Annotated in this window: 47 protein-coding genes (1 of these 47 running past the window's edge); 26 read left to right on the top strand and 21 right to left on the bottom strand. The window is 58.4% G+C overall.

Features of this window, described 5'->3' with window-relative positions:
* Nucleotides 1–215, bottom strand: partial view of an alanine--glyoxylate aminotransferase family protein gene (locus VN622_13825; protein ID HWR36935.1) — the beginning only. 976 nt of this gene lie to the left of the window's left edge; the window shows 215 of its 1,191 coding nt (coding positions 1–215); it begins with the start codon at nucleotides 213–215; its stop codon lies off the left edge, out of view.
* A gap of 153 nt (nucleotides 216–368) precedes the next feature.
* Between VN622_13825 and serB the strand changes: the two genes are divergently transcribed.
* Nucleotides 369–1,301 carry a phosphoserine phosphatase SerB gene (serB, locus tag VN622_13820; protein ID HWR36934.1) on the top strand — a complete coding sequence of 311 codons (933 nt, stop codon included), beginning with the start codon at nucleotides 369–371 and terminating at the stop codon, nucleotides 1,299–1,301.
* A gap of 39 nt (nucleotides 1,302–1,340) precedes the next feature.
* Here serB and VN622_13815 read toward each other — a convergent pair whose 3' ends face one another.
* The 3 genes from VN622_13815 to VN622_13805 are packed head-to-tail and all read right to left on the bottom strand — an operon-like array spanning nucleotide 1,341 to nucleotide 6,993.
* The gene (locus tag VN622_13815; GenBank protein HWR36933.1) at nucleotides 1,341–3,206 is read right to left on the bottom strand and encodes a glycosyltransferase family 39 protein; all 1,866 of its coding nucleotides are present in this window, start codon (nucleotides 3,204–3,206) and stop codon (nucleotides 1,341–1,343) included.
* A complete protein-coding gene (locus VN622_13810) occupies nucleotides 3,188–5,068 on the bottom strand; it encodes a tetratricopeptide repeat protein (protein ID HWR36932.1) in 1,881 nt (626 codons plus the stop codon). Before VN622_13810 ends, VN622_13815 begins: the two co-directional genes overlap by 19 nt.
* Nucleotides 5,059–6,993 carry a glycosyltransferase gene (locus VN622_13805; protein HWR36931.1) on the bottom strand — a complete coding sequence of 645 codons (1,935 nt, stop codon included), beginning with the start codon at nucleotides 6,991–6,993 and terminating at the stop codon, nucleotides 5,059–5,061. The genes VN622_13810 and VN622_13805 overlap by 10 nt, the downstream gene beginning before the upstream one ends.
* 424 nt (nucleotides 6,994–7,417) lie before the next feature.
* Between VN622_13805 and VN622_13800 the strand changes: the two genes are divergently transcribed.
* The gene (locus VN622_13800) at nucleotides 7,418–8,455 is read left to right on the top strand and encodes an NADP-dependent oxidoreductase (GenBank protein HWR36930.1); all 1,038 of its coding nucleotides are present in this window, start codon (nucleotides 7,418–7,420) and stop codon (nucleotides 8,453–8,455) included.
* A gap of 4 nt (nucleotides 8,456–8,459) precedes the next feature.
* Here the strand turns inward: VN622_13800 and VN622_13795 are convergent, their stop codons facing one another.
* The gene (locus VN622_13795) at nucleotides 8,460–10,391 is read right to left on the bottom strand and encodes an ABC transporter ATP-binding protein (protein HWR36929.1); all 1,932 of its coding nucleotides are present in this window, start codon (nucleotides 10,389–10,391) and stop codon (nucleotides 8,460–8,462) included.
* A 248-nt stretch (nucleotides 10,392–10,639) separates the two neighbouring features.
* Between VN622_13795 and VN622_13790 the strand changes: the two genes are divergently transcribed.
* The 3 genes from VN622_13790 (at nucleotide 10,640) to VN622_13780 (ending at nucleotide 12,961) form a co-directional block, all read left to right on the top strand.
* A complete protein-coding gene (locus tag VN622_13790; protein HWR36928.1) occupies nucleotides 10,640–12,256 on the top strand; it encodes an ATP-binding cassette domain-containing protein in 1,617 nt (538 codons plus the stop codon).
* 184 nt (nucleotides 12,257–12,440) lie between these two features.
* Nucleotides 12,441–12,812, top strand: a complete 372-nt coding sequence (locus VN622_13785; GenBank protein ID HWR36927.1) for a nickel-dependent hydrogenase large subunit — start codon at nucleotides 12,441–12,443, stop codon at nucleotides 12,810–12,812.
* 17 nt (nucleotides 12,813–12,829) lie between these two features.
* Nucleotides 12,830–12,961, top strand: a complete 132-nt coding sequence (locus VN622_13780) for a hypothetical protein (protein HWR36926.1) — start codon at nucleotides 12,830–12,832, stop codon at nucleotides 12,959–12,961.
* 148 nt (nucleotides 12,962–13,109) lie between these two features.
* Here VN622_13780 and VN622_13775 read toward each other — a convergent pair whose 3' ends face one another.
* The gene (locus tag VN622_13775; protein ID HWR36925.1) at nucleotides 13,110–13,628 is read right to left on the bottom strand and encodes a redoxin domain-containing protein; all 519 of its coding nucleotides are present in this window, start codon (nucleotides 13,626–13,628) and stop codon (nucleotides 13,110–13,112) included.
* A gap of 251 nt (nucleotides 13,629–13,879) precedes the next feature.
* Between VN622_13775 and VN622_13770 the strand changes: the two genes are divergently transcribed.
* From VN622_13770 to VN622_13750, 5 genes are all read left to right on the top strand, one after another.
* A complete protein-coding gene (locus VN622_13770) occupies nucleotides 13,880–14,512 on the top strand; it encodes a TetR/AcrR family transcriptional regulator (GenBank protein HWR36924.1) in 633 nt (210 codons plus the stop codon).
* 66 nt (nucleotides 14,513–14,578) lie between these two features.
* Nucleotides 14,579–16,378 carry a long-chain fatty acid--CoA ligase gene (locus VN622_13765; GenBank protein ID HWR36923.1) on the top strand — a complete coding sequence of 600 codons (1,800 nt, stop codon included), beginning with the start codon at nucleotides 14,579–14,581 and terminating at the stop codon, nucleotides 16,376–16,378.
* Between the two features lie 254 nt (nucleotides 16,379–16,632).
* Entirely contained in the window at nucleotides 16,633–18,228 is a 1,596-nt protein-coding gene (locus VN622_13760) for a serine hydrolase (GenBank protein HWR36922.1), read from the top strand.
* 214 nt (nucleotides 18,229–18,442) lie between these two features.
* Nucleotides 18,443–19,213 (top strand): thiazole synthase, encoded by a 771-nt coding sequence (locus tag VN622_13755; GenBank protein HWR36921.1) that lies wholly within the window; start codon nucleotides 18,443–18,445, stop codon nucleotides 19,211–19,213.
* A complete protein-coding gene (locus VN622_13750) occupies nucleotides 19,213–20,427 on the top strand; it encodes an acyltransferase (protein ID HWR36920.1) in 1,215 nt (404 codons plus the stop codon). Before VN622_13755 ends, VN622_13750 begins: the two co-directional genes overlap by 1 nt.
* 65 nt (nucleotides 20,428–20,492) lie before the next feature.
* On the opposite strand, the gene VN622_13745 is transcribed toward VN622_13750, so the two are convergent.
* Both VN622_13745 and VN622_13740 read right to left on the bottom strand, forming a co-directional pair.
* Entirely contained in the window at nucleotides 20,493–20,846 is a 354-nt protein-coding gene (locus tag VN622_13745; protein ID HWR36919.1) for a septum formation initiator family protein, read from the bottom strand.
* A 17-nt stretch (nucleotides 20,847–20,863) separates the two neighbouring features.
* A complete protein-coding gene (locus VN622_13740; GenBank protein ID HWR36918.1) occupies nucleotides 20,864–22,282 on the bottom strand; it encodes a phosphoglucomutase/phosphomannomutase family protein in 1,419 nt (472 codons plus the stop codon).
* A 111-nt stretch (nucleotides 22,283–22,393) separates the two neighbouring features.
* On the opposite strand from VN622_13740, the gene cutA reads away from it, so the two are divergent.
* A complete protein-coding gene (gene cutA, locus VN622_13735) occupies nucleotides 22,394–22,711 on the top strand; it encodes a divalent-cation tolerance protein CutA (protein HWR36917.1) in 318 nt (105 codons plus the stop codon).
* 62 nt (nucleotides 22,712–22,773) lie between these two features.
* Here cutA and VN622_13730 read toward each other — a convergent pair whose 3' ends face one another.
* The 5 genes from VN622_13730 to VN622_13710 form a co-directional block, all read right to left on the bottom strand.
* Nucleotides 22,774–23,613 carry a class I SAM-dependent methyltransferase gene (locus VN622_13730; protein ID HWR36916.1) on the bottom strand — a complete coding sequence of 280 codons (840 nt, stop codon included), beginning with the start codon at nucleotides 23,611–23,613 and terminating at the stop codon, nucleotides 22,774–22,776.
* Between the two features lie 178 nt (nucleotides 23,614–23,791).
* Nucleotides 23,792–24,952 carry a PLP-dependent aspartate aminotransferase family protein gene (locus VN622_13725; protein ID HWR36915.1) on the bottom strand — a complete coding sequence of 387 codons (1,161 nt, stop codon included), beginning with the start codon at nucleotides 24,950–24,952 and terminating at the stop codon, nucleotides 23,792–23,794.
* A 136-nt stretch (nucleotides 24,953–25,088) separates the two neighbouring features.
* On the bottom strand, nucleotides 25,089–26,042 hold the full coding sequence (cysK, locus tag VN622_13720; GenBank protein ID HWR36914.1) for a cysteine synthase A: 954 nt from the start codon (nucleotides 26,040–26,042) through the stop codon (nucleotides 25,089–25,091).
* Between the two features lie 219 nt (nucleotides 26,043–26,261).
* Nucleotides 26,262–27,386 carry a VWA domain-containing protein gene (locus VN622_13715; protein HWR36913.1) on the bottom strand — a complete coding sequence of 375 codons (1,125 nt, stop codon included), beginning with the start codon at nucleotides 27,384–27,386 and terminating at the stop codon, nucleotides 26,262–26,264.
* Nucleotides 27,387–27,408: 22 nt separating this feature from the next.
* Nucleotides 27,409–28,755: a VWA domain-containing protein gene (locus tag VN622_13710; protein HWR36912.1), complete on the bottom strand. Its 1,347-nt coding sequence runs from the start codon at nucleotides 28,753–28,755 to the stop codon at nucleotides 27,409–27,411.
* Between the two features lie 250 nt (nucleotides 28,756–29,005).
* Between VN622_13710 and VN622_13705 the strand changes: the two genes are divergently transcribed.
* The 4 genes from VN622_13705 (at nucleotide 29,006) to murI (ending at nucleotide 33,445) form a co-directional block, all read left to right on the top strand.
* Nucleotides 29,006–30,373, top strand: coding sequence for a DUF1015 family protein (locus tag VN622_13705; GenBank protein ID HWR36911.1), 1,368 nt, complete (start codon nucleotides 29,006–29,008; stop codon nucleotides 30,371–30,373).
* Nucleotides 30,360–31,841: an N-acetylmuramoyl-L-alanine amidase gene (locus VN622_13700; GenBank protein HWR36910.1), complete on the top strand. Its 1,482-nt coding sequence runs from the start codon at nucleotides 30,360–30,362 to the stop codon at nucleotides 31,839–31,841. Before VN622_13705 ends, VN622_13700 begins: the two co-directional genes overlap by 14 nt.
* Before the next feature lie 87 nt (nucleotides 31,842–31,928).
* On the top strand, nucleotides 31,929–32,516 hold the full coding sequence (locus VN622_13695) for a GerMN domain-containing protein (GenBank protein ID HWR36909.1): 588 nt from the start codon (nucleotides 31,929–31,931) through the stop codon (nucleotides 32,514–32,516).
* Nucleotides 32,513–33,445 carry a glutamate racemase gene (gene murI, locus VN622_13690; GenBank protein ID HWR36908.1) on the top strand — a complete coding sequence of 311 codons (933 nt, stop codon included), beginning with the start codon at nucleotides 32,513–32,515 and terminating at the stop codon, nucleotides 33,443–33,445. The genes VN622_13695 and murI overlap by 4 nt, the downstream gene beginning before the upstream one ends.
* Before the next feature lie 33 nt (nucleotides 33,446–33,478).
* Here the strand turns inward: murI and VN622_13685 are convergent, their stop codons facing one another.
* Nucleotides 33,479–33,922, bottom strand: coding sequence for a hypothetical protein (locus tag VN622_13685; GenBank protein ID HWR36907.1), 444 nt, complete (start codon nucleotides 33,920–33,922; stop codon nucleotides 33,479–33,481).
* 177 nt (nucleotides 33,923–34,099) lie between these two features.
* Here VN622_13685 and rph point away from each other — a divergent pair, with 177 nt between their 5' ends.
* Together rph and VN622_13675 are read left to right on the top strand one after the other, a co-directional pair.
* Nucleotides 34,100–34,834 (top strand): ribonuclease PH, encoded by a 735-nt coding sequence (rph, locus tag VN622_13680; protein HWR36906.1) that lies wholly within the window; start codon nucleotides 34,100–34,102, stop codon nucleotides 34,832–34,834.
* A 75-nt stretch (nucleotides 34,835–34,909) separates the two neighbouring features.
* Complete coding sequence (locus tag VN622_13675) at nucleotides 34,910–35,296, top strand: VOC family protein (GenBank protein ID HWR36905.1); 387 nt, start codon at nucleotides 34,910–34,912, stop codon at nucleotides 35,294–35,296.
* A 97-nt stretch (nucleotides 35,297–35,393) separates the two neighbouring features.
* Here VN622_13675 and fba read toward each other — a convergent pair whose 3' ends face one another.
* Entirely contained in the window at nucleotides 35,394–36,422 is a 1,029-nt protein-coding gene (gene fba, locus VN622_13670; GenBank protein ID HWR36904.1) for a class II fructose-bisphosphate aldolase, read from the bottom strand.
* A 231-nt stretch (nucleotides 36,423–36,653) separates the two neighbouring features.
* Here fba and VN622_13665 point away from each other — a divergent pair, with 231 nt between their 5' ends.
* Nucleotides 36,654–37,646: a tagatose 1,6-diphosphate aldolase gene (locus VN622_13665; protein HWR36903.1), complete on the top strand. Its 993-nt coding sequence runs from the start codon at nucleotides 36,654–36,656 to the stop codon at nucleotides 37,644–37,646.
* Between the two features lie 94 nt (nucleotides 37,647–37,740).
* Here the strand turns inward: VN622_13665 and VN622_13660 are convergent, their stop codons facing one another.
* The 3 genes from VN622_13660 to aroF are packed head-to-tail and all read right to left on the bottom strand — an operon-like array spanning nucleotide 37,741 to nucleotide 41,430.
* On the bottom strand, nucleotides 37,741–39,153 hold the full coding sequence (locus tag VN622_13660; protein ID HWR36902.1) for a rhomboid family intramembrane serine protease: 1,413 nt from the start codon (nucleotides 39,151–39,153) through the stop codon (nucleotides 37,741–37,743).
* 31 nt (nucleotides 39,154–39,184) lie between these two features.
* On the bottom strand, nucleotides 39,185–40,324 hold the full coding sequence (locus tag VN622_13655) for a beta-propeller fold lactonase family protein (protein ID HWR36901.1): 1,140 nt from the start codon (nucleotides 40,322–40,324) through the stop codon (nucleotides 39,185–39,187).
* Nucleotides 40,321–41,430: a 3-deoxy-7-phosphoheptulonate synthase gene (aroF, locus tag VN622_13650; GenBank protein ID HWR36900.1), complete on the bottom strand. Its 1,110-nt coding sequence runs from the start codon at nucleotides 41,428–41,430 to the stop codon at nucleotides 40,321–40,323. Before aroF ends, VN622_13655 begins: the two co-directional genes overlap by 4 nt.
* 274 nt (nucleotides 41,431–41,704) lie before the next feature.
* Between aroF and VN622_13645 the strand changes: the two genes are divergently transcribed.
* The 8 genes from VN622_13645 to VN622_13610 all read left to right on the top strand — a co-directional run bounded on the left by VN622_13645 (nucleotide 41,705) and on the right by VN622_13610 (nucleotide 53,737).
* Nucleotides 41,705–42,733 (top strand): deoxyribonuclease IV, encoded by a 1,029-nt coding sequence (locus VN622_13645; GenBank protein ID HWR36899.1) that lies wholly within the window; start codon nucleotides 41,705–41,707, stop codon nucleotides 42,731–42,733.
* Nucleotides 42,734–42,852: 119 nt separating this feature from the next.
* Nucleotides 42,853–45,630: a leucine--tRNA ligase gene (leuS, locus tag VN622_13640; protein HWR36898.1), complete on the top strand. Its 2,778-nt coding sequence runs from the start codon at nucleotides 42,853–42,855 to the stop codon at nucleotides 45,628–45,630.
* 30 nt (nucleotides 45,631–45,660) lie between these two features.
* On the top strand, nucleotides 45,661–46,704 hold the full coding sequence (locus VN622_13635; protein ID HWR36897.1) for a hypothetical protein: 1,044 nt from the start codon (nucleotides 45,661–45,663) through the stop codon (nucleotides 46,702–46,704).
* 89 nt (nucleotides 46,705–46,793) lie between these two features.
* Complete coding sequence (guaA, locus tag VN622_13630; protein HWR36896.1) at nucleotides 46,794–48,353, top strand: glutamine-hydrolyzing GMP synthase; 1,560 nt, start codon at nucleotides 46,794–46,796, stop codon at nucleotides 48,351–48,353.
* 180 nt (nucleotides 48,354–48,533) lie between these two features.
* Nucleotides 48,534–49,544, top strand: coding sequence for a GDP-mannose 4,6-dehydratase (locus VN622_13625; GenBank protein HWR36895.1), 1,011 nt, complete (start codon nucleotides 48,534–48,536; stop codon nucleotides 49,542–49,544).
* A gap of 111 nt (nucleotides 49,545–49,655) precedes the next feature.
* Nucleotides 49,656–51,026 (top strand): nucleotide sugar dehydrogenase, encoded by a 1,371-nt coding sequence (locus VN622_13620; GenBank protein HWR36894.1) that lies wholly within the window; start codon nucleotides 49,656–49,658, stop codon nucleotides 51,024–51,026.
* Between the two features lie 6 nt (nucleotides 51,027–51,032).
* Entirely contained in the window at nucleotides 51,033–51,989 is a 957-nt protein-coding gene (locus VN622_13615; GenBank protein HWR36893.1) for an SDR family oxidoreductase, read from the top strand.
* A 248-nt stretch (nucleotides 51,990–52,237) separates the two neighbouring features.
* Complete coding sequence (locus tag VN622_13610) at nucleotides 52,238–53,737, top strand: bifunctional metallophosphatase/5'-nucleotidase (GenBank protein HWR36892.1); 1,500 nt, start codon at nucleotides 52,238–52,240, stop codon at nucleotides 53,735–53,737.
* 153 nt (nucleotides 53,738–53,890) lie between these two features.
* Here VN622_13610 and VN622_13605 read toward each other — a convergent pair whose 3' ends face one another.
* The 3 genes from VN622_13605 to fdnG all read right to left on the bottom strand — a co-directional run.
* Nucleotides 53,891–54,664, bottom strand: coding sequence for a formate dehydrogenase subunit gamma (locus VN622_13605; protein ID HWR36891.1), 774 nt, complete (start codon nucleotides 54,662–54,664; stop codon nucleotides 53,891–53,893).
* Nucleotides 54,665–54,666: 2 nt separating this feature from the next.
* Complete coding sequence (gene fdxH, locus VN622_13600; GenBank protein HWR36890.1) at nucleotides 54,667–55,584, bottom strand: formate dehydrogenase subunit beta; 918 nt, start codon at nucleotides 55,582–55,584, stop codon at nucleotides 54,667–54,669.
* A 12-nt stretch (nucleotides 55,585–55,596) separates the two neighbouring features.
* A partial coding sequence (fdnG, locus tag VN622_13595) for a formate dehydrogenase-N subunit alpha (GenBank protein HWR36889.1) occupies nucleotides 55,597–57,671 on the bottom strand: 2,075 nt, incomplete at its 5' end.

Here is a 57,671-nt window from a genome sequence, read left to right as displayed (position 1 = left end):
CTGACAGCCGCCTCCATGGCTCCCGTTCCAGAAGCAGCAATCGCGACGACATCGTTCTTCGTGCCGATGAACGTTTGTAGCTGCTGGAGCACTCGCGAATACAAGGCGCGAAATTCGGGCGTCCGGTGATGCATGTCGGCAGCAGCCATCGCGAACTGTGCAGCGGGAAGAAGTGGCGTCGGGCCCGGAGTGAAGAGCCGAGTTTTGCGAAACATAGGAACCTCTCACGGAAGCTGAAGCCTGTTTCGGTGCGATCAGTTTTCTTAGTGAACGTGCGAGCAGAGGAAGTTGCCGCGGATTTTATCAGAATGTTGCCCGGCCATGGCCGTCCCGCCGCATAATGATTTCTGAACTTTCCACATCACGCCATGAACAGATTTGTTATTACCCTGCTTGGGCGAGCGCTTTTTGCGGAACATCTACGCGCGGCGAACGCAATCGCATTGCGGGCCGGCCTGGAAGTCGACTGCATGGAGCGCATCTCGGACTCGATATTTGCTCCGGCCAAAGGCACACATGCGGGCTGCGCTTGTGTCCGATTGCGGGTACGCGGCGAAGCGGAGATCGGCGGGATGCGAGCAAGCTTCAACGCGCTTGCGGATGAACTAGACATCGACATCTGCATAGAAGACGAGAGCACTTTCGGGCGGAAGCGGCGCCTGATCGTGCTCGACATGGATTCCACTCTGATTCAAGCGGAAGTGATTGACGAGCTGGCAAAGATTGCAGGAGCGGGCGAGCAGGTCTCGAACATCACGGCCTCGGCGATGCGGGGCGAAATCGATTTCAAGCAGAGCTTCACCAACAGGCTGTCATTTTTGCGTGGAGTGCCTGAACAGAGAGCAAGGGAGCTGAGAGATGCGATTTCACTCACAGACGGCGCAGAGCGCCTGATATCTACGGTCAAAAAGCTGGGGTACAAAACGGCAATCGTCTCGGGTGGGTTCACGTTCATCGGAGAACATCTTCAGGAGCTGCTTGGTATCGACTACATGTTCGCGAATGAGTTGGAGATATCGGATGGATTCGTGACAGGCAGAGTCCGGGGTGAAATCGTTGACGGGCGGCGAAAGGCGGAACTCCTTCAGGAGATCGCGGCAAAGGAAGGCATTAGTCCGGAAGAAGTCGTTGCCGTCGGCGATGGTGCGAACGACTTGCCGATGCTCACCGTTGCCGGCATGGGCATCGCTTTCCACGCGAAACCCATCGTGAGACAGAGCGCACCTTTCGCGATCTCATCCGTAGGACTCGATGGCATCCTTGGCTTGCTCGACGTGAGCGATTGCAACGTGCCAGACTAACCTGCAACTTATCGCAAGGAATTCCCAAGTGGGTTTGAGCTAGAGTTGCGGAGGGGGCGCGACTGGTGCAGGGGCACAAGCGGGGCGGCTTCCGTCAACATTGGCGCGGCTGATTCGCCAAAGCAGAGAGGTGCCTTTCCTGGCCCCCGTCGAGTCGTAAAGAGTGACGGCGATGAGGTGATTGCATTGCTGCAATCCCTCTCCTCCAAGGATGGTTGGCAGCACGAACCCGCGGTCCGAGCGAAGATTTTTACGACCCTGCGGATACCAACGGTCGGTGAAAACTTCGGCCTCCGCCGACCATCCCGCGTCGCCGATGAGCGCACGCCCGGAGACGTTCACAATGCGCGTAGGTGAAATTTCTCCGTCGGCCGGGGAAGAAATCTCCAGCGCGCTCTTTGTTGGATTCGGCATCGAACTGCGTGCATACACCTCCACTGTCCGTCCCAGCGTTGGGTCGACCGTCCACATCAGCGATCTGTAGTTCGCGAGTTCGGGACGGATGGCGGCGTCCATCTCTTGCGCTTCGCGCCCCATGCCGCCATTCAGGATGATGTAGTCGAACTGCTCATCGCGGACGGCCGCTGCGTACGCCGACGCACCCTTTGCACCCTTGTATTCGAAGTAGAACGGATCGGCGATGCTCGACTGGTGCAACTCCCGCATGTAGTAATAGCGGAAGACGCTATCGTCCACAAGCAGCCTGGTACCGGGCTTCACCTGGCCGCGGAGCGCGGCAAGCGCGGGTTCCACGTTTGGCCAGAAGAGGAAGTCGTGCGTGTAAACAGCCTTGCCTGCAGCAGCTAGAACAATCACCAAAACGATGACGGCTGAACTTCCCACGACGGCGAGGTGCGACTGACGCGCTCTAGTTGCAACCCTGGCGATCTCCAGCACCGCCAGCGCTGCCACGGGCACGAGAAAAATCAGCACGTAGTTAGCGTGCTTCCACCAATCGTAGTCAGCGCGCGTGATCACCTGGAATGCGATGCCGATAGCCGCTCCACCCCATAGCAGCAGCGCCGTACGGCGGTGCCGCGCAAAGAAAAGCGCCACAATCGCAAGCAGCGCGACAATCCAGAAATCGATTCGTTCGCGAAAGTAAACCGTCCAGAAATCGTGTCCGCTTGCGCGAAGAGAGTTGTACCCGCCGCCATACGACAGCAGAAGCCTTAGTTCTCTCCAATACACCGCGAGATACGCAGCGCAAGCCGCAGCTAACGGCAGAGTGAACAGTCCAAAGCTGCGCCATCCCTTCCTGAACAACGCAAGCAGCGCCAGGAATGGGAAGTAGATGGCAACTACATACTTGCAGAGGAAGGCGGCGAAGAACAGGCAGCCGGATGCAAGCCAACCTCGCTTCGACCCTGTGTGCCACGCCCAAGCGTAAGCACACAGCGCCATCGCAAAGAACGGAAAAGCGCCTGCATCGCGAGTCGCGATGCGCGAGGCCAGCACCGCGCTGGGAAGCACGGCGAACATGGCAGCCGCCGCCAGCGCAACCGGCACGGAGATCGCGCGCTTCGTGAAACTGTAAACCGATATAACCGCGACCGTACCCAAGCCGGCAGCGAGCAAACGAACGCCCGCCAGTCCTGCAAGCCAGTCAGCAGCGGCCGACATCATCGGCCATAGATACCAGCCAAAACTCCACTGTAACGGGGTTGAAAGAGGCGACTCGAAACTTTGCGCCAGGAACATCCGCCCGTAAATCACGTAGATGGATTCGTCCATATACGCGGTCGAGTACAGAGGGTCCCGAGCACGCACAAACAGTCCAACCACAACGACGAGCGCCAAAGCGAGCAGACGTTCCGTATGCAGGAAGTCGTTCAGTTCGACACGCGTGACGAACTTCGTGTCGAGCCGCTTCTTTTTGATTTCTTCTAGAAGTAATGGCGCCATGTAATCCGTGGGATGTTGCGCCGAAATGCGTTGTACACGTTCAGGAATTCATAGCCGATCTGCACGTCATCCCTGTCGGTAACGCGCCAGATGAGTCCTGTCCTGATGCTTGAAGCAAAGTGAGAGTCGGCGAAGCGAGCGGTTGTGGAGTCCACGTTCTGTATGCCGGCGGTTGCGTCGGCGGTCCACTGTAGCCGAGTACGAATTTTGCCAGAAGCGCTTACGCCTGCGTAGTTCAGCAGGAAAGCCGTTGGACTGAAGTATCCGCCACTGAGGCGGGGATTGGGACCCGCAAGCGCCTGGTCAGCATCGTAGTCAAAGCTGACGTAGCTCAGACCATATGCCAGGCGTATATACGGGCGATCGCCGCGAATGGATTTTCCGAGGTTGAAGTCAACACCCTTGCGACGGTTGGAATCGAGGTGGCTTCCGGTGAACAGTCCGTCCGAGTACTCAACGCTGAAGTCGATTCCGTGAGCAGCGTTGTCGTAGCTCACGCCTACGGTGGCGAGGTTGGAAGACACCTGCCCTGCCAGCGTTGAACCTAAATACTCGCCACGCTGGGAGAGTAACGACTCCTCGACTGCTTCGCGGCGGAAACCGGCGCTTAGCTTGACGGAATTCACTGGGCGATACGTCAGCAGTGTTCCGCCACCGAGGCGCGTCGAATAACCCGGATGTGTATCCGAGTTGAAGTCCACACTAGCGGTAACGAACTCTGACGGCTGTGCATCGTAAGCGACGGAGTAGAAATTCGAGTTGAAGTCGTCTGTCTTCGTTCGCAGGTACGTCGGACGATATCCGAAGGTCAGTCGCTGCCCCGCGGCAATTGGTAGTGAGAGGCGCGTCTCCAACCGGTCATAGTCCAACTGCTGGCGATTGCGGCGGCCGGCATAACCGATCGAAGTGTAGGCTCCCAGGGAGCGACGTAGGTCGGCACGCAACTCCCGCGTCTCGGGATCGCTTCCGAGCGTCTGGGCAAGTGACTGCGCCGCTCGATATTGCCGCAGGCCGAAGTTACTGCGTGCGAGCTCCAGCGTTGTTGCAGCGTCCTCCGGTGACGCAGTGTGCAAGGGAGCAAGGAGCGCCCTGGCGTCCGCGTAATTGCCTCTCCAGTTTAGGATTTCGGCGCGACCACGGAGCGCCTGCTCATTCTTGGGATCGGCTTTGAGGACTTGGTCGTAGAGCTGGAGCGCGTCGTTTGTGCGTCCACTCCACGCGAGGATCTGGGCCGTCCCCGTCAGTGCGCGGCCGTTGTTCGCGTCCTGGGCAAGGGTCTTTTCGTAAATCGCGAGCGCCTCAGCGCGTGACTCATGCGTCCAGGAGAGCGCTTCCGCAAGCGTCAATGCTGCGTCAGCGTCATTCGGGTCGGCGGCGACAGCTTCTTTCAGAATCGTCACGCCCTCTGAGCGCGTCTTCGCATTCCACACGAGCATGCGGCCCAGTTGCAGTTTCGCCTGCCTGCTGGATGGATCGGCTACGAGGATACGGCGGAGCAATGCCTGCGCATCTGCACGCGTGGCGTCACTCCAAGAAAGCGTCTCGGCGTAGTCGATGCAGTGCTCGGTTGTCGGGCTCGTCTCACAGGCGAAGCGCAAATGCGGCAGAGCGTGGTCGCGCTGGCCGCTCCAGCCAAGCATGCGTCCGAGACGCCAGCGAACTTCCACGTTGGACGGATCGAGGGTCGCGATGCGCTGGAGCATGGGAATGGCATCGCGCCAGCGTCCCGCGGCTTCCATGCTCTTTGCCGATTCCAGCGCAGCATGGGTTCCCATTGCCTCCTGCTGTTCCGCCTGCGCCACGGCGCCTACGTTCAATAGCAGGGAGAGGATGATGAGCGAGAGTGCTCTGCTTATTGGCATGCGACACTCTCCTCGTTCTGAGTGATGTGTGTTAGTCGTAGCAGCTTTGCGTGCTCTGGGGCAACGAGCCAGAAGAGATACTTCGATATCTCGTCCTGCGCTTCAGAATCAATCTCCGTAAAGCGGATACCGTTCGCATATCGCGAATGTGCCTGCTGCTTGTACTCCTGGTTCCTGACCACAACGCCTGCGGCGTAGACGGTTCGTGTCGGCAGCGTAAGCAGCATGTTGACTTTCGTTCCTGTGGGCAGCGGCCGGTCGAGAGTCACGGAGACGCCCGTACGGTTCAGGTTGCGCGCGAAGTCCTGATGCTTATTGACGGCCGCGCCGTCCTCCACGGAGACTTCGATCGGGATATCAAGCTGCTGAGGGAAGCGGTAGCTCTGCCGTTGTTCTCTGCGACTCAGCGCGTACCAGAGCACGGTCGAGAGGATGTAGCCGAAGAACACGGCCCACACCAGATTTACGACAAGCGCCCAAAAGATGTATTCCGAGCCTGCCACGCGCAGCCTCAATGTGCCCGCCGCGATACTGATCACAGTCAAGAACAACAGGCTTGCGGGCATGAACACGTCCAGGCTCGTCGCTGCTCCCGCACGTGCTTTTGGCGTGACGGAAAATCCCATCTTCTTCTTCACTAAGCCTGAAACGGCGTGCAGGAGTACGTGCATCTTCATGATGTTGAACTGTTCGCTGTAAAAGAACGCGCGAAAGCCGCCCTGCAACGTGGCCGATGCGAACAGGTTCAAAAAGAAGTATGGGAAAAAATACAGGACAAATAGCTCTGGAGTCGCTCGGAGCGGGAACACTCCCGCGCTCAGGCAAATGATTGGCGTGACAAGGAAGATAAGCCGTTGATAGCTCATCCAATAGAAGTAGAAGGATGAGAAGTAGCAGATGCGCTGAGCAATGGAGAGCCGTCCATCGAACATCGGCTTCTCCCGCCGCAAAACCTGCATCGCGCCGTGACCCCAGCGTAGCCACTGAGTCGCGAAGCCGCTGTATGTGTGGGGAGCCAAACCCCAGGCGACTGTCTTGTTGTGATAAATGATCTTCCAGCCTACACGTTGCAGCAAGAGGCCGGTGTGCATGTCCTCGGTAATGCTCTCCGTGGCGAAGCCGCCAACCTGTTCGAGCGCGGACCGGCGAATGACCGCTGGGCTGCCACAGTAGAACGCCGCGTTATAGCGGTCTTTGCCAGGCTGGATGATGTTGAAGAAGAGTTCCTGCTGTTGCCAGCCATACTTTTTTCGCTGGTTCAGTCGATGCTGGAACGAATCGAGATTGTAGAAGTCCTGCGTCGCCTGAACAACGGCCACCTTGCGGTCGCGGAAGAACCCTAGTAACTGGTCGATGAGGTCTGCGTTGGGAACGTGGTCGCAATCCAATACAACAATGAACTCGCCACTCGTTTGCTTGAGCGCGTTGTTGAGATTGCCGGCTTTTGCGGACGTCCTGTCGGTTCGAGAGATGTAGTCGCAGCCGACCTCGGCCGCAAGCTGCCGGACCTGTTCGCGATCTCCGTCATCCAGAATGTAGGTCTTGTGCGGGTAAGTCATGCTCAACGCGCAAGCGACGGTTTCACGGAGCAGTTCAACTGGTTCGTTATAGGTCGGGATAAAGACATCGACGGCACGTTCCTGCAGCGGCGGCGGCGCGGCATAGCGCGTCGGATTCCAGCTTGTGAAATAGAAAAGAAGCGCCTCGCCGAAGTTCAGCATTTCGGCTATCAGGAAGATAACGAAGAATATTTTCGCCTCAGGCGTATGGGTCCACTGGATTCGCCACGCGAAGTATCGAACCGATGCGACACAGGCAAGCACGATGGCAAGCCGCACTAGTGCCAGTTTGATCTGCCGGGGGGCCGATAAAACAACCGGTCGCACAACCTCGGACTCTTGTGCCCTGGCTACACTCGTACTCATTAAAATCTTTCTTCTTCCTGGGGAGGGAGTACTGACGCCATGCATCCCCGCGATGAGCGTCTCGCCTAACTCGGTACGAGTAGCGCGAAACCCGCCGGGACGTGATGGCCAAAATGCTCACTACGAACCGAACCGAGAATCGCATCACACGCTAAACGTCTCACAAGATTAAGCAGAGTACCTGCTGTTGTCCACGTTACATTTGTCACCGGAAGTTAGACTCGGAAGTAACATGGAAATTCGAGTCGTTGGCATGATTGACAACACGGCACTTCTTGAGCTGGCGCTCCAGATTCAGCGCGGACATCTTACATGATGCCGCCACATACAACAGGCTGACGTTCCAGAGATGGCAGGGTTAGAGCACAGGACGAAATTTGCACCATGTGCATCGAATCGAGAGGCTGTGTGGAGAAGGCTTGTGATGACAAAGAACCGCAGAATCGTACTCGCAGCACGTCCGAAAGGTGAGCCACAGGAATCAGATTTCCGGCTTGAAGAACTAGAGATACCGGCTCCCGGCGATCGCGGTGTACTGTTACGCACGCTGTACCTGTCGCTCGATCCCTATATGCGTGGCCGCATGAGCGCTGGGCCGTCCTATGCGCCTCCTGTAGAGATCGGACAGGTTATGGAAGGCGGCACCGTCTGCGAAGTGGTCGAGTCAGGAGATCCGCAGTTCTCTCCCGGAGACATCGTGCTTGCATACACAGGCTGGCAGCAGTACGCGGTGGCGGACGCGAAAAGTTTGCTGAAAATTGATCCCGCCGCAGCTCCGATATCTACCAGGCTCGGTGTGCTCGGAATGCCAGGCATGACTGCTTACGCGGGTCTTCTCAACATCGGACAGCCGAAACCGGGCGAGACCGTTGTGGTCGCCGCGGCTTCGGGCGCGGTAGGTTCCGTCGTTGGCCAGATCGCGAAGATCAAGGGCTGCCGTGCCGTCGGTGTGGCGGGCGGCAAGCAGAAGTGCGACTTCGTTGTGAACGAATTGGGCTTCGACGCTTGCGTCGATCATCGCAGCCACGACTTCGAAGAGCAACTGATCGCGGCGTGCCCGAGTGGCATCGACGTGTATTTTGAGAACGTGGGCGGCAAGGTTCTGGAGGCCGTCATGCCCCTTCTGAATCTCTTCGCGCGCGTGCCAGTTTGCGGGCTGATCGCGCACTACAACGCGACATCGTTGCCGGGCGGCCCTGATCGCGTTCCGGCGCTCATGGCTGCGATTTTGACCAAGCGGCTGACTCTCCGCGGGTTCATAGTTTCTGACTTCGCTGCCCAGCAAGAAGAGTTCGCAGACAACATGGCACAGTGGCTTGCCGCCGGGAAAGTGAAATACCGCGAGGATGTAGTCGATGGTTTGGAGAACGCCATCACTGCCTTCCAGGGTCTGCTGAAAGGCAAAAACTTCGGAAAGCTCGTTGTGCGGGTCGCGCCTGAGGCGAGGCGCAGATCTCTCTGAATCCTCATTCATCCTGGCCGCGAAGTATGCGAACCGGGTCGGCATCCCCATTCGTGGAACGGCCTTCGCCGTCGCCAGCTTCGGCAACGTCGGCGATGTCGCCTTCACCCGGCGCGAGGAAGAGATTTTCTTCGACGCCGTGTTGTTTCGTATACAGCTCGTAGTACCGCCCTCCAAAGGCATAGAGCGAGGCGTGTGTTCCCCGCTCAAGTACGCGGCCATTCTCTATGACAAGGATTTGATCAGCGCGCCTGATCGTGGAGAGCCGATGTGCGATGACGAACGTCGTGCGTCCACGCATCAGGTACGAAAGCCCTTCCTGGATTAGTGCCTCTGATTCGGAATCGAGACTTGACGTCGCCTCATCGAGAATGAGGATTCGCGGATTCGCCAGGATTGCGCGCGCAATCGAAACTCTCTGCCGCTGTCCGCCGGAGAGCTTTACCCCACGCTCGCCGATGATTGTGTCGTACTTGTTCTCGAATTTCTCGGCAAACTCATCCACACGCGCTATGGCACATGCGCGAAAAATCTCTTCGTCCGTCGCATTTGGTTTCGAAAACGCGACGTTCTCCCGAATGCTTCCGTCGAAGAGGAACGAGTCCTGCAACACAACGCCCAGTTGTTGCCGATAGGAGTCCAACTTCACGGTGGAGAGATCGGCGCCGTCCACGAAGATCGCGCCTAGATTCGGATTATGAAATGCCGTGATCAATCCGATGATCGTTGACTTCCCTGAGCCCGAGGAGCCGACGAGCGCAGTCACCGTTCCTGGCGGCGAATGGAAGGAAATATCGTGCAGAATCGTCTTGTCCGCCTCGTACGCGAATGTGACATCTTCAAACACAACGTCGCCATTGAGTTCCGGCAGACTCACGGTTCGCCGAAGGTCCTCGTCCTCAGGGCGTTCGCTGAGAACCTCGCGCGTTCTCTCCAGTCCCGCAACCGCTTCCGTCAGTTGCGTGCCGATGCCGACGATCTGGAACAGTGGTGCCGCGAGATATCCCAGGAACATCGTGTACGTGAAGAATCCGCCCAACGTCAGGTGCCCGGTCAGAATCTGCCTCGCACCCATGAACATGACGATCGCGCCCACGATGCCCATCAGCGTCGCCGACGACAAACTCATCACAGAGGATGCCGTGAGCGTGCGATACACGTTCTGGAGCAGGCGCTGAACGCCCGCGGCAAAAACCTCGTGCTCGCGTTGCTCGGCATGGTAGCCCTTGACCACTCGCACGCCACCCAGCGACTCCGTCAATCGGCCTGTCACCTCGGCATTGATTTTTGAGCGCTCGCGGAAGATGGGACGGATGGTTTGAAACGCCTTGCGGAGTGCGAATCCGAAGACGACAAGGAATCCGAAAGCTATGGCGGTCATAGTCGGACTGATGCGAACCAGCACTACAAACGAAATCAGTGCCGTGAGCACTCCGCCAACGAAGTCCACCAGTCCTGTGCCCAGTAGATTTCGCACGCCTTCGACATCGCTCATGATGCGCGCAACGAGCGTGCCCGTTTTGTTCGAGTCGTAGTAGGAGACCGGCAAACGGCCAACGTGCTTCTGCACCTTGATCCGGAGTTCTGCGATAAGTTTCTGCGCGGCCTTGGAGAGCGTCTGCGTCAGCGCAAACGATGTGAATCCCTGGACCATCGTCGCAACCAACACCAGTCCTACCAGCGGGAGAAGAAGGTTTGCCTGTCTCTTCCCAATGATGTCATCGACGAGATACTTGGTGGAAAGCGGCAGAACCAGTCCCGAGACGCGGTTGATCGCCATCAGCACCAACCCGAGCGCAAGCAGCCACCTGCGTGGGCGCACAAGCCGCCAGATCTCCGGGAGCGCCTTGAATACCTCGGTGGGCTTTCCGGACGGCACCGCTGCTGATTTCGAACCGATTAGTTTTGTGCCGACATCGGACCCTGGATGTCTCATGGATAGACTTTAGATTAAATAGGAGCAGAAATGGATTCGAGCGCCACTGACACTTTTGAGTCCGAGCACAACCTCGCCTCATCAATAAACATGGGAAAACAAGCGCCTTATCTCGCAAGCTCAACTCTCGCTTCGACCAACAGCGTGAATTGCCTTACAATGTAAAGACAGGGAAAATTCAGGCTGTTGCCTTCGCGCGGTCGCCTCCGAGCTATTCCTCTACTTTCCGCGAAACAGGTTTGTCAGGAATGATTTCAGTCAGCAATGTAAGCATGCGCTACGGCGCAAAAATTTTGTTTGAAGATGTCTCTACAGCGTTCATCCCGGGGCGCCGCTTCGGCCTCACGGGACCGAATGGCTCCGGCAAATCGACCTTCATGAAGGTCTTGACTGGCGAACTGGACGCACAGAAAGGCACGGTCGTCCGCCCGCGCAAGATGGGCATCCTGCGCCAGGATCAGTATGCGTTTGATGCTTTTCGCGTGCTCGACACGGTCATCATGGGCAACAAGGGTCTGTGGGCTGCGCTCGAAGAGCGCGAAGTCATCTACGCCAAACCTGACTTGACCGATGAAGACGGCATCCGCCTCGGCGAACTCGAGGGAATCGTCGGGGACGAAGACGGCTACACCGCCGAGAGCGATGCCGCGGTCCTGCTGCAAGGCCTCGATATTCCCGATCAATTCCATGACCGCAGGATGAGCGAGTTGCAGGGTGGCCAGAAAGTGCGTGTGCTACTGGCGCAGGCTCTGTTCGGGAAACCCCAGGCGCTCCTGCTCGATGAGCCTACGAACCACCTCGATCTCGATTCGATCCACTGGTTGCAGGATTTCCTGAACCGCTTCGAAGGTACGCTGATCACCATTTCGCACGATCGCCATTTTCTCAACGCGGTCTGCACCCACATCGCGGACATCGATTACCAGACGATCATCACCTACACCGGCGGCTATGACGACATGGTGCTGGCGAAGACGCAGGTTCGCTCGCGCCTTGAGTCGGAGAATGCGCAGCGTGAGAAGAAAATCGCGCAGTTGAACGAATTCATCGCGCGCTTCTCCGCCGGAACGCGCTCCAGCCAGGTGACTTCGCGCAAAAAAGAAGTTGAACGCCTCCAGACCAGCGAACTCGCGCGTTCCAACATCGCACGTCCGTATATCCGATTCGAGCAGTTGCGCCCATCCGGCAAGCACGTTCTGGAGTTCGAGGGTGTTCGCAAAGCGTACGGGGACCAGAAGGTTATCGACGGCTTTACGGCCTCGTTGATTCGCGGCGAAAAGGTTTGCCTGATGGGACGCAACGGCCAGGGCAAGACCACTCTGTTGAAAGCCCTGCTGGCGGATGCACCGGGAATTTCAAGGAGTGATCTCAGCATTGATAGTGGCAACGTGAAGTGGGGTCACGAAGCGCAGATCGGCTATTTCGCCCAGGACCACACGGCGGCAATCGAAAAAGGTATGACGGCCGCCGAATGGCTCTCCCAATTCGATCCCAAAGCAACGAAGGAAGACATACGCGGCCTGTTGGGACAGATGCTCTTCAGTGGCGAAGAAGGTCTGAAGCCAACGGGTGCGCTCTCCGGCGGTGAAGCAGCACGATTGCTCTTCTGCAAATTGATGTTGCAGAAACCCAACATCCTGGTGCTGGACGAACCGACGAATCACCTCGATCTCGAATCCATCAACGCCCTGAACTTCGCTATCCAGCGATTCGAGGGAACCGTTCTGCTGGTCACGCACGATCACGATCTGATCGAAGAAGTTGCGACTCGCATCTGGCACTTCGAGAACGGCGCGATTGAGGACTTCAACGGGCCTTACGAAGAGTATCTGGGCGCAACAACAACGACCGCGGCAGCAGATTAAGTAGCGGGTCGTGAGGTCAGTCGCGGGTCGTGGGTCGAGCGCGAGGAAGTGTGATCCTGAGCGAAGCGAAGGATCTGCTTTGTGCCGCTACTGGATAACAAGCAATTTTTCGGTCAGCTCGAATAGCAGTGCCCTCAGGATGACGACCAACCTCCGAAAAAGGTAGTTGGAGGCCACGCCCAGCGTGGCCTTTTCCAATTCTGCACCCTTCAGGAGCAACAAGCGACAGGCAGTGACCTGTCCCTTGCCTACGAAGTACGCCTTCCAATTCACGGTTAGGCGATGCAGGTTGGTCCGCTCGCGCAGGTTCTTATCGGCTACGCACCAGGGACATCCGCTCACGAAGAAGTGGACCGGCGCGGCGCTGCGCACGATTTCCAGCGTTGCCGGCCGCCCGGTCACGATTGACATGCTGCACTCGACGATGGGCCGCCACGTAGCGCGCGCTATCCGCGCAGCCATGCTCTCCGAGCTGGCGCAAAAACATTGGCAGCTGCTGGTCGGGATCTCGGGCGAATCGTACAACGCAGGCTGCGAACTAAGCCCAAAGGCTTAGGCATGGTGGGAGCGGCTATGGAAGCCGTGCTGGCCCACCTGACGCGCCTCAACGTCACGTATCGTCTCAAGATAGACCAGCAATCTCCTGAAATCTGGCGGACGGAATCCGCCGCAAGCGCCAGCAGAAAAGCAGATCTTTTGAACTAAAGGCTCCCCAACAGATATGGTGCCCTCTATCCCCACGCAAGCAAACCCGTCTTGCATGGCCACTCGCCCGTCGCTTTTCAACCCACGACACAAGTGGTTGGGGCCCTCAGATTTTCGTAATGTGAGATATGGGTTGCCCGCCGCCTGACTATTCTTTCAACTTCCGGCGTTCGCACGCGGTAACGGCATTTGCAGGATCGAGCGCCTGCTTCTCCTCATGCACTTCCACGATCTTGCCGGACTTGTCGATCAGGTAGGTCGTGCGCTTCGCGGCTTTGTACTCGTGGCTGTAGATGCCGTAGCGGCGCGTAGTTTCTCCGCCCCAGTCGCTAAGCAGCGGGAAGGTGACGCCGATCTTTTCTGCCCATGCTTTGTTAGCGTAAGGACTATCCATGCTCACACCCAGAACCTGGGTGTCTGTTGCTTCCAGCTTTTGCAAGTTCTGCTGGAAACCCTGCATCTCGCGGGTTCAGCCGCCGGTGAATGCGAAGACGTAGAACGCAAGCGCAACGTTCTTCTTGCCCTTGAAGTCGGAGAGCGAAACATCTTTGCCATCCTGATCCTGCAGTTTGAAATCCGGCGCGGCGTCCCCTGCCTTAAGTTTCGCCGTGTGCGACGCACGAGTTGTTTTCGCCGGCGCTTTACTTTTCTGCGCTGCGATGGGCATGGCCGCCATGCAGACAAGCAGCGCCAGAGTTAATCCAGTTGATTTCATCCCTCACCCCCTGCCGAAGCTTAATGAACTCCGCTGCTGGCAACAACCTGAATCGTGAGCAGCGCATTGCTGGGCCCTTGGTCTCTTGTTAGACCGTTGCTAAACACATCAATTCCAAGTACATTGTGTAAAGTTAAGGGTTGTGGGGACCCGTTTGCAGGCACGTCTACATCGGCACTTAATCTTCCTGCACACTTCAAACGATGCCCAAACACGATTCCGGCGAAGATCAGGTCACGGCCGCTGCTCCGCAATTGCGGAGCAGCTCCGAAAAATACCAGCGCATTCTTGACGCTGCCGTCGCCGTTTTCGCGGAGAAGGGCTTCCACTCCTCTCGCGTAGCAGACATAGCTGACCGCGCGGGGGTCGCCGATGGCACCGTCTATCTCTACTTCAAAAATAAAGAAGAGATTCTGATGATGGCCATCAACACCGCGTTTGATGCCTTCGTCAGCTTCGCCCGCACTGAGTTGGCGAAGATCGCGTCGCCGTCCGAAAAGCTGCGACGCCTCGCCTTCCTGCACCTTAACGCCCTCGGTTCCAACCGCAATCTTGCCGTCGTCTTCCAGATGGAGCTTCGCCAGAGCGCTCGATTCCTGGCGCCCTTCTCCCATCAGCACATGGTGGAGTACTTCGACCTCGTACGCTCGGCCATCCGCGACGGCCAGCAAACAGGGCTATTCCGGGCCGACCTCAATGAAAAGATCGTGGCCAACTGCTTCTTCGGTGCGGTGGACGAAATGGTTACGTCTTGGGTGCTTGCCGAACACGAATATGCTCTGGCCGGTGCTGCCGAATCGGTAGCAAACGTCATCTTAGTAGGTTTAGAGAAGTAGCTGGCCCAGGTTGCCAGGCAGGCGACCAGGCTTATCTCAAGTAATTCGCTGCCATGCTGGGGTGGAATGAAACAAAAGCCTCGCACGCTGAACGACATCTTCTACGCCGTAGTGGAGCGCGACTGCGAGCGCGTAATGGTCACGCGCGAAAACGGCGCATGGCGATCGATCTCATCGTCAGAATTTTACAAGAGCGTGGTTGGCGCCGCCCATGCGCTCCAGTCGTGGGGAGTCGGACGCGGCGACCGTATCGCCATCCTTAGCGAGAATCGCCCGGAGTGGGCCATCGCAGATTTCGCCACGCTGCTCATCGGCGCGGCCGTCGTTCCCATCTATTCCACGCTGACCGGCGAGCAGGCGGCATATCTCCTTCGTCACTCCGGAGCGCGCATCGCTTTCGTTTCCACCCAAGCACAACTCGAAAAGCTCGAAGCTATTCGCTCCCAGACGCACATTGACCGCATCATTGCCATGGACGATCTGCCCCTCCGTCCCGGGCTCGAATTGATGTCGCCCATGATGGCCGCTGGTCCTTCCGCGCGCGACGCCCAGTTCGATGCGCTCGCTCACACCGTCACTCGCGACGATCTCGCAACCGTCATCTACACCTCTGGCACGACGGGCGTTCCGAAAGGCGCCATGCTTACCCATGGCAATCTGGCCTCGAACCTGGAAGTCTCGCTCGACGCTTTCGCCTTTGAACCGGGAAACGTCGGCATCAGCTTCCTGCCGCTCTCGCACATCACGGCGCGCCATCTCGACTATGCGATGTTCTTCCACAGCATCACCATCGCGTATTGCCCGTTCATGGACGATCTTGGGCGCACGCTGAACGAGATTCACCCGACGGTGTTCGTCGCCGTGCCGCGCGTTTACGAAAAAATCTATAACCAGGTTGAAAAGGAAGTTGGACACGGACTCAAGCGCAAGCTCTACAACTGGACCCTCCGCGTCGGCGAAGCACATCGCGATGAGATTCTGGCCGGACTCAGACCCGCCAGCTTCGCGTGGAAACTGGCTGACAAGCTTGTCTATGGGAAAGTCCGTGCCGCCATGGGTGGACGAGTGCATGTCTTTATCTCAGGAGGCGCGCCGCTGGGACGCGAACTCGGCGAGTGGTATGCCAAGATCGGCATCCGCATCAACGAAGGCTATGGCCTGACGGAAACGTCGCCGGTCATTTCCATCAACCATCCATCCGGCTACAAGCTCGGAACCGTCGGCAAGCCGCTGCCCAATCTTGAAATCCGTATCGCCGGCGATGGTGAAATTCTGGTGCGCGGCCCATCCATCTTTAAGGGTTACTGGAACATGCCGGAAGAAACCAGCAACGCATTCGACGGCGACTGGTTCAAGACAGGCGATATCGGCATGCTCGATTCCGAAGGCTTCCTCTCCATCACCGATCGCAAGAAAGACCTGATCAAGACTTCGGGCGGCAAGTTTGTAGCGCCGCAGCCCATCGAGAACTCGCTGAAGGCGAACGTGCTCATCAGCGAAGCCGCGGTCATCGGCGACCGCCGGCGCTTCGCTTCGGTGGTTCTCGCTCCCTCCTTCGTTCATCTGGAAGATTGGGCGCGACACAACGGAGTGGAGTTCAGCACGCGCGAGGAACTGATCTCCCTCCCGAAGATTCAGGCGCTTTATGAAGGTATCGTGGCCGACATCAACTGCAATCTCGCGCAATACGAGAAGCTGAAACGCGTGCTCGTGATCCCCGAGGAACTGTCGGTCGCAAACGGTACGCTGACGCCCACGCTCAAACTTCGCCGACGCATGGTGGAAGAGCGTTACCGCAAAGAAATCGAGCGCTTGTACGCCGACGCTAGTTCTTCCGCACCCGAACCCGCCACGATCACAACGTAACTGAACCTAAGCTACTGAGCCGCTGAGCTACTAAGATACTGAGCAAGAATCTGTCTTCCTGAGCCAGGGGCGGCTCGAGTCGAAGGAGCCCTTACTGGCAACGGGCAACTGGCAACTGCCTTACTGCGCAGGAAGACAGAGGTGCAGTTGTCCCACGCTCCCCTTGTCCCTCCCGTTCGCCTCATGTACAAATACCCTTCCCGATCAACCTTGGGTTTTCTCGTCAACTCCAAGGAACAGGAGCACTCGCACTGATGCGTAGATACCCGCGTAACGTGGCCATCCTCATCCTCGTCCTCTTCTTCTCACTCGGCACTCTCGCCCAGAGCGCGCCTCCGGATATTGACGCCTGGGTCGCCCGCACCATGAAGGAGTTTGAAGTCCCCGGCATCGCACTCGCCATTGTGAAAGATGGCAAGATCGTGCTCGCAAAGGGCTACGGCGTTCGCAGGCTAGGCTTGCCTGAACCGGTTGATGCCAACACGCTCTTCGGAATCGCCTCGAATAGCAAGGCTTTCACTGCCGCCGATGTTGCGATTCTGGTCGATGAGCAGAAGGTTTCGTGGGACGATCCTGTCATCAAGCACCTGCCAGCCTTTCGCGTGGACGATGCCTTTGTCACGAGCGAACTCATGGTGCGCGATTTGCTCTCGCATCGCAGCGGACTAGGCCTTGGCGCAGGCGATCTTATGTTCTGGCCTGACACGGATTTCACCCGCGAACAGGTTGTCGCCGCCGCGGCCCACATCAAGCCAGTCTCCAGCCTGCGCAGTCGCTACGCCTATAACAACCTTATGTTCATCGTCGCCGGCGAACTCGTTGCCGCCGTCAGCGGTAAGTCGTGGGACGACTTTACGCGCGAACGCATCTTCCAGCCGCTCGGCATGAACTCAACCGTGATCAGTTCTGCCAGCTTCAAACCCGGCGATAACTTTGCCACGCCGCATTCACGCGGGTGGCGACTCGCAGGCAAGCCGGTCGCACCCATTGCACTCACCAAGGACGACACTTGGGCTGCCGCCGCTGGAATCAAGTCCAACGTCACCGACCTCTCCAAGTGGGTTCTGGTGCAGCTTAATCGCGGCAAGATTGAGGGCGACCGTCGCCTCTTCAGCGAAGCTGCACAGCGCCAGATGTGGTCGATGCAGATTTCTACCGGCCCGGGCCGTCCACAGCAGGGTCCGCTCAAGTCGCTTGAAGCCAAGTTCTCCGGATACGGCATGGGCTGGAGCCTCCGCGATTACCAGGGACGCAAAATCGTCTCCCACGGCGGCGCACTCACGGGAATGTTGTCCAGCGTCTATCTGGTGCCGGAGGAAAACCTTGGCATTATCGTGTTGACCAACCAGGAAGAGAGCGGCTCATACGCGTCGATCATCTACCACATTCTCGATCACTACATGAAGCTGCCCGCAACGAACTGGATCTCCGCGTTCCAGACCTCGCGGAGGGAAACCCTCGCCAAGGCCGCTGAAGCTGAAAAGAAGCAGAACGAGGAGCGAGTAAAGGAATCCCGCCCCTCGTTCCCACTTGCCTCCTATGCCGGGGACTACAACGATCCCTGGTATGGGAAGGCCACTCTCAAACTGGAGAACGATCGCCTGGTGCTGCGGATGACGCACACGCCTGACATGGTCGCAGACCTCGAACACTGGCAATTCAACACCTTCAAAGCCGTGTTCCGTGACGCTACCATCCCTGACGCCTTCCTCACTTTCAACCTGCAGCCGGACGGCAAGATTGACGAGATGAAGATGGTCCCCACGTCGCAGATTGCCGACTTCAGCTTCGATTATCAGGACTTGCTGTTCAAACCCGTTGCATTGCCCAAGGAGGCAGGCGGGAAATAGCGGGAACTTTCGTGATCAGGTGGAGCAGGCTTCAGGGATTGCAGTAAGAGATTCGGATAGAGCAGGACCTTCAGACTTGCAGGTAGAAATGGGTGGAGCAGGCCTGAAGGCCGGCTCCATCTTTCATCTGTAGCCTCCTTGCGCAATTCCGACCCGAACACGCGCTCCGCCCAACAATTACCCAATTACAAATTACCCGATTACAATATCTTTTATGGACTCATTGGTAATTGCAGGTAAGGCATTCTCCTCGCGCCTGATCGTCGGAACGGGCAAGTACAAGGACGGGCCTGAAACGGCCGCTGCCATCGCCGCCAGCGGCGCAGAGATGGTCACCGTCGCCGTCCGCCGCGTCAATCTGGACCGCAGCAAGGAATCACTGCTCGACTTCATCGATCCCAAGAAGTACTTTCTGCTGCCTAACACTGCTGGCTGCTATACGGCTGATGAAGCAATCCGCGCTGCGCGCCTGGGCCGCGAAGTTGGACTGAGCGATTGGGTCAAAATCGAAGTCATTGGCGACCAGAAGACGCTTTATCCCGACGTTTCGGCCACGATCGAAGCCACCAAGGTTCTTGTGAAGGAAGGCTTCACTGTACTGCCTTACACCAGCGATGATCCGGTCGTTGCGCTTCGCCTGCTCGACGCCGGTGCTTCTGTCATCATGCCGCTCGGAGCTCCAATCGGCAGCGGCCTCGGCATACAAAACGTCGCCAACCTGCGCATTCTGCGCGAACTGATTACCACCGTGCCTCTCGTGGTCGATGCCGGAGTCGGCACGCCGTCGGACGCAACGCTCGCAATGGAACTCGGCTATGACGCCGTCCTCATGAACACCGGCATCGCCGGTGCCAAGGATCCCGTCACCATGGCCGACGCCATGAAGCACGCTGTCATTGCCGGACGCTTGGGCTACTCGGCCGGCCGCATGCCTAAAAAACTTTACGCCACGGCCAGCTCTCCTGTTGAGGGAGTGTCGCGCTAGTGCAGCAGGTTCACACCCCCATTCGCCCGCGCAGAGACCTCACAGGCGCGGGCGACGCTGTTGCTGTTCCGCTGCCATCAGCGGCTTCCAAATCTCTGCTCCCGTCCTATATTCCTGAACTGGATGGCCTGCGTGGGCTTGCCATCGCCGCCGTTGTCATCTATCACTGCCACGACAAGCTTCGATTTCTGCATCTCGATTCGATCACGCAGTGGGGCTGGGTCGGCGTCAACCTTTTCTTCGTTCTCTCTGGATTCCTCATCACCGGGATCATCGCCGACTCGCGCCAGCAGCCGAACTTCTTCCGCAATTTTTACGCTCGCCGCGGACTTCGCATCTGGCCCGTGTACCTTCTGCTTCTGCTGCTCAACTACGTCGTTGTCCCCTTGGTTTTCGGAAGCTTCTGGTGGGCCTGGCACGAAGTGAAGGGCGCGCCCTGGGCCTACTACTTGCTGTTCATCCAGAATCTCTTCTTCATCGCGATACCCGGCACCGTCGGTCCCACCTGGTCGCTCGCCATTGAAGAACAGTTCTATATCCTGTGGGCACCCATCGCACGCTTCTTCCGCGCGGCGTTTCTAATACCAGTTCTGGCCGTCGTAATCATCGGCTCGCCAGTGATACGCATGTTCGCCGGAGCACATCTCACGCCAACCCACACGCTCATCCACCTGGACGGCCTCGCCGTGGGATCGCTTATCGCACTCGGGTTGCGCTCTGCGCGCCTGTCCGAATCGACTTGGCGCACCATTGCCCGCGTTGCGCTTGCGTTGGGCGTGATCGGCGCCATCATCATGCTCTTCCACGGATGGGCGCTCACGGACTCGTTCCTTGCGATAGGTTTTGGAGGGATGCTGCTGACGGCCATTGCCGCGAATCGATCGCCAAATGCCTACGGCAGCTTCTTGAAGCTGCGTCCGCTCAAGTTTCTCGGCACCATCAGCTACGGACTTTATATGACGCACATTCTGGTCTTCGTAGTGATCGGCGCTTTCGACGCGCGCATGGAACAGTACGGCGCGTTGGGGAATCTGGCCATCGTCGTCGTTCGCCTCGTGCTCTCTATCTCAGCTGCAACGCTGCTCTGGTACGGTTTTGAACGCCCGATCCTGGCGCTGAAGCATCGCTTCTTTGCCCCGAAACCCAAGAGCACCGCGCACGCGACCCCCGTTAACACCTTGATCGCCGCCCCGGAACCAATAGCAGCGGACTGAGCATTCGCGAGTCAAATAGGAAAAGGCGCCTATGCGGCGCCCTTACGTGCGAATCACAACAGTCCTTAGTGCTTCTCCGCCGTTGCGGTTACTGGCTTCTCTTTGCGCTCCGGCATGACGTACACAACCTCGCCGGGCCGCGCGTATTTCAACTGTTCGCGCGCTTCCTTCTCGATCGTATTCGGATCGGTTTTCAGGTTCTTGATCTGCGTCTCCAGGCGCTCATTTTCCAACTGCACCTGGCGCACTTCCTTCTGCAAACTCTCGTGTTCCCGCACCTTTTGGCGGAAGACTACCCAGCCGTTCGCGCCGAACAGTACGTGGAATCCCAGCATTCCAGCCAGCAGCAACACCGCCATCGTCGCAAGTCGGCGACGCCAGCCGTGCACTGCCTTCAACAAGTCTTGCAGCTTCTGCATCTTCAGCCCTGAATTCACTATTCCATCACCCACTGCTTGGCGTCCGCACTCAGCTTCTGCAAGTCGCCTTCACTGCGCGCTTCCGTATAGACGCGCACCACTGGTTCCGTTCCGCTCAACCGGTAGCAGACCCATGAGCCATCGTCGAGCACCAGTTTAAGTCCGTCCGTGCGGACCACCTGCGAAACCTTCTGTCCCGCGAAGTTTCTTGGCTCTTGACCCAACTTCACAGTGAACTTCTCTTTCACCTCTGGCGTCAAGCGGAAGTTCTCGCGCAATGGATAGAAGGAACCAACTTTGGCAAACAGTTCGCGCAGCAACTCGCCCATCGACTTGCCACGCTTCGCAACCATTTCGCAGCAAAGCAATCCGGCGATGACGCCATCCTTTTCCGGAACGTGATGCCGGATGGAAAGCCCCGCGCTCTCCTCGCCCCCAATAGCAATTTTGTCTTCCTTAATCAGCTCGCCAATGTACTTGAAGCCAACCGGCGTTTCGTACAACGGCACACCGTGGTGCTCCGCCAATGCATTCACCAGGTTTGTTGTCGCCACCGACTTTGCCACGCCGTTCTTCCAACCACGGCTCTCAGCCAGGTAATCGAACAGCAGCGCGATTACATAGTTCGGCTGCAAAAACGTTCCATCAGCATCTACAATGCCAAAGCGGTCGGCGTCGCCATCCGTAGCAATGCCGATAAGCGAGCCGGTCTCGCGCATCTTTGCCCGAAGGTCGGTCAGCAGATGGTCATCCGGCTCGGGTGCATGTCCGCCGAACAGCACGTCCCGAGAATCGTGAACGGTTGAGACTTGCACGCCTGCGCCGCGCAGGATTTCATCACTGTATCCGCGCGCAGCACCCCACATCGGATCGAAGCAAACGTGCAGCCCGGATTTCTTGATAGCCGCCAGGTCCACGAGTTCCCTCAGACGCGCCACGTAATGCGACTTCACTTCGATGGGCTCACGCTTCGCCTGCTTCCCGTTGGATGGACTGGCGTCCGTCTCGACCCCCTGGCCCAATCCAGCGATCTCCGCTTCGATTCTCTGCGTCGCTTCCGGCAGCGCCGGTGCGCCATCCGGCGTGGAGAACTTGATACCGTTATATTCCGGCGGATTGTGTGACGCCGTGAAGTTAATCGCGCCATCTGTCTTCTGCCGAACCACTTCGTAAGAGATTGCCGGGGTGGGCGCCGCCTCGGTGATGACCAGCGGCTGCACTCCATGTGCTTCCAAAATTTCGGCTGCCACGTCAACGAACTTCTCGCCCAGGAAGCGTGGGTCGCGACCCACGATCAGTCGCGTTCCGTCGTACGGCTTCGTTGACGCGACATAACGCGCAATGCCTGTGACGGCGCGGCGCACGTTCGCGAACGTGAACTCTTCGGCCATGACGGCCCGCCAGCCAGATGTGCCAAACTTGATCTGTGTTGTCATCTTTCTCGAACCTTAGTTGCAGAAGAGTACAGCAGGGTTGGTGTCAGCAGCGTCTTTGCAGATTACATTCTGCCGCTGGTTGCATTATAGTCTGCATCGGACACGCACTCGATGACGGACACTCGCCTGCTGTTGAGCACTGCCGGTTCTCGTGAAGAAGCGAAGACCATTGCGCATGCACTTGTGGAACGCCGGCACGCTGCCTGCGTCAACCTCGTTGGCCCTCTCGAATCCATTTACAGATGGAAGGGAGAGGTCGAGAGCGCCGCTGAATTTCTCCTGCTGATTAAGACTACCGTGGAGAACGTCGCCGCTGTTCGCGACGACATCAGAGAGTTGCACTCCTACGAACTTCCCGAGTGCATCGCCATCGACATCACGGACGGCTGCCCTGATTACCTGCGCTGGATTGTCGACTCGGTCCGGTAACACAACGGCCGCTCCGTCCTGAACGCAGCGGCCGCCACAAAATAAGTGCGTAACTGGGTTAGCTAGTTAGAAGTTGAAGCTAAATTGGAGTTCACTGCCGCTGTATTCGCCGGTTTCACGGCGCTCATATTCAGACGCCAGTAATCCATCTCGAATTTCGGAGTGTCATGCTCGGCCATATCGGCCAGGACATTCAGGAACTTCTGTGCGATCTCTGCAGGCATCTGTGCAACGTGCTTGCGGAGTGTCACCGTCGAGATGTACTGCTTGTACATTTCGCGGTTCGGCATGCACGAATACGCGGGAACCTGGGTTGTCTTTACGTTTTCGAAGCCGACGAGGCGTAAACGCTCGGCCATGGTCGTGTGCTCCACGAACATCCACGGATCCGTCCAGTCGCGGAAGTACACGGAGAACATGCCTTCGTACACCAGTTCGGCCGCGCGCCGCCGCAGACGCGCCAGGTTTGGCGCCGCGCCGCACTGAGCCACCAGCCATCCGCCCGGACGCAATGCCCTATAAAAGCCACCGAACAGCTTCCAATGATCGCTGATCCAGTGGATTGCCGCCGTGCTGAAAATGCCGTCAACCTCTTCCTGAAGCGAAAGGTTCACGAGGTCCGCTTGCACGAACTTCACGCGACCGCTCACGCCCTTGAGGTGTTCGCGTGCGACGTTCAGCATGTTGTCCGAGAGATCAACAGCGATTACATGTCCGTGAGGCAAGCGCTCGCATAACATCGCGGTTACCCGCCCGGTGCCACAGCCAGCGTCCAACACCTTCTCAAACCCTTGTAAATGAAGACGGTCTAAAACTTTCTTGCCCCATTCCACCTCAGGTTTCGCCAGCACATCGTATGCTGTCGAATCCCACTCGGCAGATACCGATTCCGCTTGCGCCATATTCGCCTCCTTTCGACGTTGCGAATTATGCCACTAACCGAGGTCGATAGCGCAGTTATTACACTGTTCAATCCCAAAACGAGAAAGTTGAAACTCTCGCCGCTGTCGCGCTCGGAGCCGTAGCAACAGAAAGGGCGCAGCCGAAACCGCGCCCTCTCACATTCGTCTTACATGAATCCTACAGCGCCGCCAGTGCCTGCTCCAGATCGGTAATGATGTCTTCCACTTCCTCAACACCGACGGAAAGGCGCACCATGCCATCGGTTATGCCGATCTTCTTGCGGCCTGCCGCGCCGACTGCCGCGTGTGTCATGGTCGCCGGGTGCGAGATCAGCGACTCCACGCCACCCAGCGATTCGCCAAGCGTGCAGACGCGAACCTTCTTCAAAAACTTCTTGGCATTATTCAGCGAGCCTGTCTCAAAGGTAATCATCGATCCGAAGCCCGACATCTGCCGCCGCGCCAGTTCATACTGCGGATGATGGGGCAGGCCGGGATAGAAAACCTTCTTCACCTTGCGATGCGTATTCAGGTAGTCGGCGACAACCCGGCCGCTCTCGTCGTGCTGCTTCATGCGCAGCGCCAGCGTCTTGACGCCGCGCAGCACCAGCCAGCACTCGAAAGGCGACATGATCGCGCCCGCAGCCTTCTGTATGAACGCCAACTTCTCGGCCTGCTCCTTCTTCGTACATACCAGCACTCCGCCAAGCCCATCCGAGTGCCCGTTCAGAAACTTCGTCGTCGAGTGCATGACCATGTCCGCACCCAGAGCGATTGGCTGCTGGAAATACGGCGACATGAAGGTGTTGTCCACCACGACTTCCGCACCCTTACGGTGTGCCAATTTGCTGATTGCTTCGATATCGCTCAGCGACATCAGAGGGTTCGTCGGCGTCTCAATGTAAACGTAACGAGTGTTGCGGCGGATGGCGCGCTCCACATTTCGCACGTCCGACGTATCCACGTAGGTGAACTCCAGCCCATAGTTCACCAGCACCTGGTTGAACAGGCGAGGCACGCCCCCATAGAGGTTATCCGAGCAAACGATGTGGTCGCCCTTCTTCAACATCGTGCAGAGCGCCATCACGGCTGCCATACCGCTCGCAAATACCCTCGATGCCACTCCGCCTTCCAGCGACGCCAGGTTCGTTTCGAGGCGGTCTCGCGTCGGATTGGAGACGCGCGCATACTCGTACCCCAGGCGCGGCTTTCCAAGCTCATCCTGCACGTAGGTGGAAGTTGCATAGATCGGCACGCCCACGGCGCCCGTCAGAGGCTCCGGCTCTTGCCCGTCGTGAATCGCTCTCGTCGAAAATCCTGCCACGTTCTTTTTAGCCATAAGTCCTCGTATGTTGCTGAGTCGCTCAGTAGCAATTCCTGCTGGTTGAACCGTCGCGTAGCCGCACCCGTCCGCCTCTGCACAGCAAGTAGCTCAGCAGCTTTAGAGAATGACAGCTTCTACGCTTTCTCTCGTTCTATTTCCCTTTGAAATTGAAGATGTCCTTCGATAGGTAGCGCTCCGCAGAGTCTGCCACCATCGTAACGACGCGCTTACCCGGCCCAAGCCGCTTGGCGACCTCGATTGAGGCCCACACTGCCGCCCCCGCGCTGGAACCGCCAAGCACGCCTTCCATCACTGCCAGTTCTTTCACCATGGCAAAGGCGTCGGCGTCGGTTACCGAGATCACTTCGTCCGCCAGCTTCGGGTCATAGGTCTTCGGAATGAAGCTCGAGCCGATTCCTTCCACAGCGTGCGAACCGGGCGTCCCGCCACCGTAAACCGAATGTTCCGATTCGACGCAGACGGCCAGCGCATCCGGGCAGCACTCTTTTATGTAGCGTGCGACCCCCGTGAAAGTTCCGCCCGTGCCTGCGCCGATCACGACAGCATCTATCTTGCCCTGCATCTGTTCCACAATCTCATGGCCGGTCGTCTCGTAGTGATAGTCAGGATTGCCTTGATTTTCGAATTGTGCGGCGAACCAGTGATTGGGGCTGTCGGCGGCGAGTTGGCGGGCTCTCTTGATTGCGCCCTCCATTCCTTCTTCGTCCGGCGTACGGAGGACCTTAGCGCCGAACGCCTCCATGAGCATCACCTTCTCCTTAGAGAACTTCATTGGAACGAAGAAGATCACCTTGTATCCGCGCTGCACGCCTACCAGTGCCAGGCCCACACCGGTATTCCCAGCGGTGGCTTCAACAATCGTGTCGCCGGGCTTCAACTGTCCTTCGCGTTCCGCCTTGCGGATCATCCCAAGGGCGGCGCGGTCCTTCACGCTGAACCCTGGATTGAAGGCCTCCAGCTTTGCATAAACGTCAGCGGCCCCCGCCGGCACAATCTTGCGGAGGTGCAACATTGGCGTGGACCCTATCAGGTCTAGGATGTCTTCAGCAATTTGGAGGGAAGTGGTCATTTCTGCGATTTTCATCGATGAGGCCGGCCCCTTCATATTTTGTGGAATGCTGCGTTTATCAGCGTAGCGCTGCCTATCCATTCACGCCATGGAACGTTACAGGTTACGGTAGCCCTATGGAAAGGTCAATCAGTTGCGCGCAGCAGGTTCGATGGGCGCGGGTTCTGCTGTCAAGGCAAACAAAAAGGCCAGACGCACTCAGCGCTGGCCTTGTTGCCGGCCTGAAACCTAGATTTATTTTGCGGCTGCTCTCTCCTGCCCGGCGTAGTAGCCGGATCGCGTGCGAACCTGAAGCTTCTTGTAGCCGCCCGCGCGCGCTTCCACTTTCACCGTGCGATATCCACCACGGTTCTGCGGATTGGTAGGTTTGTACCCGATCGTGTACTGGTTACGAATATCGTGCGCCACCTGTTTTGTAATCGCATCCACTTCGCTCAGGTCTCTTGGGAAGAACGACACGCCGCCTGTCTGCTCGGCGATGACTCGTAATGCGCGGCGCGCACGTTTTTCCTTCTCACCACCCAATATACCGATGGTGTAGACGGTTGGCCCGCCATCTACGGCCAGCTTTCGAACTGCCGCCTCCAGCGATTCCCGGCTCGCATTATCTTCTCCGTCCGTCACCACAAGGATCGCTTTCTTTTCCAGCCGCGCTGTTTTCGCCAGGTGATCCGCGGAAGCGACCAGCGCGTCGTATAGCGCCGTGCCTCCGCGGGAAACAATCTTGTCCAGCGACTCGCGTAGCAGGTTCACATCCGCTGTGTAGTCCTGATCAAGAAACGGTTCCTCGTTGAAGTTCACCACGAACACCTGGTCCTGCGGATTGCTCGCCCTCACCAGGTTGATGGCCGCCTGGTTCACTGCCGGACGCTTGTCGCGCATCGAACCGGAGTTGTCGATCACAATTCCGAGCGACACCGGAATATCCTCGCTCCGGAATGACGTGATCTGCTGCGGCTGGCCATCTTCGAATACCGTGAACGCGTCCCTGTTCAGATCGGTCACGAGCCGTTGCCGGTCATCCACTACCGTTGCATGCAGCGTGACTTCTTCCACCTGCTTGCGAAAGACAAAGACGCCGCCCTCTTGAGAGTCAGGCGCACGCCCGGGCTGGTTCGGTACCTGAACGGTGTCGCCCGGCTGGTTCCGTGGCTGAGCAATGGGCTGCTGCGATTGGTCCTGCTGGTTCTGTCCCGTGGGCATCTGCCCTCGCTGCTGGGCAGGCGCCCCTTGCGGCACTGGCGCACTTTGGCCGACAGGTGGACTCATGACCGGCGGCTGAGCCGGTTGCTGTGTGCCGACCTGTGAACTGGGCGGCGCATTCTGAGCGCTCAGGCCAACAACGAACAGAAGTGCCACTACGCAAACAATAACTCGTATCTTATTCAGTGGGAGCATAATAGCCAGTCTTCGCATAAACCGTAAGCGGCGGCAAACCCCTGGGCGGAACAAGCTTTACCTTAATCTTTCGCCACTTGCCGTCGCGTGCTGGTTTGCTTGGACGGTATCCGAGCACATATTGGTTGCGCAACTCGATCCCAATCTTCGTAGCTACGTCGCTTAGCTCGTTGGGATTGTCGATCGTAAACGTCCGTCCACCGGTCACATCCGTAATCTGCGCCAGCGTCGAAGGCCCCATCTGCTCTTCCGGACTCTGCGGATTGAAAGAGAACATGCCGATCGCATAGATCTGGACATCGGCCTCTTTCACCAGCGACTTGATCTCGTTCTCCGTATATCGGCTGTGGTTATCGCCGCCGTCCGAGAGAATCAGCATAGCCCTCTTCTGGTGCCTCGCGTCGCGCATCTTGGCCAATCCCAGGTAGATCGCATCCATCAGCGCGGTGCGCCCCTTAGGTAGCGTATAGACAAGCCTTCCCTGTATCTCCTCGATCGATTGCGTAAAATCGGCGATCACGTCCGGCTTATCGCTGAAGCCGATCATGAAGAACTCGTCATCCGGGTTCGCCGTCTTGAAGAACTCGACTACGGCCTCGCGCGCCTTCTCAATTTTGTCTTTCATGCTGCCGGACATGTCGAAGATCACGCCGAGCGAGATCGGGGCATCCTCACTGGAAAAGTGCCGTACCTCCTGCTTCTCGCCCGCATCCGTCACCACGAAGTTTTCCTGCTCCAGACCGGTGACCAGACGGTTCATCGGATCCGTTACCGTCACCGGAACCAGCACCAGGTCGACATCTACCTTCATAGGCTTTGTGTGAGTCTTCAGCGAGGGATCTGTACTCGCCGGCGAAAGCACATCGGCCATGGCCTTCGTTGGCTTTGGCGGCTCAATCCTTGGCTCAATATGAACTTCTTCGAAGTTGCTCCCGGGCGCAAGCTCCTTCTTCTTCCCGGATTCGCCAGTCACAAGGCCACCATTCTGCCCTTGTTTTCCTGGAACACCCGGCGGCGTAGCGTCTGGTTGTGCGCTGCCAGTTTGTCGTTGTGAGCTGCCAGCTTGCGACGGGCCTACGGAAGGAGTTGGCCCCTGTTGGGAGTTCGACGACGCTGTTTGCGCGGTACCCGTTGGCGGGCTTGCCGGCTGAGTTGCGGAAGAGGCGACCGTCTGGGCTGCCGCCATCGCCGTCATCAGCACGGCGGCACAAGCGCAACCCAACCACGGCGAAACGCGGATACTGGCCGCGCCGCTAATTCCTGGTATGTAGACTGCAAGCGGGTGCTTCGTAAACCCAGACCCGCACCCGTCACGGATTCTGCGGGTCATAGAACCCTCTTTTCGGCGATGGTAACACAGCTCACAAAGCCCGCTGAACCATCGCTCCCCGACGACACGCCCCACCTGGGATCAAACCACGCATTGCTTGTCGAGAGTAGTGGCGCTTATGCGTTCGATGTTAATCACACCGAGCGGGGTTTACTTTATTGCTGCTAGAATCTGCTTGTCCCGGCAACTCTGATCGCGCCTCCCAGCCAGCATCTTCAGGCACGAGCGCAAACCGTGCCGGAGAGGGATTTTGGCCGTCATCGCACCATTCCGCGCCCTGCTTCTTGATCTGGACCGCGCATCGTCCGATGGGGCGATTGACCTTTCGCAAACCTCGCCATCGGAATTCGCCGTTCGGCTTTCTGATTTGCGCGGCTCCGGCACACTAATCACTGACACCCAGCCGGCTATCTACGCTTTTCGCCAGTCATCGACCTTCGATAGCCATCCGCGCACGACCACAGGCCTCCTGGCCCTTCTGCATCTCGAAGCCAGTTCCGGACTGAACTCATCAGCCCCTCAAGAATCAGGCTGCCTCTTACGCGTGCAGCACAGCCTTTCGGCCAGTATCCGTTCTGAAATTGAGTTCCTCTGCACAGCGCGTCACCAGTCCGCTCCGGCGCTCGTGCTATACGACGGCGCGGCGATTGCGCTGCCCACCGCTGCACCGCCGGGCTATAGCATTTGTCAAAAACACGCCTGTCACAAAAACGTCGCGTTGGATCTGTGGCGCGTGACGGATGCCGACGCCATCTCGCAAATCACGACCGCTATCAGCACACGCTCGCTCGTGCTCGCCTCCGGCCACGCCGCCTACGACGCCGCACTTGCGCTTCGTGATGAGACGACTTCTGCCGCATACGCTTGCGCATCACCGGAGCAAGCTCCGCGCGACTGGATGATGGCGGCGTTTGTACACGACGCTGATCCCGGCCTCATCTCGCGCCCTGTACATCGCGTTGTCAGTGGACTTGAGCATTTTGAAACCGGAGAATTCGTTCGCATCACACGCGCCAACTTCTTCTTTCGAGAGGTGTCGCGCCACATGCGACACCTGCCGCCGACGTCGCCACACCCTGTGCTGGCCGCGAACGGCCCTCACTTCGACTCCGATGTTGCCGCGCGCCTGCTTGCGGCTGAAGAGGCCACGTCTACTGTTACCGCCGTTACTGCCGAAGACGCCGGCGCCCGCGTAGTTCCCGGCGTTGCACGAAACAGCCGCGTCGAACCCGGTGACGTCGTCATGCTGGCCGTCACCCGCGACTGCACGTATCGGCTGCACTCGAAGCCCGGTTGGGCCGACACCATACTTGCGCATATTCCTCCGGTCGAGCGACAGCTAGACGTGGTACAACTGCACAAGATCATCCTGGAAAAAGTGCTGAAGATTTCCGAATCCGAATCTGACGTACGCGAGCAGCGACACGTCACCTTCCATGCAGAGCCGACGGAGGCCGTCGAGCAGGTCCGCCTTGGCGCGAACGTCGCCTTCATCCTCAACCCGCTCGGGCTCGAACGCCTTCGCGAGGTAGCGCTCTCCGGCGCTGTTCTGCCTCCCTGTTCCATTGACGTTCAACCGTTGCCGCCGAAAGGCGTGATCTTCTATGGCATTGCATAGATCAATGCATCTGCGGCCAGCGACGTTCGCGAGCATCGCCGTGCGCGTGGCGGCGCTGTTGCTCGTCTTCGCAGCTTTCGTGCTCATCTTCCCTCGTCTGACGCGAGCCGAAGAAAAGCGCCTTGCCGTGTATTCTCCGCAGACCAGCTATGCCATCTCGGTTCTCGATCACGATGGGCTTGAGTACGTCGGCTTGGTCGACCTGCTCGAACCTCTTGGCCGCGTAGAGGCCCGCCCTGACGGCAACAAATGGAAGTTCACCTTCACACCCGCGGGAACGAGCAAAGCAGTTGAAGCGCAGTTCACCGATGGCAAAAAAAAAGCCAAACTGCGCGGCTCAGATTTCGATCTCCCCGCGAACTTCACCATGGTGAACACGCGAGGTTATGTGCCGGTCTCCGCGCTTGCGAACCTGTTGCCCCGCATTCTTGAACTTACGGTGCGTGTGCATCAGCCCGCGAGGAGGGCCTTTGTTGGGGGCACGGGCGCAAAGTTTTCGGCGGAATTGCGCAAAGACCCCTCTCGGCTGGTGCTCACGTTCCCAACTCCCGTGTCTCCCGCCGTTGCCACCGAGCCCGGAAAGATGCGCCTGACCTTCACCCGCGACCCGGTCGTCAGTTCCGGGGCCGAAACCGTGACCTACGGCGATCCGCTCATCTCCAGCACGGCTTTCAGCGAATCCAATGCCGCAGCCGAACTGAGCGTGAGCGTCAACGCACCCGTGCTCGCCACCTACAGCGAAGGCGGCAAGGTCATTACGATCGCCGCCGTAGGGCCGCAACAAGCCGCTGCTGCCGCGCCGCCCCCGGCGCAGACTACCGAATCCGCTGCCACCCGCATTCCGCAGGCACGCCCTCCTGCCGCGCCGCGCTTCCTAGTCGTCATTGACGCCGGTCATGGCGGCGAAGAACGCGGAGCCGCGTTGTCCGAAACCGTTGCCGAGAAAGATGTCACGCTGGCTTTCGCCCGCCGCCTGCACCGCGAGTTAGAGAACAAGGGCGTCAACGTGGAGTTGATTCGTTCCACTGAAAGCACGCTCACACTTGACGAGCGTGCACAGGCTGCGAACGCCGCGCGGGCGTCCCTTTATATCGCCGTGCACGCCGCTTCACTCGGGTCGGGATTGCGCATCTACACTGCCCTTGTGCCAGCAGTTGCGACAGACCCTGCCCAGGCTCGCCGCGCTTTCCTATCGTGGGAGACGGCGCAGGCTCCGTACCTGGATGCGAGCTCGCTCGTTGCAGGATCTATCGCCGCAGAACTCAATTCTCGACAGCTTCCGGTACGCGCGCTCGCCGCTCCGTTGCGCCCGCTGAACAGCATCTCCACCGCAGCCATCGCACTGGAACTCGCGCCGCCCGACGGCAAGGTCAACAGTATTAACGATGCGAAGTATCAACAGAATCTCGCAACCGCCATCGCCGCTGGTATCGCCGCAATTCGGCCCAAGTTGGAGGCAGCACGATGAATAATCTAAATGCGGGGAGTGCTCAAGCTTTCTGCACGAACTCAGAATGACACCGCGCCAAGACTTGCTTACACTCAAGATTCGCCCATGATTCCTCGGCACCTTCAGATCGCGCTCATCCTCATGTTGCTGGTCGCGTTCGGACTCGGCTTTTACGCGTTACAACTTAAGCGACGCGCCGAGCAGACGCAGCAACAGGCGGACACGCGTCCCGTCGCGCCGCCCGTTGCCGGGCCGACCGAGCCGGTTACGCTCTGGGTCGCCTATGATGATGAAGGAGTGCTGCGCCAAAGAACGGTTCAAATCGCGCTTCCGCCCGAACCGGCCGAGCGAGCACGACAAGCTCTCCGCGCACTCTTCGCGGCTTATTTGGAGAAGCCTTCCCCGCACTCATTAGGCGATGGAGCAGACGTGAAAGACGTGTACCTGGTCAACGACACTACGGCCGTCATCGACACCAACGCGGCCTTCGCGGACGCGCACCGTTCCGGCGTGCTTGTTGAGGAACTAACGGTTATCTCCATGTTGCAAACCTTTGCCAGCGCGCTCCCCAAGGTCACGCGCGTCAAAATTCTTGTAGACGGACACGAGAGAGAAACGCTCGCCGGCCACGCCGATCTCAAAGCCTTTTACGATCTGCCCACCATCAACCAGCTGGCACGGGAGATGCAGTGAGTACATCGACCAGCAACTCCTCGTCAGCGACTAACTCCGCCGTAAGCGAACTTCGTTCCATTGATCGCCATTTAATTGATCGTCGGCATCGCATCGCCGTCTTTGACTCCGGCGTCGGTGGGCTTACCGTTTTGCGCGCCATTGCGGCCATCATCCCTAATGCCGACTATCTTTACTTCGGCGACACCGCGCGCCTTCCTTACGGCAGCAAGTCGCGCGAAACCGTGGCGCGCTATGCCATCGGCGCAGCCCGCTTTCTTGAACAGCAGAAACCGGACATCCTCGTTATCGGGTGCAACACGGCGTGCGCGCTCGCTTTGTACGACGTGCGTTCCGCCGTGGACATCCCAGTTATTGGCGTCATAGATCCGGGCGCCGAGCGCGCAGCCGAAGTCAGCCGGTCGCGCGAAGCAGTCGTTATCGGCACCGAAGCAACGATCAGCACGCACGCTTACCAGCGCGCGCTCGCCAAGCGCGGCTTCGCCACGCATGAAAAAGCCTGCCCACTCTTCGTCGCGCTTGTCGAAGAGGGGTGGACCGATCACCCCGTCACCGAACACGTCGCACGCATCTATCTCGCCGAAGCATTGGGCTCCGCCTCCGCCCACACAGACGTGCTCGTACTCGGCTGCACCCATTACCCGCTCATCCGCAGCCTTCTTCGCCGCGTCGTTCCCGCTAACATCGAGATCGTTGACTCCGCCGAAGCTACGGCCCAGGCCGTCGCCGACGAACTCGACGCGCTCGATGGCGTGGGACAAGCGCCCCGCTCAGCACCAGACTCGCCAGATGGCACAGAGCCGCCCTCGCCTGCCGCTCCCACGTTCCACTTCTACGTAACTGACTCCGCAGAAAAGTTCAGCCGCATGGCCCCGCTCTTCCTCGGCCACCCGATCGAGAATGTGGAGCACGTAGACCTCGGCGGCTGACCCGCTCTATCAACTATTCGCCCTATAGAAGCGCTATTTGTTCGCCGTCTTGGGCGCGGGTTTCGGCGATTTCTTGGCGTCGGTCGCGCAGGTGGTCTTTACGTCGGTGACGATCCACATCATCGTTTTGTAGATGCCCGAATATGGAAGAAGCCATTCCGGCTTCTTGAGCGTGATGTCGAACGAGCGATCAGGCGCGGCGTAGGTGAGGACGGCGGTGCGCTCATCCGACTTGATGGGCTTGAGCGCGCCTTTAACTACGGCGGCTTTCTGCGAAGTGTCTATGGACTCGACTTCTCTCGCGGCCACTTCCTTTGCATCAAAACGCCACGAGTCGGCGCCGAGGTTGACCTTCTTCTGAACATTCTGCAAAGAGGTCCGGTTGAGCTTGCGAGGCGCTGCGCCCGATTTGCAGGGCGTAGCGGCAACAGCGACGGTGGAGACAAGAAGAGCGAGAGCAATGAAAAGGTTGCGCATGGCGGTGAATTGTAACTCGCCTGGATTGCAGACCGAAGAACTGTAACTCCCTTCAGTCCGCGCACCGTCTTTCCTCTGCCGCCTGCCTTCCGCCGTCTGAAGATTTACAATTACCCGATTATTACTTTGCAACAACAAAATCTTATGGAACGTCCCCTGAAAGCCGAGCCGCCCACGATGATCTATCGCTCCGACAATCGCACGTCCGACCAGATGCGCCCCGTCAAGATCACCCCCGAATTCATTGCCACCGCCGAAGGCTCTTGCCTCATCGAGGTTGGCAACACGCGCGTCATCTGCACAGCGAGCGTCGAAGAGAGCGTGCCGCACTGGATGCGCAACTCCGGCAAGGGCTGGATCACCTCTGAGTACGGCATGTTGCCACGCGCCACCCTCACCCGCACTGCGCGTGAAAGTTCCAAAGGCCGACAGGGCGGACGCACGCACGAGATCCAGCGCCTCATCGGGCGCTCCATGCGGGCGGTCGTTGATTTGCGTCGATTGGGCGAGCGCACCATCTGGATCGACTGCGACGTCATCCAGGCCGACGGCGGCACTCGCACGGCGTCCATCAGCGGGGCCTTCGTCGCACTCTCGCTGGCGATGCAGAAACTCGTGGACGCCGGCACGCTCAAGCAGATACCTCTCCGCGACTACGTAGCGGCCACCAGTGTCGGCATCGTTGACGGCGAGGTCATGCTGGACCTGGCGTATGAAGAGGATGCCCGCGCCGAAGTGGACATGAACTTCGTCATGACCGGCGGCGGACGCTTTATTGAACTTCAGGCCACAGCCGAGCAGGTTCCCTTCACCGACGAACAGCTCGCCAAAATGATCTCCACCGCCCGCCTCGGACTTGCTCAGTTGATCGAACTCGAGCGTGAGGCGCTCAGCGGAATGAAGCTCGGCTGAGCCGCATAGCTCGCACGCCCGCCGTCGACAGGACACGTGCTATGCTGCACCGGTTCCGTTCTAGGAGGACGGCCAATGGCACGTGTCACAGGAATCGGTGGCATCTTCATCAAGGCGCGCGACGCCGCAGGGCTCGCCGCGTGGTATACCCAGCATCTCGGCATCGCCATGAAGCCCGGCGAAGGCGCAGCCTTTTTCTGGCCTGACGACCCGCAAACGGACGGCGGCATGAGCGTCTTCTCCGCGTTCCCGCAGGATTCCAAATACTTCGACCCCAGCCCATCGCAGTTCATGATCAACTTCCGCGTAGACGATCTCGACGCCCTACTCGCGAAACTAGAGTCCGGGCGCGTCGCCATCGATCCAAAGCGCGAGGAAGCCGAGTATGGACGCTTCGCCTGGATCTACGACCCGGCAGGCAATAAGGTTGAGCTCTGGGAACCGCCGAAAACAAAGAAGTGAACCGCGCTGCCAGCTAAAGAAAAAAGCCGTGAGCAGCCTTACGCCGCCCCACGGCTTTACTCTTCCGATTGACTTGCGCGACTTGGCTTCGGGATTCCTACTTCGCCGCTGCTGCCGTCGCGTACTTTTTCGCCATCTCAGACAACGAGATCGGTTTGTAGTCTCCTGCATGACCGGCCTGGCCAAACTGCACCATGCGCTCCGCCACAACTTTCTTCATCGCTTCGCGGGCCGGCTTCAGGTAGTCGCGCGGGTCGAACTTCTCCGGCGTCTCCACGAATACCTTGCGGATCGCGCCCGTAATCGCCAACCGGTTATCCGTATCCACGTTGATCTTGCGAACGCCGTTACGGATGCCGAGTTGGATTTCTTCCACCGGAACGCCCCAAGTCGGATTCAGCTTGCCGCCGTACTGGTTGATGATGTCCTGCAACTCCTTCGGCACGCTCGATGAGCCGTGCATAACGAGGTGAACGTGCGGCAGTTGCTTGTGAATCGCCAGCAGTACATCCATCTTCAACACAGCGCCGTCGGGCTTGCGCGAGAACTTGTAAGCGCCGTGGCTGGTGCCGATCGCGATTGCCAGCGCATCCAGTCCTGTCTTCGCCACGAACTCCACTGCCTGGTCGGGATCGGTTACGTGTTCCAGGCCGGTGCCGCCAGCGCCATGCCCGTCTTCGATTCCGCCCAGTACGCCGATCTCGCCCTCGACGGTCACACCCTTCGCGTGCGCCATCTCGACGACTTCACGCGTCACCTTGACGTTGTAATCCATGCTTGAGGGAGTTTTGCCATCCGGCATCAGCGAGCCATCCATCATCACGCTGGTGAAACCAAGGTCGATGGCAGACTTGCAAGTCTCCACGCTATTGCCGTGGTCCAGATGCATGACAAGCGGGATCTCCGGATACAGTTCTGCCGCAGCCAACATCAGGTGATACAGGAACTTGTCCTGCGAATAGCTGCGCGCGCCCCGGCTTGCCTGGATGATTACCGGCGACTTCGTTTCCCGAGCGGCCTCCATGATTGATTGGATCTGTTCCATATTGTTGACGTTGAAAGCGCCGACGCCATATCCGCCTTTGGCCGCTTCATCGAGCAGTTGCCGCATTGAGACTAGGGGCATATGTGCATTTCTCCTTCGGGGGACGATTGCTCGCCTGGTTTATGAACTTGTACTGAATCCGACGTGGGGGCGCTTCGGGCAATGTTCGCGTTTGCCCGCGAGCCAGCCCTGCATCTCCCAGGGCCGCATCGATCCCTCGTAGCTGTAATCTTTCAACGTAACACGGTGTGCCGACCGCGGCAACCAGAACCGAGCTACCTACATTCCAACCAGCGCGTAGGAGGCACTCCAGTGAAACTCACTCCCGGAAAACTTGCCGGCCTGAAAGCCGTTTCCAATCAGCGCGGAGTCATCGCCGCCGCAGCAATGGACCAGCGCGGCTCTCTCAAGAAGGCGCTGGGCGCCAACGCCGGTGACAAAGAATTGATAGAGTTCAAGACGTCCGTCACCGAGATACTCACCCCCCATGCTTCCGCGATTCTGCTTGATCCCGAGTGGGGCCTCCCTGCCAGCAAGAAGCGCGCAAAGAATGCCGGCCTTCTCCTCGCCTACGAAAAAACCGGATACGACAAGACAGGCCCGGGCCGACTGCCCGACCTGCTCGACAACTGGAGCGCACGCCGCTTGAAGGAAGCAGGCGCCGACTGCGTCAAGATTCTGCTCTACTACACGCCCTTCGATCCCAAGGAGATCAACGATCAGAAGCACGCCTGGGTCGAGCGCATAGGTGACGAATGCCGCGCCAACGACATTCCATTCTTCCTCGAGTTTGTAGGCTACGAAGAAGGCGCCGACGAGAAGGGACTCGACTACGCGAAGAAGAAACCGGAAATCGTGAAGGCCAGCATGGCCGAGTTCTCAAAGGCCCGCTACGGCGTGGACGTTCTCAAGGTTGAAGTGCCGGTCAACATGCAGTTCGTCCAGGGTGCCAAGTCATCCAAGGGACAGGCAGCGTACACCCGGCAGGAAGCCAGGCACCATTTTCTCGATGCGGCCTCCGCCGCCACTAAGCCATTCATCTATCTTTCGGCCGGAGTTTCGAATGCCGAATTCAATGATGGTCTCGCACTCGCCGCCGAGTCCGGCGTCAAGTTCAACGGAGTCCTCTGCGGACGCGCCACGTGGAAAGATGGCATCCCCATTTACGCCGAGAAGGGTGACAAAGCCTTCCGCGAATGGCTCTCCACAGAAGGCGTCAAGAACATTGAGAACGTCAACAAGAGTCTCGAAGCCGCGACGCCCTGGTACTCCATGTACGAGGTCGAAGAAGCCAAAGCGGCGTAAGCAGGAGATTGCGCCCGGTTTTAGAAGTCCCGGCGACACGCGGCTCGGGGTTGCGCCACATTGGAGCAACTAACCGCTAGTAGCGGTATGTGCACTAGGGCTGTCGCGCTTCTTCTTTCGCCTGTCGCAGAAGTTCCGCCGCCCCGTTGTAATCCGGATCTATCTGCACCACTTTTTCCAGTTGCCTCACTGCGTCCGCGTACCGTTTATCTTCCAGCAGTGCGACGGCATAGAAGTAGTTCTCCTCGGCCGAATCCGGTCGCAACTCCGCCGCCCTCTTAAAAGCAGAAATCGCCTCTGCGCGCTGATGCTTCGTCCTATACACGAGTCCCAGGTTGAAACTCTTGTCTGAGTCCTTCGGGTCCAACTCTGTTGCCAGCTTGCAGTGGCCAAGCGCGCCATCCAGATCACCTTTGCGCAGCAACGCCACGCACAACTGACTGTGCCCGTCCGCAAATTTCGGATCAAGTTCTACCGTCTTGTGCAACTCCGTGGCAGCATCGTCCAGTTGCTTGCGATCCAGATAAAGCGTGCCTGCCAAGTAGTGTGCCGCCACCATCTTGGGGGACGCCTCCGCCGCGCGTTTCGCCTGGAGCAATGCGGTGTCTTTGTCATTCGCTCGCAGGGCCTGCTGCGCCTGCGAGAACGCCACTACCCCGGCGTTCGCATGCGAGGCGTACACCGTGCCTCCTGCGATCAAGGCCGCAACTGCCGCGAGCGCCGCGTAGCTTCGTACATCCGCACGGTCATCGCGCACGTGCCCAGTTGTTGGCAACAACCTGCCCAGCACCAGACCCGTGACTAACCCGCCAAGGTGCGCCGCATTGTCAATCTTCGCCGAGGCTGCTCCGAACGCGATGTTGTAGATCACGAATAGCGTGATGCTGCTCAGGTTGCCGCGCAGCACCCGCCGCAAGTTCTCATTCTTATGAAAGAAGATCGCCGGCAGCAACGCGCCCGCGATACCAAAGATTGCGCCCGATGCTCCCACGCCGACCACCGTCGGATGCCACCATAAGCTCGCGACGCTGCCACCCAGCCCGCACAGCAGGTACATCGCGACGAAGTTTCTGCGCCCGAATAGCACCTCGGCCAAGAGCCCAAGGTTGAGGAACGCCCACATATTGAAGGCCAGGTGCAGTAGTCCACCATGCAGGAAAGTTGAGGTCAGCAGCCGCCACCACTGCCCTTCGAGCGTGTAAGGTCCGTAGTTCGCGCCCCACCGCAGCAGCTTCTCCACGCTCGGATTCAGAACCGAGCCGCCGGTCAGCACCACTGCTATGAACACCAGCACGTTCAACGCAATCAGCACTACCGTGCAAGAAAGATGCGTCTCTCCTGCCGCTACCTGCGCAGGCAGATGCGCGTCTTCCTGAGCCAGCACCTCGCCATCCGGCGCGGGCGACTGACGAACCGCAGCATTCCTCGCCCGGCAGTTGGCGCACAATGCCTGAACGTCCCCATACCAGTTCGAGAAACTGTTACCGCACTGTGCGCACTTGGCCATTAGGAAGAATAGATAGGATGCATTAAACCGGCTACAGCGCAGCAATCGCTTTCACTGCAATGTCATTCGGCTGCATGCCCACGGGCACCATCGTAAACAGCCGCTGCGGCGGGTTCGTGTTTTTCTTGTCGATACGCTTATCGAGCCGCAGCACCGCAACATCGCCTGAATGTGAATCCACTACCAGCAATAGTTTCTCGCCCGTCGAGAGCGCCATCGCATCCGGACGGCTCCCCACCTGCACGCTCACCAGCATTTTGCGCGTGCCGATATCTACGACAGCAACCGTGTTCGATCCGTGATTGTTCACGAACAGCAGCGCGTTGTCGCTCGTCACCAGGCCGCGGACTGGATTGTCGCCCGCCAGGAAGCTCTCGCTCACTTCGTTCGCCGTGGTGTTGATGGCCGAGATCGTGTGCGCATCGTAGTTGCTCACGAACAGTTCACCGCCATCGGGCTTTAAAGCCAACTGGATTGGCGTCTGTCCAACCTTCAACAGCGCAAGCACCTTGTTGTTCTTCAAATCCACTGCGGCGACCTGTCCCGAAGCCGTGCACGCCACGAACACCTTGCTAGCATCCGGCAGAATCCGCAGATCTTCCGGATTCTTGCAGACAGGAATCTCCGCACGCATCGTCAGCTTCGCTGCATCGATTACGCTCACGGAGTTACCTCCGCGATTCGTGACGACGACAACCCGGCCGTCCTTCGAAACTCGCGCCAGCCCCGGCTGCACGCCGACGTCTATATTAGCCAGCACCTGTCGCCGATCCAGATCGATGGCGCTCACATTGTTGGAGCCCGAGTTCGCCACGTAAGCGCGTGTGCCATCCGCGCTCACCGAAATAAAATACGGCGCGCGATGCACGCCGATTGTTGCCACCACCTCGTTGCGATCGGCGTCGATGACGGAGACACTGTTTGACTCGGTGTTCACGACGTAAACTTCGTTCTTTGCCGGATTCTCCGCTACGCCCGTCGGGCTCTTTCCGACCGTCAGCGTCTTCAATGGCTTCAGTTCGTTCAGGTCGATGACGGTAACCGTGTCGCTCTTCCCGTTCGAGACGTAAGCGTACTCGCGCTGATTCGTTTCGGCTTTGTTGCGGCAGGCAGGGGCGGCGATCAGAACCGCCGCGAGTGCGAGAATAGCAATTTTATTTTGTGTTTTCACAGGGCCGCGGCTGGTTTGCTCGTGCTTGTAGCCGCACGCAGCGTCTTGGCTGTCGCCGCATCGCGCGCTTCCGGAGCCGTCCTGTTCACAACGGACGCAATCTGGCGCACCTGCAACATCAGCTCATCAAACTGCTCAGGGAAAAGTGACTGCGCGCCGTCAGACATCGCGTGGTCGGGATCGTTATGCACTTCAACGATCAACCCGTCACCACCGACGGCGACGGCTGCGCGTGAAAGCGGCGTTACCTTGTTGCGCTTGCCCGTGCCGTGGCTCGGGTCCACCACGATCGGCAGATGACTTAAACGTTGCACGGCCGGAACCACGCTAAGGTCCAGCGTATTGCGCGTGTGGTCCGCAAAGGTGCGCACGCCGCGCTCGCAAAGGATGACTTCGTAATTCCCTTCGCTCATCACATACTCGGCCGCCATCAGGAATTCTTCCAGCGTGGCGCTCATGCCGCGCTTCAGCAGCACCGGCTTTTTCATCTTTCCCGCTTGCTTCAGCAGCGAGAAGTTCTGCATGTTGCGCGCGCCGATCTGGATTACATCCGCCCATTCCGCTACCAGGTCGAGCGACTCGTGGTCCACCGCTTCCGTCACAATCCGCATCCCGAATTGCTCGCGGATGCCGGACATGATCTTCAAACCTTCAAGACCCAGTCCCTGGAATGCGTAAGGCGATGTGCGCGGCTTGTAGGCGCCGCCGCGGAAGAAACGCACGCCTTGCTTCGCCACCCTCTCTGCCACACGGAACGCCTGCTCCGCGTTCTCGATTGCACACGGCCCCGCGATGATTGCCAACTCGCGGCCGCCGATCGTCGCCTCGTCGACCTGGGCACCTTGCGCTGGGAAGCGAACGATCGTGTTCTCTTCCTTGACGTCGCGGCTCACCAGCTTGTAAGGCTTGGTTACCCGGATCACTTCCTGAACGCCTGTCATCTCTTCCAGCGCCGAAGGGTTCACCTCACCCTTGTTGCCGGTGATTCCAATTGCCGTACGCTGCGCGCCAGGGATTGAGTGCGGACGATAACCGAGCCGCTCGATCTTTTCACATACCGCACGCACCTGCTCTTCGCTCGCGTGCGCCTTCATTACAACTAACATCGTGGGTTCCTCGGGAAACGTTTAGTTTATAGCGGCTTAGGGCCTACGGGCAATGGAAAGGCGGGTTCTCAAGGTTCAGAGCCGCGAACAGGGGCCGGGGCGAGCGAGGCCACTGCTGAGACAGCGAACCGCACGGTCCTTCGACTCCGCGCCTTCGGCGCTCCGCTCATCAGGATGACGCTCTTGCTTGAAACCGATTGTCTGATGTCTGAAGTCGAGAGTCTGCCGTCTGAAGTCTGCCGTCCACTGTCTGAGATCTGAGGCCTGATGTCTGATGTTTGAAGTCTGCCGTCCGACGTCTGCCGTCGCCGTCCGCCTCTTGCTAAACTTGGAGGCCATGCCGCGCTCGTTCAAGAAAGACGCCGTCAAGCCCGAAAAGGACATACTCAAACTCCTTCCTGCCGAACCCGCTTCGCCGCCGACATCGCGCCGCGTCGGCATACATACATCAACCGCCGGAGGCGTAGAGACAGCAGCCGAACGCGCATGGCGACTCGGCTGCAACACCTTCCAGGTTTTCTCGTCTAGTCCGCGCCAGTGGAAGCCCTACGATCTCGGACGCGACCAGTGCAACATGATGAACAGCCTTCGCGACAAGTATGACCTGCGACCGCTCGTTATCCACGCCAACTACCTGGTCAACCTCGCCGGCGGAAATCCCGAGTTCCTTCAGAAATCCATTACCGCCTTCCGCATGGAAATCGAACGCGCGATTGCACTCTGCGCCGAATACATCGTTTTGCATCCCGGTTCGTTCCGCGGCAGCTCGCGCGAGGAGGGACTTGAGCGCGTCGCCGCCTCCATCGAAGAAGCTGTCCGCGACACGGGCATCGAGAACTCCAGCCTCACCATCCTGATCGAGAATACCGCCGGGGCCGAGTTCTCTCTTGGCGGCAATTTCGAGCAGGTCGCCGAACTCGTCCAGTGCCTCCGCAAGCACATACGTGCTGCCGCCTGCATCGACACCTGCCATACCCACGTCGCTGGCTACGACATCACCACCGCCGAAGGCTATGCTGAGACCATGCAGCACCTTGACGCAACCATAGGTCTCGCTAATGTCCCCGTCTGGCACTGCAACGACGCAAAGGCCGCCTGCGGCAGCAAACTCGACCGCCACGAACACATCGGAAAAGGCAGCATCGGCCCCGAACTCTTTGCCCGGCTGCTCAACGATATGCGCACAGCTCACGCCGCCTTCATTGCCGAAACTCCCATCGACGCCCCTCTCGACGACCTGACCAACGTACGTGCCCTTAAGGCCTTCGTTGACGATACGCGATCGAGCGCCAACAAGCGCTGAGCACGGCTGCCAACGGATTTACGAATGCCGAGCGATCTGCTCTGCTGAGAGATGCGTGGTTTCTCTCTCTCCGTTGTAGAATCAATGTTTACATAAACGCACTGATTCGAAGTGTCTCAATGACTGAAAAGAATAAAACTACCGGCAAGCGCACTCCTAAGAACAACAACATTGTCGAGCAGGCTTCTGATGCCGTTCGCGAGATTGCTGAAGACGTGAGAGATGTAGTTCGCGAAGTCACTGCTGAACTTGGCCTCACCGAACCTGACCACCCCAGCACCGGTGAACCCGGCAAGATAGCCGAGCTGGCGCAAGCTGAGCCGAGCGAGTCCGGTAAGTCCGTCACCATAGCCGAGCGGCCTGAGGACCGTCCGGAAGACGTGCGCTATCGTCCCGTTCCCATTGAAGAAAAATGGGCTGCAGCCTGGCAGATGGACCCGACGCTATACGCCTCCGATGCCGGCGACTCCGAGCGCAAGAAGTATTACGTGCTGGAAATGCTGCCTTATCCTTCCGGCGCTCTCCATATGGGACACGTGCGCAACTATTCCATTGGCGACGCGCTCGCCCGCTATATGTGGATGACCGGGCACAACGTCCTTCATCCCATGGGCTGGGACTCCTTCGGACTTCCCGCCGAGAACGCGGCGATCAAGAACCAGACGCCGCCGAAGGAGTGGACGCTCCGCAACATCGCCAGCATGAAGGCGCAGATGAAGCGCCTCGGTTTCGCCTACGACTGGTCGAAGGAAGTCACAACCTGCCTGCCGGAGTACTACCGCTGGAACCAGTGGTTCTTCCTCAAGCTCTACGAGAAGGATCTCGCGTATCGCAAGAAGTCCAAGGTGAACTGGTGTCCCGAGTGCGCCACCGTTCTTGCCAACGAGCAGGTGGTTGGCGGCTGCTGCTGGCGTCACGAAAGCACTCCTGTTGAGCAGAGAGAACTCACGCAATGGTTCCTCCGCATCACCAAGTACGCCGACGAACTCCTCCGCGACCTCGACAAACTCGAGGGCTGGCCGGAGAAGGTTCGCACGATGCAGCGCAACTGGATTGGCCGCAGCGAAGGTGCGCTCGTCGACTTCAAGGTCGACTACGTCGCCGGGCCAGCGGGCGACACGATCACCGTCTTCACAACCCGAATTGACACCATCTACGGCGCTACGTCGATCCAACTCGCGCCCGAGCATCCTCTCGTAGCGGATTTCATCGCCAACAATCCCGACCTGCTCCACAGGGTCGAGGACATGGTGAACGAGCAGCGCCGCGCCAAGGAACAGGGCGACATCGGCGCCATCGAGAAGCACGGCGTGTTCACCGGCTTCTATGCCATCAATCCGTTCAATCAGGAGCGCGTGCCCATCTGGGTCGCCAACTACATCCTGATGGATTACGGCACGGGCGCTGTCATGAGCGTGCCCGCGCATGACGAGCGCGACTTCGAGTTCGCGAAAAAGTACGACCTTGAGATCCGCGTCGTCATCCTCCCTCGACGTCGGGAAGAGCCGCCCGCAGCGGGAGAACCGGAGAATGACGTCCTTCCGTATACCGGGGAAGAAAGCCTGCTTATCAACAGCGGCGACTTCAACGGACTCGCCTGCATAGAGGCACAGAAGAAGATGGCCGCCTTTGCCGAGCAACACGGCTTTGGCAAAGCCACTGTCAACTATCGCTTGAAGGATTGGGGTGTATCACGCCAGCGCTACTGGGGTACGCCGATCCCCATGATCTATTGCGATCACTGCGGCGTGGTACCCGTTCCGGAAGATCAGCTGCCCGTGCTCTTGCCGGACGCCATCGCCATCACGCTCGCCGGCGGCTCACCGCTCGGCCGTGTGCCTGAGTTCGTCAACACCACTTGCCCCAAGTGTGGCGGCGCAGCGCGTCGCGAAACCGACACCATGGACACCTTTGTCGATTCCAGCTGGTACTTCTATCGCTACACCAGCCCGGTTGACGACAAGCCCTTCGACTCCGATGTTGCGAATTACTGGTTTCCTATCGACCAGTACATCGGCGGCGTCGAACACGCGATTCTGCACCTCATCTATTCGCGCTTCTGGACCAAGTTCATGCGCGACATGGGACTGATCAAAAACAGTGAACCTGCGGAACGCCTCTTCACGCAGGGCATGGTCATAAAAGACGGCGCGAAGATGTCGAAGTCTCTCGGCAACGTCGTATCGCCCGACGACATGGTCGAGCGCTACGGTGCCGACGCCACGCGTCTCTACACGCTTTTCGCCGCTCCGCCCGACCGCGATCTGGACTGGCAGGATGCCGGCGTCGAGGGCATCTCGCGTTTCCTCTCGCGCGTGTACCGCTACGTCGTTCGCAACGCGCAGCCCTCGCATCCAGAGTGGAACCAGCCCGTGCCGGCTGAGCTCTTGCCCGCCGCATGCAAAGTTCAACGCAAGCTTCATCAGACGATCAAACGCGTATCGGACGACTTCGGCGGACGCTGGCACTTCAATACCTCCATCGCCGCCATCATGGAGCTCGTCAACGATCTCTACGCCGCCGAAGACCAGGCCAAAGGTCAGCTGCCGCTCGCCTTCCTCGCCGACGCACAGCGCAAGCTCGTCCTCCTGCTTTCACCCTTCGCTCCGTACCTTGCCCACGAACTCTGGCAGGCTCTGGGCGAAGACGCCACGAAGCTCCTCCGCCATCCCTGGCCGCAGTACGATTCGGCGCTGGCGAAAGAGAACGAGATCGAAATCGTCGTTCAGGTCAACGGCAAGCTTCGCGGACGCCTTACCGTGCCTGCGGACAGTCCCGAAGCAATCGTGCGGGAACGCGCCATGTCCGACGAGAAGGTCCGGGGCGCCGTCGAAGGCAAGCAGATCGTGAAGTCGATCGTTGTCCCGGGCAAGCTGGTCAACATCGTCGTGCGCTAGAACTCGATACCCGGAAAAGTCCGTCTAGAAGTGAGCCCCAGTCGAAAGCGGCTGGGGCTCTTTCGTTTCATCGGCGCTGCATTTTTCCAGTCTTCGATCTGCCAATTCCGTTATCCTCTGCTCATGCCACGCCCATCTCCGTTCACCGATGGCCTGCGCGCGCTCTCGGCGCGTCCCGACGTGTTACTCGCGGAGATAGCGTGGAGGTGGACGTTTGCGCTGGCGGCCGTCGCGCTGCTCCTGTTTTCTTCGAATGAGTTACAGCACGCACTTGAAGTCACGCCGCAAGACCAACTCCTGCTCGCCACCATGCAACCGTTTCTCATGGCCGGAGCCATATCGAATGTGCTGCGCTCCGCACTGCCTCTGCTCACACGGCTAGCGGCTATCCTGCTCCCGGCGTATGCCATCCTGTGGATCATCGCCGCCACCATCGGACGCGCATCCACCCTCACGACCCTTGTCGAACACTTCACGCCCGCAGAAACCCCCGAAGGCTCTAGCGCCCCGCAGCCCCGAATTCCGTGGTCCGCGCTGTTCATGCTCCACTTCCTGCGCATTACTGCGCTGCTTGCGCTCGTGCTCGGATACTTCGGTTCCGCAGCCATCGCCGCTCTCAACGCCGGTACCGCGGACGAGCCGCACATCATACGCGCCGTGCTCGCCTTTCTCGGAGTGCTCTCTCTGTCCCTGCTCTTCTGGTCAGCGATCAACTGGGTTTTATCTGTGGCACCCATCTTCGCCATCCGCGATGGGCGATCAAGCCTGGACTCCATCTCCGAGGCCGTTGCGTTCTGGCGGCGTAATAAAAGCACATTGGCATCTGCCGCCGCCTTGAATGGCCTGCTCCGATCCGTACTGGCCGTCGCGACTGCCGTTGCCGCGCTCGGCCCGATTTCGCTTATGGACCGTGTTCCCGCAGCCTCTGGGATCGCGCTCGCCCTGATCACACTCCTCTATCTCGTTATCTCGGACGCTCTCCTCGTCGCCCGCCTCGCCAGTTACGTGTCGATCGCCGCAAACTCCGACCAGTCCCCGCGGCCTCTGCCCGTTCCGACGCCCGAACTGTCGTAATCGTTCGTGTTTCCAGTGCACAATTAATTTTCCGCCGATTACCAATTCTTCCGATTTGCCTTTTTTTCGATTTCCTATCAAATTAGTACGTGGACCATCCATCCCTTCAATCCATCGTCATCCTCGATTTCGGGTCGCAGTACACCCAGCTTATCGCGCGCCGGATCCGCGAGCAGAACGTCTTTTCTGTCGTGCTGCCCTGCACGGCCTCGCTCGACGAGGTCCGCAGTTACAAGCCGGCAGGCATCATTCTCTCCGGCGGCCCCTGCTCCGTTTACGACGCCGATGCGCCGCCGTCCGATGAGCGCATTCTCGCCCTTGGTATGCCCGTTCTCGGAATCTGTTACGGCCTACAGTTCATGACGCACAAGCTCGGCGGCAAAGTTCGCCCCGGCACCAAGCGAGAGTACGGACACGCCGAGGTCACCATCACCGGCTCGTCCAAACTCTTCCGTGGACTCCCACCGTCGATGAACGTCTGGATGTCCCATGGCGATGAAGCCACAGAACTGGCCCCGGGATTTAAACTCGTTGGCACTTCGCCGTCAGCCGTTGCCGCCATAGAAAATCCCGAGAGAAGCATGTACGCCGTCCAGTTCCATCCCGAAGTCCATCACACTAGGCTCGGCACGCAGGTGCTCCGCAACTTCCTCTTCGAGATCTGCGGAACCATCCCGAACTGGACGCCTCAGCGCTTTATCGACGAGACGGTGGAAAGCATCCGCCAGACTGTCGGCCCGGAAGGCCGCGCAATCTGCGGTATCTCCGGAGGCGTGGATTCCTCCGTCGCCGCCACGCTCGTCGCCCGCGCCATAGGAGACCGCCTCACCTGCATATTCGTGAACAACGGCGTTCTGCGAAAAGACGAGTTCGAGAAAGTTCAGTTCAACCTTCGCAACAAGCTCCACCTCAACGTGGACGCCGTTGACGCCACCGGCCGTTTCCTCTCCAAACTCGCCGGCGTCACCGAGCCTGAGAAAAAACGCAAGATCATCGGTTACGAATTCATCGAAGTCTTCGATGCCGAAGCCCACCGCGTTAAGCAAACCCAGGGGAACGTCGACTGGCTCGTTCAGGGCACGCTCTATCCCGACGTCATCGAGTCGCGTTCCGTGCGCGGCCCGTCGCAGACCATCAAAAGCCATCACAACGTCGGGGGCCTGCCAGACAAGATGAAGCTCAAACTGATTGAGCCCTTAAAGGATTTGTTTAAGGATGAAGTGCGGCGCATTGGGCGCGACCTGGGTATGCCGGAAGACATGCTGCAACGCCAGCCCTTCCCCGGCCCCGGCCTCGCCGTCCGCATCCTCGGCGAAGTCACGCCCGAGCGCATTTCCTTGCTTCAGGAAGCCGACCACATTGTAGTCACCGAAATCAGGAACGCCGGCCTTTACGAAAAGATTTGGCAGTCGTTCGCCGTGCTTCTTCCAGTCATGTCCGTCGGCGTCATGGGCGACCAGCGCACGTACGCTTACACCTGCGCTATCCGCGCCGTGAACTCAGAAGACGGCATGACCGCCGACATCGTCGAACTACCATGGGAAGTCATCAAGCGCATCTCCAACCGCATCGTCAACGAAATCAAGGGGATCAATCGGGTGGTGTACGACATCACGTCAAAACCCCCCGGCACCATCGAGTGGGAGTAGTTCTCTTCATCGAAGTCGTCGCAGGCGACCAAGCGCTGAAAGCGTAAGTTTGCCTGCTCCGCCAGTGGGCCATTCAAGGAATCTAGTTTTCAGCAGGTCCGACAACGACTTCCGTCCGGAACTTAGCTACTGCGCTTTATAATTGCGAGAACGTTCTTGACGAAGGGAAGTCAAACAGGTATGCGCGCACTAATCACGGGCGGCGCAGGATTCATTGGGTCGCACCTTTCCGAACGCCTGCTGGAATTGGGGCACGAGGTTATCGCCATCGACGACCTGTCTACGGGCAGCGTCGAGAACATCGCAGGTATTCGCCAGCACCCGAAATTTGAATTCCACGCCGACAGCATTTTCAATCGACGGCTCACCGCCGAACTGGTTGACTTGGCAGATGTCGTTTTCCACCTGGCTGCTGCCGTCGGTGTGAAACGCATTGTGGACTTCCCTGTTCAGACGATTGAGACCAACGTTGGCGGCTCCGAACTGGTGTTGGAACTGGCTGCCAAAAAGAACAAGCGCGTCATTATCACCTCAACATCAGAGGTTTACGGCAAGTCCACCAAGTTCCCTTTCAGCGAAACGGACGACCTGGTACTGGGCTGCACTTACAACTCTCGCTGGGCGTATGCCTGTTCCAAGGCGATTGATGAATTCCTAGCGCTTGCCTACTACCGCGAGCACAAGCTGCCGGTCACAGTCGTGCGCCTCTTCAATACCGTGGGGCCGCGCCAGACTGGTCAGTACGGCATGGTTCTGCCAACCTTCGTTCGACAGGCGTTGCTGAATGAGCCAGTCACGGTGTACGGCACCGGCGAGCAATCACGCTGTTTCGGACACGTGGCAGACGTTATCGATGGCTTTCTCAGCCTGATGGCTTGTGAAAAGGCGCAGGGCGAGATCTTCAATCTTGGCAATACCGAGGAAATCTCGATCAACGAACTTGCACGGAAAGTCATCGCTGCTACGGGATCGAAAAGTTCGATTGTGCACATTCCGTACACAGAGGCTTACGGTCCTGGGTTTGAGGATATGGCACGGCGCGTTCCAGACATCAGCAAGGCGCGCGAGTGGGTCGGGTTCAACCCGACACGGTCACTGGATGAGATCATTGCCTCCGTCATTGCCTTTGTTCGGGAACGGCTGGAGCGGCAGGATCTGCTCGCTCGACGCACAGCCCAGACCACGTTATAGAATTCGTCCCATCCGCGAGCTCAGAACGTAAACTGGGCGAGTTGTTCGGGAAACTCGTAGTGAAGCAGTTCATAGCACCTTCAACAGCCCACCTCGGGCGAGGATTCTCGTATGTCATCGTCTGCGCCTTCCAGTCCTATTGCCGTCCAGAACACAGCGTTCACCAGCCTGCTGGCAAAAATCGACGCCCGCGCGGCGAAGTTGGGCATCATAGGATTGGGATACGTCGGGCTGCCGCTCGCGTTGCTGTACAGCGAGCAGAAGTTCCCCGTCACGGGTTTCGACATCGACGACAAGAAGGTGGCGACGCTCGCAAGCGGAAATTCCTACATCGTTCGCATCACGCCAACGGAAATCAATGCCGCACAAAAGAACGGCTTCAATGCCACGTCCGATTACTCGCGCATCACGGAGATGGATGCGGTAATCATCTGCGTGCCTACACCGCTGAACGAATATCGCGAGCCGGACATGAGCTACATCGTTGCGACCGTAGAGGCGATTGCGCCCCACATCCGCGCCGGACAGATGATTGTGCTGGAAAGCACGACCTACCCCGGCACAACCGATGAGGTGGTGGTGCCCCTCCTGGAGAAGTTGAACAGGCATGGGCTGAAGGTTGCTCGCACGGCAGACGAGGACGGGTTCTGGGTTGCGTTTTCACCCGAGCGTGAGGACCCCGGCAACGACACGGTGGCCCGTTGCGACATTCCAAAGGTTATCGGCGGAGTCGGGCCGGTGGCTTCCGAAATCGCGTGCAGGCTCTACAACTCCATCTTCAACCGTACCGTGCCGGTGTCTTCGCCCGCTACGGCGGAGATGACCAAGTTGCTGGAAAACATCTACCGTTGCGTGAACATCGCAATGGTGAATGAACTCAAGCTGCTTTGTCTGCGAATGGGCATCGACATATGGGAAGTCATCGAGGCGGCGAAAACCAAGCCATTCGGCTTTCATCCGTTCTACCCCGGCCCTGGCCTCGGCGGACACTGCATCCCTGTCGACCCCTATTACCTGTCGTGGAAAGCGAAGGAATTCGATTTCCAAACGCGGTTCATCGAGCTGGCCGGTGAAGTGAATACCGGAATGCCATATCATGTCGTGGCTTCCATCGCGACCGCGCTGAACAAGCACAAGAAAGCGCTTAACGGTTCCAAGGTTCTGGTGCTTGGCGTGGCATACAAGAAGGATATCGACGACCTTCGCGAGTCGCCGGCCTTGACCATTATCGAACTGCTGCAGCACGAAGGCGCTGAAGTCAGCTATAACGATCCGTATTTTCCGTTCGTCGGCAAGGGTCGCAAGTACGATCTGCACATGGAATGCACACCGCTCGGCAACCTTGGACAATACGACTGCGTGGTGATCGTGACCGACCATTCCGACTACGACTATGCTCGCATCGTTGCGGAATCGCAGATCGTGGTGGATACACGGAACGCGACCAAGGGCATAAGTTCGTCGAAAATTGTGAGGTCCTGAGACAATATGGCACTCTACCTGGTTACTGGAGTTGCAGGTTTTATCGGGTCGTCGATCGCGCGGGCTCTGCTTGACAGAGGCGAACGCGTTCGCGGCATCGACAATTTTTCGACGGGATTCCGCGAGAATCTGACCCGCCTGAACGGACTTGATTTCCGCGAGGGAGACATCACGGACGGCGCCGTCATCGCAGCGGCATGCAAAGATGTGGAGTACGTCTTCCACGAGGCGGCGATACCCTCCGTACCACGCTCCGTTCTCGATCCGATCGAGAGCAACAACGCGAACGTAAACGGCACGATCGAGTTGCTGGTCGCGGCTCGCGATGCTGGCGTCAAGCGCGTAACGTACGCGGGATCGTCTTCGGCTTACGGCGACACGCCGGCGTTGCCCAAACGCGAAGACATGCTTCCGGAAGCGATCTCGCCCTATGCAGTTTCAAAACTCGCTGGCGAGCTATACATGAAATCGTTCACGCGGGTTTATGGGCTGGAGACGGTCACGCTTCGCTATTTCAACGTCTTCGGACCGCATCAGGATCCCACTTCGATGTACTCCGGCGTGATCGCCAAGTTTGCCATGCTCATGTTGCGGGGCGAGCAGCCCACCATCTTCGGCGACGGAGAACAGAGTCGCGATTTCACTTATATCGACAACGTAGTCGAGGCGAACCTGACTGCGTGCCACGCCCCAGCGGCGCAGGTTTCTGGGCGCGTCTTCAACGTTGCCACGGGTCAGCGGATCACGCTGAACGAGATGTTCGCCGTGATGCGCGAATTGACCGGCTACAATGGCAACGCGAAATACGAGGAAGAACGCAACGGCGATATCAAGCACTCGCTCGCAGACGTGAGCCTGGCCGCGAAGCAGTTTGGATATTCAGCAAAGACGAACCTCCGCGAAGGCTTGTTGCACACCATTGAGTGGTATCGACAGCAGGCACTGGCGGCAAACGCGCAGTAAGTAACTGGATTGCATCAAAGCGCGCCACCTGTGACGCGCTTTGGTGTTAATGGATTCTCCCGGATCCCTGATTCGCAGCTCCCCAGCATAGCCTGCCTGCCGTGTCGCCCGGTGCACGAACGCCCGGCTGGTATCGGCGCTCTGCCGCCTTGCGCGTTTTAACAGCTCCGCTTTGCTTCGTCGCTCAAGTAGAATGACCACGCCGTGCCGCATCGCGAGATTTGATAATTGCAGGATGGGAGCCATTCATGAAGCCGTTCAAGCGCTTTGCGTTGTGCCTTGCACTTTTGCTCGCCAGCATCTCGGTTGCCGCCGAAGAGGTTCGCTTCACCATCGTTCACATCAGCGACGTCCACGAACTCACTCCCGTTGCGGGTGACAGGGAGGGCGGCATGGCTCGGCTCGCGACGCTGCGGAAGATGACCGCTTCGCGCAGTCCGAACACCTACGTGTTCCTCGCTGGCGATGCCTTCAGCCCATCGGCGCTCGGCACCGCCATCATCGATGGCAAGCCGCTCGCCGGAAAACAGGCGGTCTCAATCCTGAACGCCCTGGGGCTCGACTACGCTACCTTCGGCAATCATGAATTCGATATCTCTGAAGCGGATTTCAAGGCTCGGCTTCATGAGTCGAAGACAACGTGGATTTCAGGCAACGTCCTCAACGCACAGGGCCAACCCTTTGAAGGAGTCCCGCGGAAGGCCGTTTTCTCCGTCACAGGAGCTAAAGGGGCGAAGGTGCGTGTTGGCATGATCGGCGTCACTATCGACCAGACGCAGAAACCATGGGTTAAGTATCTCGATGCAGTGAAGACAGCGAGTGAGCAGGCTAAGGCGCTGCGTCCGCAAGTGGACGTGTTGCTCGCACTCACGCACCTCAGCATCGAGCAGGACCAGCAGCTTGCCAAGACGGTGCCCGAGATCGACATGATTATGGGCGGACACGAACACGAAAATATCCGCATCTATCGCGGAGCCGACTTCACACCCATTTACAAGGCCGACGCGAATGTCCGCAGCGCGTACATCCACGATCTCGCCTACGATACCGATTCGCATCACCTGGCAATCGAGTCCAGCGTGCGCCGCATGAACTCCGAAATTGCAGAGGACCCCGCGATGGCAAAGCTCGTGAGTGAATGGGTTACGCGAGCCTTCGATGCATTTCGAAAGAGCGGCTTCGAGCCCACGCAGGTTGTCGCCCAGAGCACCGAAGTGCTCGACGGCAAGGAAGCGAGCGTGCGCACCACCAGCACGAAGCTCACTGAGTTGATCGCAGAAGCCGTGCTGCACGAGGTTCCGGATGCAATCGCGTCGTTCTATAACTCCGGCTCCATTCGCATCGACGACGAGTTGCTGCCCGGCGCAGTAACACAGTACGACATCATCCGCATTCTTCCCTTCGGAGGAAAGATTGTCTCGGTCGACATGAAGGGCAGCCTGCTGGAGCGCGTCTTGAATGCCGGAACGGCGAACCACGGAAAAGGCGGGTGGCTGCAAATGGCGAATCTTTCGCGCACTGCCGATGGCGCAGGTTGGCTTCTGAATAATCAACCGCTGGAGATGTCGCGCACGTACCGCATCGCAACAACGGATTTCCTACTGACAGGTGGCGAGCGTGGGATGGAATTCCTGACACGCGACAATCCGGAGGTCTCCAAGATCGTGCAGCATCGCGACATACGCTTTTCCGTCATCGCAGAAATGCAGAAGCGGTGGCCCGTTGCGGCTTCGGCAAGTGCACACTAATTCTGCGCGGCAGACCGCGGTCGGGCCAGAGGTGTGACCGTATTCGGAACGCAGCGCCCTAATGCGAACGCCCTGCTGCGAGAGGACTGGGAGGAATTAGCGCGCTGACACTTCCCTGCACAAAAGCAAGGAAAACTCTTTTCATCCCGAGCTTTACAACGCCTTCGTAGGATCTGTTTGCGGTGGCTCCTCTTGCAACCGTTCTCGAGCGTCTTCCACTGATTGGTAGGGATCCCGCCCGGTGAGTTGGCGATACCAGCCTGGATGATGCGTCCACGCCCATGCTTCGCTCACGGTCCCTCGTGTCATTGCCTGAATCGTTCCGGGTTCTCCGAAGGTGCTCAGGTAGATGTGCACAAAAATACCGGCGAGCATGATCAGCGCCGAGATATCGTGGAGGACGTAACTGATCGAGACCAGCGCCCGTCCGAAGGTCGCTGGGAACCACATGATGACGCCGGTAATGAGATATACGGCACTGCCGATCACAATCTCCCAGAACATTAACTTCTGTCCTGCGTTGAAAAAGCCGACGTCTTCCGATTCCATGGTTTCCCGGTGCGTCACATAGTCTCTGATCCGTCCCATCCATTTACTGTCGCTCGGTTTCCAATTCATGAGCGAGGTCCAGTTCAGCACCTGCAGGCCAAAGAAGAACACGAACCCCAGTCCAAACCATGGATGCAACAATCGCGTCATGGCTCCGCCACCGAACAACGGAGTGAACCAGGCGAAGATCCAAGGCAGGTAGATACCGAATCCGGAGAGCAGCGCGAGGAAGAAGAAAATTCCATACGACCAGTGAAGGAAGCGCGTGTAGGCCCGGTGGCGCATCAGTTCGCCTTCGTAAACTACGGTACGTCCGATCTGGTCGATTGGATTACTGGGCCTGGGTCTGCGGTCGAAGTGCTCGGCTCGTGTCGCCATTCTCATTCTCCCTTCTTCGACTCGATACCGCCCTCTTCGTATTTCACCGGCGGCTGCGGCTGAACCCGCCGTGGACCCTGCGTGACGTAATGGAGCACTACGCCGACAAGTCCCATCATGGACGCAAACAGTCCCAAAGGTTTGAAGATGTCCTTCCAGACCGTAAAGCTTGGCGGAATGCGCGGCTTTGCAGGCAGGCCACCGTACATCTCGGGATTTTTTGCATCGTGGAGCACATAAATCACCGATGTCCCGCCGATGGTCTCAGGGTCGTAAACGCCGGCGTCTTTGAACCCGGAGTGCTCCTGCAATTGCTGAACCCGAGTTTCGGCTAGAGCCTTCATGTCCTCCTTCGTGCCAAAGTGGAGGCACCCGGTAGGACATGCCTTGATGCAAGCCGGTTCCAGCCCCTGCCCAACGCGGTCCGAGCAGAGCGTGCATTTGTAAACCTTCTTCGTGGAGTTGTTGAACTTGGGCACATTGAAAGGACAGCCCGATACGCAGAACTGGCAACCGATGCAATACTGCTGCTGAAAATCGACGATGCCATTCGTGTATTGCACAATGGCGCCATCGGCGGGACACGCCCGCAGACATCCGGGATCCGCGCAGTGCATGCACTGGTGCTTACGCATGAGCCACTGGACTGCTCCATCTTCTGTTTCGTGCTCGTTGAACTTGATCAGGTTCCAGAAGTTCCAGGTTGTGTCCGGCATGGTCTGGTACGTGTTGTCGAAGGTCGTTTCCTGGAATGGCATGTCGTTCCATTCGACACACGCTACTTCACACGCCTTGCAGCCGATGCAGGTTGTCGTGTCAATAAGCTTGCAGACCACCGGTTCGCGTTGCGTGCCAAGGCCGGGAATTGGACCGGGGTGGCCCGAGATCTGTTGAATCTGCAGGACCTTGCGATCACTCATCTCGAGCCTCCTTCATGCTCTTTCGAGCTTCACGAGGAATCCCTTGAACTCAGGCGTGTACGCATTCGGGTCGATGACAGTTGGCGAAAGAAGGTTTACCGGCGTCAACGATGTGTTGCCCCTGTCTTCTGCGATGCCTCGGTAACCCCAGTGGATCGGGATTCCGATCTGGTAAAGCTTTTTGCCGTCGACCATCATCGGCCTGATGCGTTTCGTCACCATGGCGCGCGCGAGATAATGCGCACGCGCACTCGTCACCTTGACCTTCTCGCCGCCTCGCAGGCCCATTTGGTTCGCAAGTTCCGCTGGGATCTCGACGAAAGGCTCGGGAACAAGCTGCACAGTCATGGGATTGTTCTTGGTCCAGTAGTGATAGTGCTCAGTCAGGCGGTACGTGGTACAGATAATGTTGAATCCATCATTCACGGTCCCGTACTTGTCCATGTCGGTCTTGAACTTCTTGACGACTGGATTGTTGGACTGCTTCGGGTGAAGCGGGTTCTCCACCGGGCTCTCGATGGGTTCGTAGTGCTCAGGGAAAGGCCCGTCAGCCATAGCACCGAGCGGCACGAAGAGGCGACCAACACCCTCGGGATTCATGATGTACGGTCCCATGTGATCCTTCGGGTTTGAATCAACCTTGAAATCGGGAACGTCGTTGCCTAGCCACTTCTGTTGAGCTTCGCTCCACCAGACCTGGCGTCGCTCCGAATCCCAAGGCTTGCCGTTCAAGTCGCAGGAAGCACGGTTGTACAGTACGCGCCGATTCATCGGCCACGCCCACGCCCAGTTCGGATAGATACCAAGCCCCGATGGATCGTCTGTCCCGCGCCGCTGAGTCTGGGCGCCGGCTTCGGTCCACGATCCGCAATAGAGCCAGTTGCCGGACAGGGTGGACCCGTCATCGCGCAGGAATCCAAAGCCCGGCAACTGCTGGCCGGCTTTGATCGTCGTCTTCGTCTTCTCGTCGGTCACATCCGCAAGCGCTTTGCCATTGATCTCTTTCGCCACTTCGCTAAGCGACGGATTGAACGCATTCGTGTAATTCCACGCCAGCCCAAGGATCGGGTCAGGAAATTTTCCGCCTTGCTTTTCATACTTCTCGCGGATTTTGAGGAAGATCCGGGCCAGGATTTCCTGGTCGACTTTGCACTCACCCGGCGGAGACACCGCCACGTTTTTCCATTGCAGCCACCGTGCGGAGTTGACGAACGTTCCGTCCTTTTCCGCGAACCCCGCACCGGGCAACCGGTACACGGTCGTATTGATCTTCTTCATCTCCTCGGCGGAGATTCCTGGAGAACGCCAGAATTCGCTGGTCTCGTCAGGATAGATTTCGCAGACGACGAGAAAGTCTGCCTTCTTTAATGCATCGATATTTTTCTGAGAATCGGGCCCAATCATCACGCCGTTCATGCCGAACGACACCATGCCCTTGATCTTGCCCTTGTACATGTCGTCCCAAATCTCGACCCATGAGTACTTGCGGTCGATCTTGGGAAGCCAATGGAAGTTATAGTCGTTCTCCTTCGTGGCCTTGTCGCCGTAAAGCGCTTTCAGCAAAGAGACCGTGAATGCAGGGGTGTTCGACCAGTAGTTGAGCGAATCCCACTCCTTCGGTTTCGCGCTCTTTGGCGTCGAGCGAGCCAGATACGTTTTCAGGTCGACATCGGCCGGTACCGGCATCTTCAGGTATCCCGGCAAAATGTCGAAGATACCGGCCATGTCGGTTGCGCCCTGAATGTTCGAGTGACCGCGCAATGCATTCACGCCACCGCCCGCTCGCCCCACGTTGCCTAGCAGCAATTGCACCATGGCAGCCGTGCGGATGATTTGCGTGCCGAACGTATGTTGCGTCCATCCGACGGCGTAGATGATGGTGCCGACTTTCTTCATGTCACCGTCCTTGCGAATGGAGGTGAACGTGTCTGCGGCCTTGATGAATTGATCTTTAGGAATTCCCGTGATGCGCTCCACCATCTCGGGCGTGTATCGGGAGAAGTGTTGCTTCATCAATTGAAAGACGCAGCGAGGATGTTGCAGAGACAGGTCGTAGGCTGTGTTCGGCGGCAGCATGGGAGGCGGTA

The sequence above is a fragment of the Clostridia bacterium genome, from assembly GCA_035561135.1.
GTDB lineage: Bacteria > Acidobacteriota > Terriglobia > Terriglobales > Acidobacteriaceae > DATMYA01.
The sequence above is the reverse complement of the archived record's forward strand: the minus strand, read 5'-3'. Positions and strand labels throughout refer to the sequence as shown.

Excerpts from the sequence above, each read along its gene's own strand:
- cysK (HWR36914.1), bottom strand. The coding sequence starts at position 26,042 with ATGAAAATCGCAGAAATGACCACTTCCCTCCAAATTGCTGAAGACATC.
- VN622_13780 (HWR36926.1), top strand. The coding sequence starts at position 12,830 with ATGGAAGCCGTGCTGGCCCACCTGACGCGCCTCAACGTCACGTATCGT.
- VN622_13790 (HWR36928.1), top strand. The coding sequence starts at position 10,640 with ATGATTTCAGTCAGCAATGTAAGCATGCGCTACGGCGCAAAAATTTTG.
- leuS (HWR36898.1), top strand. The coding sequence starts at position 42,853 with ATGACTGAAAAGAATAAAACTACCGGCAAGCGCACTCCTAAGAACAAC.
- VN622_13755 (HWR36921.1), top strand. The coding sequence starts at position 18,443 with ATGGACTCATTGGTAATTGCAGGTAAGGCATTCTCCTCGCGCCTGATC.
- VN622_13770 (HWR36924.1), top strand. The coding sequence starts at position 13,880 with ATGCCCAAACACGATTCCGGCGAAGATCAGGTCACGGCCGCTGCTCCG.
- VN622_13605 (HWR36891.1), bottom strand. The coding sequence starts at position 54,664 with ATGGCGACACGAGCCGAGCACTTCGACCGCAGACCCAGGCCCAGTAAT.
- fba (HWR36904.1), bottom strand. The coding sequence starts at position 36,422 with ATGCCCCTAGTCTCAATGCGGCAACTGCTCGATGAAGCGGCCAAAGGC.
- VN622_13810 (HWR36932.1), bottom strand. The coding sequence starts at position 5,068 with ATGCCAATAAGCAGAGCACTCTCGCTCATCATCCTCTCCCTGCTATTG.
- rph (HWR36906.1), top strand. The coding sequence starts at position 34,100 with ATGATCTATCGCTCCGACAATCGCACGTCCGACCAGATGCGCCCCGTC.
- aroF (HWR36900.1), bottom strand. The coding sequence starts at position 41,430 with ATGTTAGTTGTAATGAAGGCGCACGCGAGCGAAGAGCAGGTGCGTGCG.
- VN622_13610 (HWR36892.1), top strand. The coding sequence starts at position 52,238 with ATGAAGCCGTTCAAGCGCTTTGCGTTGTGCCTTGCACTTTTGCTCGCC.
- VN622_13740 (HWR36918.1), bottom strand. The coding sequence starts at position 22,282 with ATGACAACACAGATCAAGTTTGGCACATCTGGCTGGCGGGCCGTCATG.
- cutA (HWR36917.1), top strand. The coding sequence starts at position 22,394 with ATGACGGACACTCGCCTGCTGTTGAGCACTGCCGGTTCTCGTGAAGAA.
- VN622_13625 (HWR36895.1), top strand. The coding sequence starts at position 48,534 with ATGCGCGCACTAATCACGGGCGGCGCAGGATTCATTGGGTCGCACCTT.
- serB (HWR36934.1), top strand. The coding sequence starts at position 369 with ATGAACAGATTTGTTATTACCCTGCTTGGGCGAGCGCTTTTTGCGGAA.
- VN622_13815 (HWR36933.1), bottom strand. The coding sequence starts at position 3,206 with ATGGCGCCATTACTTCTAGAAGAAATCAAAAAGAAGCGGCTCGACACG.
- VN622_13700 (HWR36910.1), top strand. The coding sequence starts at position 30,360 with ATGGCATTGCATAGATCAATGCATCTGCGGCCAGCGACGTTCGCGAGC.
- VN622_13695 (HWR36909.1), top strand. The coding sequence starts at position 31,929 with ATGATTCCTCGGCACCTTCAGATCGCGCTCATCCTCATGTTGCTGGTC.
- VN622_13760 (HWR36922.1), top strand. The coding sequence starts at position 16,633 with ATGCGTAGATACCCGCGTAACGTGGCCATCCTCATCCTCGTCCTCTTC.
- VN622_13615 (HWR36893.1), top strand. The coding sequence starts at position 51,033 with ATGGCACTCTACCTGGTTACTGGAGTTGCAGGTTTTATCGGGTCGTCG.
- VN622_13710 (HWR36912.1), bottom strand. The coding sequence starts at position 28,755 with ATGACCCGCAGAATCCGTGACGGGTGCGGGTCTGGGTTTACGAAGCAC.
- VN622_13660 (HWR36902.1), bottom strand. The coding sequence starts at position 39,153 with ATGGCCAAGTGCGCACAGTGCGGTAACAGTTTCTCGAACTGGTATGGG.
- VN622_13805 (HWR36931.1), bottom strand. The coding sequence starts at position 6,993 with ATGAGTACGAGTGTAGCCAGGGCACAAGAGTCCGAGGTTGTGCGACCG.
- VN622_13645 (HWR36899.1), top strand. The coding sequence starts at position 41,705 with ATGTTTGAAGTCTGCCGTCCGACGTCTGCCGTCGCCGTCCGCCTCTTG.
- VN622_13730 (HWR36916.1), bottom strand. The coding sequence starts at position 23,613 with ATGGCGCAAGCGGAATCGGTATCTGCCGAGTGGGATTCGACAGCATAC.
- VN622_13725 (HWR36915.1), bottom strand. The coding sequence starts at position 24,952 with ATGGCTAAAAAGAACGTGGCAGGATTTTCGACGAGAGCGATTCACGAC.
- VN622_13675 (HWR36905.1), top strand. The coding sequence starts at position 34,910 with ATGGCACGTGTCACAGGAATCGGTGGCATCTTCATCAAGGCGCGCGAC.
- VN622_13685 (HWR36907.1), bottom strand. The coding sequence starts at position 33,922 with ATGCGCAACCTTTTCATTGCTCTCGCTCTTCTTGTCTCCACCGTCGCT.
- VN622_13620 (HWR36894.1), top strand. The coding sequence starts at position 49,656 with ATGTCATCGTCTGCGCCTTCCAGTCCTATTGCCGTCCAGAACACAGCG.
- VN622_13800 (HWR36930.1), top strand. The coding sequence starts at position 7,418 with ATGACAAAGAACCGCAGAATCGTACTCGCAGCACGTCCGAAAGGTGAG.
- VN622_13765 (HWR36923.1), top strand. The coding sequence starts at position 14,579 with ATGAAACAAAAGCCTCGCACGCTGAACGACATCTTCTACGCCGTAGTG.
- VN622_13795 (HWR36929.1), bottom strand. The coding sequence starts at position 10,391 with ATGAGACATCCAGGGTCCGATGTCGGCACAAAACTAATCGGTTCGAAA.
- VN622_13745 (HWR36919.1), bottom strand. The coding sequence starts at position 20,846 with ATGCAGAAGCTGCAAGACTTGTTGAAGGCAGTGCACGGCTGGCGTCGC.
- fdxH (HWR36890.1), bottom strand. The coding sequence starts at position 55,584 with ATGAGTGATCGCAAGGTCCTGCAGATTCAACAGATCTCGGGCCACCCC.